Source organism: Mesobacterium hydrothermale (genome assembly GCF_035818635.1).
In the GTDB taxonomy this organism is placed as follows: domain Bacteria; phylum Pseudomonadota; class Alphaproteobacteria; order Rhodobacterales; family Rhodobacteraceae; genus Mesobacterium_A; species Mesobacterium_A hydrothermale.
The window spans coordinates 221,922-277,387 of record NZ_JAYLLH010000002.1 but is presented as its reverse complement, the minus strand read 5'-3'; the positions used below and the strand labels follow the sequence as shown (position 1 = coordinate 277,387).

Sequence of the window (55,466 nt, the reverse complement as noted above, 5' to 3'; positions counted from 1 at the left end):
CGCATCAGCATGACTCGCACGGCCAGCACCAAATGGGAATCCCAATTCGGACTCGTTTGTCGCGATCAATCCACTAGCCTACCGGGCCCGTGGGCTGCGCCTGGCGCGGCATCGCGCGCAGCCGGTCATGGTGCCGTGCCAGCCAAAGCAGCATCATCACCAGCGGGCCTGCGTTGATCTCTCCGCTGTCGACAAGCGCCATGGCGTGGTCGAAACCGATGATATGGCTGCGGATGTCTTCGTGTTCGTCGTCCAGCCCACCGATCTGCCCGCTGGCACGGTCCAGATCGGCCAGCCCGACAAAGCAATGGAAATATTCGGTTGTGTAGCCTGGTGCGGCATAAACCTGGCACATCTTTTCGACATGTCCCAGGGTGATGTCGGCCTCTTCCCTGGCCTCGCGGCGGGCGCAAAGCTCGGGGTCTTCGCCGGCATCGACCAGACCGGCCACCGGCTCCAGCACCCAGGGGTGCGGATCGCCGCGAAATACCGGCCCGTTGCGCATCTGTTCGATCAACAGCACCGTGTCGGCTTGCGGATCATAGGGCAGTACCAGCGCAGCGTCGAACGCAACGAACACCTCGCGTGGCATCCACGCGCTCATCGTACGGTCGAACCGGCGAAACCGTACGTCAAAGCTGCGCAGCGCAAAGAACCCTTCGAACCCGCCAGGACGTTCGCGGATTTCCACCGCGTCGCGCCCCGCATCGCTGCGCAGGGTCGCTGCGGCGGGCGTCTGGGCCATCTGTCGCGCCCAGCCCCGCGCCAGAAGGAACGGCCAGATCGCCTGTGCGCGCTCTGCCGCGGTCTGGCCGCACTGGCGCATGAAATCCTTGGCGGTTTCCACCGTCATGAAGCCCCAGTCCCGCACCCAGTCGTTCAATGACCAAGGCGCACCAGGCTGCCACAAGCCATCATGCGGGAAATAAACCTGCGCGATCCGGGGCCCATCCGGGGTGTTCACGCTAACCGGTTTCAGATCATAGCCGAACCCGTCTTCGTAAAACGACAATCGCGCGACTTCGTCGTTGGTCAGGTCTGCCAGCAACAGGCCGTGTGCCTCTTGCGACGGCGCAGCCTGGACAATCGGAAAGGAATGCCCATCGGCCCAATAGACGGCGTGACCGGACAGCGTTGCGGGCACCAGGCTGGCGGCCTCGACCGGGCGGCCCAGCACGACCTCCAGCAATGGCAGATGGCACAACGTTCCGTAGAAAAAAAGCGGGGTCACAGGGTCATTTCCAAAGGCGCGAGGCGATTTCGGCCAGCACCCCGGTGATCACGCCGCCGATCAGCAGAATGGCAATGACATTCACATCAAGCATGATCATCCCGTATTCCAGCATCCGTTCAAAGATCGATGCGATGGCTTCCAGCATGTCGGTGAACCGGCGGTCGAAACTGTCCTCGACCATCTTGTAGGAGCCATGAACGAACAGGCACCAGAAGGTCAGCGCAATCGCGCCGGTCAGCCCGTTGTTGAACCCAGCGGTCAGACCACGCCCGACGCGGCTGCCAATCACGATCCACCCCACCAACAAACCGATCCCGGCGTTCACGATGCTGAAATAGCCGAAATTGGTGTTCTCGTGCATCAGCGGCTTGAACGCCTCGGACGCAACAAACGCGACGATGGCAAGAAGGACTCCGGCGACGACGCGGGCGGCAGTGGGCATGAAATCAGCTCGGTTTCGTAATCGTGATCTGGGTCACGTCGCAGTTACCGCTGTGAAATGCCGCCGCGCAAGAGGTGAGGTACAGATTCCACATCCGGCGGAACCGATTGTCGAACCCCTGTTGCGCGATCGCCTCCCACTTCTCGTTAAAGGTCTCGTGCCATCGCCGCAGGGTCTGCGAATAGCTTTCACCAAATTCGATCGATCCCTCGACACGCAAACCGGCACGCTCGACCTCTTCGCGCAGGACCTTGGGCGCGGGCAGCATGCCACCGGGAAAAATGTATTTCTGGATGAAATCCACACCCTTGCGATAGCTGTCCCAGCGCCGGTCATGTACGGTGATGATCTGCAAGGTCGCCTTGGCGCCGGGTTTCAGACAGGTCTTCACCTTGTCGAAATATGTGGGCCAGTACTTTTGCCCGACCGCTTCGAACATCTCGATCGACGCGATCCCGTCATAGCGCCCCTGTTCATCCCGGTAGTCCTGCAACTTCAGCGTCACCCGGTCCTGCAACCCGGCCTTCGCGATCCGGTCCTGGGCATAGTCCAACTGTTCCTTGCTGATGGTCAGCCCGGTCACCTTCAGCCCACGCTTGGCCGCCGCATATTCTGCGAATCCGCCCCAGCCACAGCCGATTTCCAACACGTGATCGCCGGGCTTGGCGCCCATCAGGTCAACCATGCTGGCGTATTTCGCCTCCTGCGCCGCCTCCAGGCTTTCCTGCCCGCTGCGGAAAATGCCCGAGGAATAGGTCATCGTTTCATCCAGCCACAGCCGGTAGAAATCGTTCCCAAGATCATAGTGATAAGCGATGTTGCGCCGCGCCTGGCGCTTGGAATTGGATTGCAGCCAGAACCGCAAGGTTTCGATCAGCCGCGCCACCGGCCCCGCGCGCAAGGCATCATCCAGGAAACCGTCGTCCAGCTCTTCCATGTGGTCGAGCAACTCCTGGAGATCAGGCGTCGACCACATCCCGTCAATATACGCGTCACAGGCCCCGACCCAGCCGCCAAGGGCGATGCGCCGGAAAACCGCCATGTCATGGATGTGCACCGCGGACACCCGCCCGGGCCGGCCATTGGCCAGAACAACCTCTTGTCCGTCGGAAAAGCAGACGGTCATTCGCCCTGTGACAAACGGTTCTACCCGGCGCAACAGGGTCTGCCCAAGCTTGTCGGTGCGCAAAGCTGCCGTGATCGCCATCGCCTGAGGGTCCTTTAGTCAAGGTAAACGCTATATCTTCACGCAATGTAAGTCCAGTTTCGGGCCGTCAACGGCGCCTAGGGCAGAAACCTTGCAAAGCCACGGGATTTCACGCACAACGTCTTGCAATCCACTGAAACTGCGATTTTTTTCAACACATCCGCCCACCGCCTGCCGTCACGTCAGCCCTGCTTGAAGCGCGCGTAGGCGTCCAGCGCGGCCGTCCGCCCGTCGGCCGCTTCGACCACCGGGGCGGGATAGGGCATGTCTGGCGACAGCCCCCAGCTTTCCGGTATCGCGTCGAAATACGACAGCGCCGTGTCGGTCGGGCGCTGCACCCCTTCCGCGATCCAGCGCCGCACATATGTGCCCCTGGGGTCGAATTTCTCCAGCTGCGTGACCGGGTTGAACACCCGGAAGTAGGGCGCGGCATCCGGCCCGGACCCTGCCGCCCATTGCCAGCCCATGGCGTTCGCCGCCGGGTCCCAGTCTTCCAGGCAGTCCTCGAACCAGCGTTGCCCGGTTTTCCAGTGGCTCAGCAGGTGCTTTGTCAGATAACTCGCCACGATCATCCGCGCACGGTTGTGCATCCGCCCGGTGACGTACATCTCGCGCAGCGCCGCATCGACAAAGCGGATACCGGTGCGCCCCCGTTTCCAGGCCACCACCTCGGGCCGGCTCTCGTCCTCGTTCCACGGAAACCCGTCCCAGTCCTCACGCCAGTTCCGGGTCAGCAGATGCGGCGTGTGCCACATCAGGTGATAGGCAAAGTCGCGCCAGACCAGTTCCTTCAGGAACACCTCCGCCCCCGGCTTGCCCTCTTCCATCGCGCGCCGCCCGGCCTGCCAGCACATCGCCGGGCTGATCTCGCCCAGGCTCAGGTGCCCACTCAGGCCCGAGGTCGCCTCCTCCGCCGGGAAATCCCGCCGCGTCCCGTAGTCGGCCACCTTCTGCGCGACAAAGGCCCCCAGCCGCCCCTGCGCCGCCGCTTCGCCAACGCTCACATGGCGCGCCACCACCGCCGCGCCGCGCCGCATGGCCGCCCCCAGCGACCAATCCTCCAGCGCCTCGCTGTCCGGCCAGGTCCTGGGCGCGGGCAACGTGCCCGGCGCCGCCAGAGGCTCTGCCACACTCCGCGTCCGCACCGCCTTCCAATAAGGCGTATACACCTTGTAGAATCCGCCCTGCCCGGTCTCCACCGTCCAGGGCTCGAACAGCAGGTGCCCGGCGAAACTCTCCGCAACCAGGCCCGCCTCTTTCAGCGCCGCCTTGACCTCCGTGTCCCGCGCGACCGACGCCGGATCATAGGCCCGTATCCAGTAAACCGCCTCGGCCCCGACCTCCGCCGCCAGCTTCAGCAGCCCGTCCCGTACCGCCCCCGACCGCAGGATCAAACGCTGCCCCCGCGCCTCCAAAGCCCGCGCAAACGCCTCCAGCCCCAGCCCCAACCGCCATTTCGGCGCAGCGCCCAGGCCATCAACCAGGTCATCGCGGAAAAACACCAGCACCACCGGCCCACCCCGCGCCACCGCCGCGCGCATCGCGGGATGATCGCTCAGGCGCAGATCGCGCCGGATCCAGACTATGCTCGGCCCCATGGCGCCCTCCTTCTTTCCCGGCAAACCTAACCCCGGGCGCAGGAAATCAACCCTACCCCATCATCTTGCGAAAAATATCCCGGGGGTGAGGCCGCAGGCCGAGGGGGCAGCGCCCCCTCGATTTTTCTCCGAAAAATCGGGCCGCCCTACAACACCTCGTCCAGCGCCGCGATCAGCCGCGCCACCTCGTCTTCCGACGTATAGTGCACGAACGACAGCCGCAAAACCCCCTGGTCCGGGTCCACGCCCATGGCCTGCAACGGTCGCTGGGCATAGAAATCGCCACCATCGGCCATGATCCCGCGTGCCGCCAGCGCCTCGGCCACCGGCCGCGCCGGGCGGTTCAGCGCCAGCGCCACGGTGGGCGCACGCCTCTCGGCCCGGTCCGGCCCCAGCAGGCGTACGGCATTGCGCCCCTTGACCGCGTCCAGCAGCGGCTGCAACAGCCGCACCTCCTGGTCCCGCATCAGCCCGTGCATCGCGCCCGCGCCAACGCCGTGATGGGCGGCCAGCAGCTCGACATAATCCACCATCCCGGCGCAGGCGGCGACCTGCGCATGGTCCGGCCCCGCCGGCGTGAACCGCTTGTACAGCGTCGCGCCGTTGAAATGGTGCCCCTGGTTCGGCAAGACCTCTCCCAGCGCGCGACGGATCACCAGGATGCCCTGATGCGGGCCATAGGTCTTGTAGGCGGAAAACAGATAGATATCCGCTCCAAGCGCAGCCACATCCGGAAACCCGTGCGGCGCATAACTGACGCCATCGACACAGACGAACGCGCCCGCCGCATGGGCGAGTGCCGTGACTTCGACCACCGGGTTGATTTCGCCCACCACGTTGGAACAATGCGGGAAGCAGACCAGCCGGACGTTTTCATCCAGCAGCGGCTCCAGCTTCGCCGGGTCCAGGTGGCCGGTATCGGGATCGATCTGCCATTCCCGCACCTCGATCCCCTCCTCCGCCAGCCGCCGCCAGGGACCGGAATTGGCTTCGTGGTCCTGATTGGTGACAACGATCGCCTCGCCCGGTTTCAGGAACGTCCGGAACGCCTGCGCCAGAACATAGGTGTTCTGCGTGGTCGACGGACCAAAGCTGACCTCGTCCACCTCCACGCCCAGCAACCGCGCCAGCCCGGCGCACGCCTCGTCCATTTCCGCGCCGCCCAGGCGGCTGGGTTCCGACGGGCCATAGGGCTGCATCTTGCGCTGGGTATAGAACCGCGTCAGCCGGTCGATCACCGGCCCGCAGGTGTATGACCCGCCCGCGTTTTCGAAAAACGCCTTGCCCTGCAGGGAAGGCTCGGAAAAGGCCGGGAACTGCGCCCGGACGAAATCGGTATCCAAGGAAGTCATCTGTCGCCCTACTAAAGTTTCCCGCTCAGCCACATCCCCAAAAGCGCCAGGCTCTGGGCACTGATCAGCAGGCTGAACAGGCTTGCAATCCAGCCCCAAAGGCCGTGACGCCCCGCCAGCGCGACCCGAACCACCGCCTGAGTCACCAGCAACGTCACGATGGCAGAGCCGATGAAGAACAGCAGCAGGCTGCCCGCGCGCAGCCCCGGCGCCACCGTGGGCACCACGACCACCAGCAGCAGCCACAGCGGCATCGCCACCAGTTGCAGCCCGACATGCCCGCTCCAGAAGGTTTCGCCAAGGCCAAGCCGGGCGCCGAACAGGCGCCCGAACCAGGCGGGCCGAAAGATCTCTGCCCGAGTCTCGGCGATTTCTGCCAATTCCTGTTGCGTCGGATCAGCCATTCACATCAACCACAACCCGCCCCTTGACCTGGCCCTTAAGGATGTCGCGTCCCAGCCCTGGCAGATCGGCCAGCGTGGCGGGGGTGATCATCGCCTCCAGCTTGTCCATCGGCAGGTCCTGCGCGATCCGGCTCCAGGCGCGGACCCGGTTGTCATAAGGCTGCATCACGCTGTCGATACCCAGCAGGTTCACCCCGCGCAGGATGAACGGCGTGATCAGCGCGCCCTCGATCGCAGCCCCGCCGGCCAGGCCAATGGCGGCAACCGACGTGCCATACTTCATTTGCTTGAGCACCCGGCCCAGCATCGCGCCCGCCACCGCATCGACGCATCCGGCCCAGCGCTCGCCTTCCAGCGGCTTGCGGGTGACCTCGGTCAGTTCCTCGCGCGCCACAATCTCGGTCGCGCCCAGCCCCGTCAGATACTCCGCCTGTTCCGGTCGCCCGGTGACCGCGGCCACCTCGTGCCCGAGCTTGGCCAGGATCGCCACGGCGACCGAGCCCACGCCCCCCGCGGCCCCGGTCACCAGCACCGGTCCGTCACCGGGGGTCAGCCCGTGGTCTTCCAGCGCCATCACCGCCAGCATCGCCGTCAGCCCGGCTGTCCCCACCGCCATCGCGGCCCGCGTCGACAGCCCCTCGGGCAGCGGCACCAGGTAATCCGCCGGCACCCGCGCCTTCTGCGCATAGCCGCCCCAGCGATTTTCGCCCACGCGCCAGCCGGTCAGCACCACCTTGTCGCCGGGCTTGTACCGCGCGTCGTCAGAGGCCTCGACGGTGCCGGCAAAATCGATCCCCGGCACATGCGGATAGGTCCGCACCAACCCACCGCCCGGACCTATGCACAGCCCGTCCTTGTAGTTGACGGTGGAATAATCGACCGCCACCAACACCTCGCCCGCGGGCAGGTCCGCCTCGGCAATCTCCGCCACCGCGGCAGATGTCTTGCCGCTTTCCTCATCCTTCTCGACCACCAGTGCCTTGAACATAACCCTCAGTCCCTTTCATCTTTCCAGAAATACTCCGGGGAGCGCGAGGGGCCGGCCCCTCGCTTCGACTCCCCATCAATCAGCCCCACGCGCCAAGATCAAGGCCAAGGCCCGTCTGCAGGCATGAACACCAGATCGGTGGCGGGCGCTTTCTGCCCCGCCGCCGTCAGCATCGCGTGCACCTGCCCGCGATGATGGGTCTGGTGGTTGAACATATGCATGACGCAAACCGACACCGGTCGCGTCACCTCTTGCCCCATCGCACCGGAATACCACGTCAGGCTGCCCGTCAGGTCCAGCGCCGACAGGGTTTCCGCCCAGATCAGCAACTGGCCGTCCACCCGGAACCGCTGCGTCGCCCATTCCGGGACCGAAGGGGTCAGCTCAACGCTGCCCGGGATCCCCACATCCGGTTTTTCGGACCCGGTGAACATCGCCATCCACAACCTGTCCCCCCAAAGGATATGGTTCAGCGTGGCCAGGATCGACCCGAAAAAGGCGCCACGCTCGGCACGCACCGCGTCATCAGGCATCGCCTCGACGATGCGCCGCAACTGGCGGTTCTGCCAGGCGTTGTAGCGCGCCATGGTCACGCAATAGTCCGGGGTGACGATCATGTCCGGCTCCATCCCTGCCAGTTACCGCCCCGGGCCTTTCCAGTCGATCTGGCAGATCTCGGCGCTGCGGCCGTCGAAATCCCAGACCCGGCCATACGCGCGCACCCGGCCCTGGCTGGCCTGCGCCACGGTGATGTCCGGGCCCATCCAGTATTGCGTGTTGGTGACGACCACGTCGCCGCCATCCGCGCCCTGCACCGGCTTGACCGATCCCTTGATCGCGCGGCCCACCATCAGGCGACGTTCGTTGCCCTCGGTCTCGAACACCACCGGTGCGCGTTCGGCACCCAGGAATTCGCTGACCAGCATCTTGAACAGCCCCGTGGTGCCACCCGCGGCCCCGGTCATGATCGCCACCAGCCCGTCATAGGCCGCCTCTGACGCGCGTTCGTCGATATAGGCCGCGGCCTTCCAGTTGCCGCGTGCCATGCGGCCGGGAATTTCCAGCAGCAGCCCCACGTTCAGCCCCGACAGGTCCTCGTCGCCGTAGTGGCCGGTGTCAATGCGGATGCCCGCCCAGCCGGCGCAATCGCCTTCGGTCGGCGGGTGCTGACCCAGGCTGATGACACAGGGGCAGAACACCGTGCAGTTGCAGTTCAGGATCAACTCTCCCTTGATCGCCCAGGGCGGTGTATTGCTCATTTTCCCTCTCCCTCTTCCTTATCCCAGAAAACCCAGGACCAACGCGAAGGCCGATCCGATCAGCAGCACGCCCAGCGGCGCGGTCAGCCACCGCCCGGCCTGCAGTTTTTCCAGCATCATCACCACGGTCGCCAGCCCCATGAAGCCCAGGCTCATGACGCCGCCGACAAACCCCAGCAACATCAGCGCCCAGCAACACCCCAGGCAGATCGCGCCCAGCCGCAGCCCCATGCGCAGCGCACCGTCGTCCCAGTGCTGCAAGAAGAAGGTCAGCGGCAGGCGGCACTTGGCCAGGCAAGCCGCCTTGAGCGACGAGAACTGGTAAAGCCCCGCCAGCAACAACAGCGCCGCCGACAGCCAGTCCGACCGGCTGTCACCGAAGGCAGACAACAGCCCGACCCGGAACAGCCCCATCTGCACCCCCGCCGTCAGCGTGGCAAAGCCCAGCCAGACCAGCAGATAGCCCACGGCAAGCGCGCCGAACCGCTTGCCCGGCCCGTCGGGCAGGTCGTCATAGGTGGCAAAGGCGGGCAGCGCGGTGGGCGCCATCATCGCCCCCGACATCAGCGCCCACATGGTCCACAGCCGGACATAGCCCATGGCATCCGGCGTGGTGGTGCAGAATGCCGCCCAGACATCGCCGCCAAAGGCGCGCGCCGTGCCACGCAGGTCGTCCGGCACCGCCATCAGCACCAGCAGCGCCCAGCACAACAACACCGCGCCGTAAAGCGCCAGCCAGTGCGGCGCGCGCATGGACCTGATCCGCGTGGCCCACATCGGCCCTGTCCTCCCCGACTCATGTCTTGGACCGACTTTGGCAGAGCTTGTCAGGGGGCACAAACACGACGGTACGTCGCGACACGAAACGGGCGGTTTCGGACGATTGTCCCGAAGCTGAAAACGCAGCGTTGCGGCACCATCGCCAGTAACGCTTTGATGCCTGTAAAACAGGCAGAAATTGTGGAAAATCGGCGTCACTCCGCAACGAATTCGCTGCCGGATGCGCCCCGGGTTTTGCCAGATTTGCAACTCATGCGAAACTCGGTTCCCGGGGGTATTTGTGTGTGCAAAGGAGAGCGGAATGTTCACGCGATCATGTGAGGATGTGGAAAAGACGGAGTTCTTCGTGGACTGGGGCGCCGGGACCAGCCACCGGTTGCTGACCGAGAGCGACGACATGGGCTTTACCGTGTGCCACACGGTTGTGCGCGCTGGCACCCGGTCACGACTGCACTATCGCAACCACCTGGAGGCGTGTTACTGCATCGGCGGATCCGGCGGGGTGGAGGACCTGGACGGCACGTTCCATCCGGTCAAACCCGGCACGATCTATGTGCTGGACAAGCACGACGACCATTACCTGATTGCAGACGACGACACGGATCTTGTCCTGGTCAGCGTTTTCAACCCGCCGCTGAAGGGCACTGAGAGACATAAGCTGGACGCTACAGGCGGCTCTGCCTACTGACCGGTGCGGTGTGCACGTAGCCAACGGAGCGTTGCCATATGGCCGCCGTTGCGTCGTTGGGGGGCCAGCCCCCCACACCCCCCGGGATATTTTCGGCCAGAAGAAGGGCGGGAAGGTTTTCTTTCCCTGGGTTTGGTCTAGGTCTGCCGCATGATGGAAATCGTGAACATCGCACTGGCGGCGCTGACCGTGGGGCTTGGCGGATTTGGCTTTCTGGCGCCGCGTTTTACCGCGTCGGCGCTGGATCTTGAGACCCGAGGCAGCACCATGGGGCTGAGCGAACTGCGCGCCTCTGCCGGCGGGCTGTTCGTTGCGCTGGGGCTGGCTTGCCTGCTGACCGGGGCGGGCTGGCTTTATGCCGCGCTTGGCGTGGCCTATGCCGGGGCGGCCACGGGCCGGGCGGTGTCGATCGCGATCGACCGCCCGCCGATGCCCAAGGCCGCGGTCTGGTTCGCCTTCGAGGCCTTGCCCGCCACCTGGCTGATCGCCGTCAACTGGCCCTAAAGCGGTGGCAGACCGGTCACGACCCCCTCTTGCAGCACGGCCGGATCATAGGCCTTGCGGCTGTAGACCTGGCGCACCATCGGTTCGAAATGCGCCAGCGGCCGGGCCGGATAGTCAGGATCGAAACTGGATTGGTCCCAGCGTTCGCAGAACGCGGCGCAGGTGTCGAAACAGGGATGATCCCTGAACTGGTCGCGGGCGTTGCGATCCCAGCCGTAGTGGTGACCATAGTAAAGCATCTGGAAGATGCCGTGATGTTCGACGGTCCAGGCCACTTCCCAGCGGACAAAGGGGCGGATCACCTCGGCCGAGAACCTGTCGTGGTTTTGCGGCGCGAGACCGTCACCGATGTCATGCAGCAGGGCGCCGACGACCCAGTCGATATCGGCCCCTTCGGCCTCGGCCCGGGTGGCGGCCTGCAACCCGTGGGTCAGGCGGGTGATCTTGTAGCCTTCCAGCGTGGTTTCGCCCTGTCGCCGCAGTTCGTCCAGCACCCGGTCCGGCGTCAGCGCGAGATAGGGTTTTTCCATCTCTTCGAGCAGAAGGTAGTCCTCTTTTGTACCATCCTTCATCTGGGTGAAGGACACGGTGCGGGTGTCCTGGGTCATTGCGGGCCTCCTGTCTGGTAAAGATCGACGGTGCCGGTGGCACCGGCGGACAGCGTTGCGGACTGATCCGACAACACCTGGTCGTAAAGCGCAAGGTCTGCGGGGTGAAACAACGCGCGCGCGCCGGCGACAGGTGTCCAGCCCTGATGGCGGTCCTGGCCGCGCACCAGCATGGCATAGTCACGGCCGGGCAGGCCATCGCGCACCCCCGGCGTGACATAACGAATGGCCAGCCCGATGCGGCGGTCGGATGATCGGTTCGGGCCGGAGGCATGGAAGCAACGGCCATGATGGAGCGACAATTCTCCAGGTCGCAGCGGGCCGAAAACTGCCTGTGTTTCATCGACATGGGCGATCTCCTGTCCACGCGACAGAAGGTTGTCCGGCGCGAACGTATCGGCATGGGGCACGATGCCACCGGCATGAGAGCCGGGCAGAAACCGCATGCACCCGGCCTGCACGCTGACATCGGACAGCGCGACCCAGGCGGTGACCTCGTCATCGGTTTCACCCATGCCCCAATAGGTGATGTCCTGGTGCCAGCTGACGGTCTTGGCGCTGCCCGCCTCCTTGATGAACAGTTCCACCGACCAGACCAGCAGATCGGGCCCCAGCACCTGTTCCACGACGTCGAGGATCGCCGGGGTGCGCGCAAGATCGGCCAGCAGCGGGATCACAAGCTGGCCGTTGACACGGAAAAACTGGTTGAGCGCATGACCGCCGGCGCCGTCTGCGTGGTGGGCTTCGAGCTGCTCAATGGCGCCGCGGATCCGCGTGACATCGGACGGGTCGAACACCGGCAGCCCGGACACGAAACCGTCGCGGCGATAGGATGCAAGCTGATCTGCGTTCATCTGCGCCTCCTGTGGACCTATCCCCAGCGTCGGGTCATTGGCCGGGACAGGTCGCGCTGGAATGCGACACAGCCTGTCGGAAAAAACGACGTTGGCACCCCCCAAAAAAACCTGCCGTCTGGACGATTTCACGACGGTTTCGGGTTTCCGGTACCGATTTGGCCTCTATACTCCGTAGAACTGGGTATTCACATTGCCGCGATCAGATTGATAGACCGGTAATTGGTAAACTCAGATTACCAAACGCCCGCAAAGGGCGTGGACCTTTGGGAGGACACACATGACTATCCGCACTTTCACGGCTGCCGTCGCGGCCACGTTCGCGGTCTCCGGCGTGGCTTACGCGCAGGAAACCTTTGAAATGACCTCGGCCTTCGGAAAGAACCTGCCGATCCTCGGCACCGCCGGCGTCGACTTCACCGACAAGGTGAACGCGATTTCCGACGAGGTGGAATTCGAACATTTCGATCCCGGTGAACTGGTCCCGACCCTGGAAGCGCTGGATGCCGTTTCCAACGGCTCGGTCGACGCGGCCTTCACCACTTCGGGTTACTGGCAGGGCAAGATCACCGCAGCATCGCTGTTTGCAGCCGTGCCCTTCGGCCCGGAAGCGGGCGAATTCCTGGGCTGGATGCTGTATGATGACGGCGCGCGCCTGTTCCAGCAGATGTATGACGACAACGGCTATAACGTGCATGTCACCCCGTGCGGCCTGATCGCGCCGGAGACCTCGGGCTGGTTCAAGAACGAGATCACCTCGCTCGACGACCTGAAGGGCCTGAACATGCGCTTCTTCGGCCTGGGCGCCGAAGTGATGCAGCGCCTTGGCGTGTCGACCTCGCTGCTGGCCGGCGGTGACATTTTCCCGGCGCTGGAACGCGGCGCCATCGACGCCACCGAATTCTCGATGCCGCGCATCGACGCGCGTCTGGGCTTCTACCAGATCGCGAAATACAACTACTTCCCCGGCTGGCACCAGCCCGCGACCTTGTTCGAACTGCTGATCAACAAGGACCGTTGGGACGACCTGAGCGAAACCGCGCAGAAGCAGATCGAAATCGCTTGCCTGGCCAACATCACCACCAACTATGCCGAGGGTGAGCAGTCCAACTACTCCGCCATGGTCGAGAACGTCGAAAAGCACGGCGTGACCATCAAGAGCTGGACCCCGGAACAGCTGGCCGTGTTCGAAGCCACCTGGAACGAAGTCGCCGCAGAACTGGCCGCGGAAGACCCGTTCTTCAAGGAAGTCTGGGACGACCTGACCGAGTATCGCGCCGGCTACAAGACCTGGGGCGACACCATCTATATGCCGCGTCCGCGGAACTGATCATTTGATCCGAAAAGACGAACCGGGACGGACTGCCGTCCCGGTTTTTTCGCTGCGGCCTTGGGAGCGGTCGCGGCCCCATCATGAAAAATTGGAGGAGCGTCGCCGTGGATACGTCCGACGTGGTTGTCGCCATCACCGACCCCGGTGAGGTAGACAGAGAGACCCACAACAAGTTCGACCGGGGGATCGTGGCGATCGGCAATGTCTTTGCCTGGCTGTTTCCGATCCTGATGGTTGCGATCTGTGCCCAGGTCATCCTGCGACAGGCCGGCCACAACCAAGCCTGGCTTGACGACCTTCAGTGGTGGCTTTACGGCGCCGCCGTGCTGATCGGTATCGCCTATGCAGTGACCACCAACAGCCACGTGCGGGTCGATATCCGCTATGACAGTTTCACCAAGGCCAAGAAGCTGCGCACAGAAATCCTTGCGCTGGCGTGGTGCTTTTTGCCGTTCATCATCCTCGCCTGGGACGTGACGCTGAACTACGCGATTTCATCGGTGGTGGCGAACGAGGGATCGGACAGTCCCAACGGCCTGCACAATCTGTGGATCCTCAAGGTCTTCATGAACGTGTCCTTCCTTGTGATCGCGGTCGCGATCTGGGGCGCCTATTCGCGGTACCTGGCGATGCTGACCAACCCGGTCCTGTGGAAAAAGCTGCTGTTCGCGTTCCCTTCGGTAATGTTCGCGCTGAACCTTGCGATCTATTACGCGACGTTCTGGATCGTCTACCTGACCAGCCCCGAGGGCACCAGCATGCGCCAGGTTGGCCGCCATTGGCTGTTCGATGAATTCGAACTTGGCCCGTGGGACATCAAATACACCGTTGCCGCAGCGCTTATCGCCACCGTCGTTGTCATTGCCGTTGCCCGGCTGATGGACCGTGGCGCCAAAGCCGGCCAGGAAGGATAACCCGATGCTTGAATTCCTGGGTCAGTTCCTGACCATCAACGAACTCGCCGTCGCCGCGATGTTCGGTGTCTTCATCTGGATGCTGTTCCGCGGCATCCCCGTCGCCATGGCCCTGGTCGGCGTGTCACTGCTGTTTGTGTTGATCGCCGAGTTCTTCCTTGACCCGTTCCGCGGCACATTCAAGGACGTCATCGGCTTTGACAGCACCGGTATTTCCTATCAGAAGCTGCAAGCCCTGCCCGGTCGCCTGTTCGGCAACACGGTCAAGAACCCGGTTCTGGTCGCGCTGCCGATGTTCATCTACATGGGCCTGATGCTGGATCAGTCCGGCGTGGCGCAGCGGATGATGCAATCGATGCAGAAACTGTTCGGCGGGCTGAAAGGCGGCCTGTCGCTGACCGTTCTGCTGATCGGCATCATCCTGGCCGCATCGACCGGCGTGATTGGTGCATCGGTCACGCTGCTGGGGGTTATGGCCCTGCCGCAAATGATGAGCCAGAACTATTCCAAGCCGATCGCAACCGGGACCATCGCCAGCGCTGGCACGCTGGGAATCCTGATCCCGCCGTCGATCATGCTTGTGATCATGTCGGACCAGCTGGCGATTTCGCTGGGTGACCTGTTCATGGGGGCGCTGTTTCCCGGCCTGATCCTTGGCGCGCTCTACATCGTGTTCATCGTGATCTATGGCCTGATCAACCCCAAGGCGATGCCTGCCCCGGAAAATGCGGGCCGCGTCGGCATCGACGAGGTGAAAGAAGTCGCACTGGCGGTGATCCCGCCGATGTTCCTGATCCTGCTGGTTCTGGGCTCTATCTTTGCCGGCATCGCCACGCCGACCGAAGCTTCGGGCCTGGGCGCCGCGGGGGCCACGCTGCTGGCGCTGGCCAACCGCAAGCTGAACTGGAAGGTCTTCCGCGAAGTCAGCCGCTCTACCCTGAACACCGCGGGCTACATCGTGGGTATCTTCCTTGCGGCGAACTTCTTTGCCCTGATCCTGCGCCGTTACGGGGGCGACGAGATCATCGAGCACCTGGTGAAATCGGCGTTCGACGATCCCTACCTGACCGTCGGGTTCATCCTGTTCATCGTATTCTGCCTTGGCTTTCTGCTGGACTGGATCGAGATCACGATCATCATCATGCCGCTGATGCTGCCGATCATCCACGCGCTGAACCTGCCGATTCCGGGCTATGGCGAAGTCGCCGATCCTTCGATCGTCTGGTTTGCGATCCTTGTGGCCGTGACCTTGCAAACCTCGTTCCTGACGCCACCCGTGGGCTTTGCACTGTTCTATCTCAAGGGCGTCTGCCCGCCGGGAATCTCGCTGGGCCACATCTACAAGGGCATCATTCCCTTTGTGCTGCTGCAGCTGACCGGCCTGTTCATCGTGTTCGAGTTCCCCTGGCTCACGACATGGCTGCCCAGCGTGGCCTACGGCAACTGATCCTTGGACAAAACGACAAAAGGCCGGGGCAGCCCGGCCTTTTTCTTTGCGATGTGATGGCTTGGCGCTAGTAGGTCTCTTCGACCTGTACCATCCCGGGCACGAAACAGGACAGATCAGCATTGCGGAAGACCGCGGTATGGCCCTGGTCCTCGAACACCACGTTTGTGCCGACCTGCGACAGGTACGGCAAAGCGTTTGACGCATCGCCATAGCCAAAATCTTCGAAGATCACCATATCCCAAGCTTCCAGACCAACGATCGTGTCGTGGCTGCCCTCACCTGCACCGTCCGCAGCGACAAAGACGAACATATCGACCGCGAAGCCACCGACCAGCGTGTCAACGCCCGCACCACCATTCGAAGCTCCCGCCAATCTGTCATATGTCGAAGAATCCGTTGGGTCGACTTGCATCCATTGCTTGAGCGGCTGCTCTGTTGCCGCGCGATATTCGACGCTTTGGGCGAACCCCTCGACCACCTTTTCCCGTGCCCAGCCGGTTGCAAGACGGTCAAGCCAGGTTTGCAGGCCCTCGCTGTCGGGCGACCGTTCCAGCACGTTCTGGTAGAGCAGTGAGACGAACCCGCTGTCACTGAGGCTGCCATAGGTTTGCTGGAACTCCGCTGATCTGACGAACCCCGCCACGACGGATTGATAACTTGTCCCGCTGGCCATCTTGTCTGCCCAGCCATCCAGACCCGCAAAGTCGGGTTCCCGCCCCAGCGTGGCCCCGTAAACACGATACAGATCGTCAGTGAAAGACGCCTTGAGAAGGGTTTTGCCATAGGACAGGCTTTCGATCCGGGTGCTGGCAATGAACTCTGCACTTTCGGAAAACCCCAGAACAACATCCTGGCGGCTGGTGCCGGTCTCAAGGCGCCCGACCCAGTCGATCAGCCCGGTCGCGTCCGGGGCACGGCTCAGGACGTTGTTGTAAAGCAGCGTCACGAATGCCGTGCTGTCGGTGTCGTTGTAACGGTTCTGAAATTCCTGCGAATTGACAAAACCTCGGGCGATATCCCCCAGGTTTGCGCCGTTCACCCGCGCATTGGCCCATTGGATCAAACCGCCCACGTCCGGGGCGCGGTCCAATGTTGCCTGGTAGATCCGGTAAACCGCTTCGGCCGCCGCTTCGAACGCACCGAGATTGCCGCTGACCACCAGGTCGTTTCCGCTGCCGCCGCCAACAATGTCGGTGCCGGCGCCACCGGCCAGCGTGTCGTTCCCGGCATTGCCATAAACGCTGTCAGCACCCTCGTCGCCAGAGATCGAGTCCGCCCCATTTCCGCCGGTGATCATATCCTGATCAGGACCGCCAAAGATCAGGTCGTTTCCCAGCATTCCATTCAGAGTGTCGCGGCCGCTTCCACCGAAAATCGTATCGGTGCCTTCGTGACCGTCGATCCCGTCGCCAAAACCGGACCCGAAAAACCAATCGTTGCCCTGAAGCGCGATTTCAAATGCAAGCTGGGCGTCTCGTTGAATCAGGATAGCGGCAGTCAAATCCCAGGCGTCCGCGTTCAAACCGGTCGCGTCGATAAACACGGTCGCGCCTGCGCGTGACAAATACCCTGTCACGACACCGCTGATCATGTCGTTCGAGCCAAGGGACGGCGGCCGGCCACTGAATGTTCCGGTCAATTCGTAGGAAATACCGTTGTCCACTATGACGATCCGGCTCCCCGTCATCTCGCTCACCACCGGGAAACTCAGCCCGGACGCGCTCATGTTGACAGGTTGCAAGAACCAAACTGCAGCCATGAAAGATTCCCTCTGAAAACAACGGACTTTGTTGGCCTACCAAAGAGCCCAAGGGGAACCCCACCGCGGACAGACGCCAAACAGCATCAACATATCGGAAATGCCAAACCGCGACAACCCCTTCACAATCTCCTTCGAAGTGCCTATATTCCGCTTCGTCCGGGCAACCGGACTATGGGCATAAACGCGCATGGAATAAACGGATCGGACCCGGGGGCGGTACCCGGCGGCTCCACCATAAATACCCCTTTCGTTGGGGGGTCTTGGGGCCGAAACAGGATCGACGAACGCGTAAAGATGTTGCTTTGTCCCGGTGAGGTACCACCGTTATCGGTCCGAAAAGTACAATTGCCAACGACAATCGTGCTCCGGTTGCTCTGGCTGCGTAAGCAGTTGGAAATACTGAAATCTAAGCCCTTGCGCCTAGCAGCGTAAGGCGGGGTTCGCAGGCACCTGGCAACAGAAGCCTGCACTTTCCTTTCTTACGATCCGGCCCTTGACGGCCCCCGCCCGCTGCGGCCAGCATCGGGGCATGCGCACGGTGCTTGCCCTTTGCCTGATCTTCCTTGCCCCGGTGACCCGGGCTTGCGAAACCGCGCTGCTGCTGTCGATCGACGTGTCGCAATCCATCGACGTGTCAGAATACCGATTACAGGTGGACGGGCTGGCCGATGCGCTGCGGGATCCCGAGATCGTCGATATTCTGGTTCGGGACAACGTGGCGCTGTCGGTGGTGCAATGGTCCGGCCCCGATGCGCAGCAGGTGACGATCCCCTGGGTCCGCATCCGCACCGCCCTTGACGTGCGGGCGCTGTCAGACCGCGCCCGCGGGATGCAACGGGCGTTCCTGATGTCGAACACCGCCCCGGCAGAGGCTCTGGACATCTCGTTGCGGCAATTCGGGCAAGTTGCCGATTGCAAGCGCAAGATCGTCGATATCTCTGGCGACGGCACCGCAAACGCGGGTTCAGAGGTCGCCCCCTTCCGTCGCCGGGCCGAACGGCTGGGGATCACCGTCAATGCCATCGCGATCGAGGGCCTGGGCGTTGCGATCACCAACTATTACTCCCGCAAGGTCATCACCCGCGACGGGTTCGTGATCACGGCGCGCGGCCATCGCGACTATCCCCGTGCGATCCGGGAAAAGATCCTGCGCGAAATCAGTCAGGTGATCAGCTAGTCATGGTACCGTCACATCCCTGCGGATAGAAACGCGCGATGACACCCAGCCTGCCCTACCTCGCCCGCGTCTTTGGCCGTATCGGCATCCTGTCTTTTGGCGGTCCCGCGGCGCAGATCGCGCTGATGCACCGTGTGCTGGTCGAGGACGAAGGCTGGATCGAGGACCGCCGTTTCCTCGATGCGCTGGGGTTTTGCATGATGTTGCCGGGGCCCGAAGCGATGCAGTTGGCCACCTGGTGCGGCTGGCGTCTGCGCGGTGTGCCCGGTGGATTGATCGCAGGTGGGTTGTTCGTGCTGCCCGGCGCGTTGGTGGTGGGCGCGCTGGCGCTGCTTTACGCGGCCTTCGGCACTGCCCCGCAGGCCGTAGCGTTGATGCTGGGGGTAAAAGCTGCGGTGATCGCCATTGTGGCGCAGGCGCTGATCCGGCTCGCCGGCAAGGCGCTGACGGGCCGGCCACAGCGGTTGGCTGCGGTTCTGGCCTTTGCCGCGATCTTTGTACTGAACCTGCCGTTTCCGCTGATCGTGCTGGCCGCCGGTGCCTGGGGCTGGCTTGGCACGCGCGCTTCGGAAACCCCAGCCACGCCCTGGCCCGCCGGTGCCACCAGCCTGCGACGGATCGCGGCCTGGATCACGCTTTGGCTGGCGCCCTTGGCTGTCTTGGCTGGCTTGGGTCAGGAACTGCTTCTTGCGTTGGGGCTGTTCTTTGCAAAATTGGCCGTTGTCACCTTCGGCGGCGCCTATGCAGTGCTGGCCTACATGTCCCAAGAGGTCGTCAGCGCGCGTCATTGGTTGGATGCCGCGCAGATGGTCGATGCGCTGGGATTGGCGGAAACAACACCGGGGCCGCTGATTCTGGTGACACAATTCGTGGGGATGCTGACCGGGTACAGCGCCGGGGGCTGGGGGATGGCGCTGGTCGCGGGGCTGGTCACATTGTGGATGACTTTCGTGCCGTGTTTCTTGTGGATCTTTGCCGGCGCCCCCTATCTTGACGCGGTCACCAGTCGGGCGCGGCCGGCGGCGGCACTGGCGATGATCTCTGCCGCTGTTGTCGGTGTCATCCTGAACCTTGCGTTGTGGTTTTCGCTACATGTCCTGTTTGTGCAGGTACAAACGGTCAGCTTGGGGCCATTCGCGCTGCCCCTGCCCGTGCTGCACAGCCTGTCGCCCACGGCGCTGGCGCTTGCAGTCTTGGCCTTTGGCCTTGTGTTCGGTGCCAGGCGCGGGCCGCTTTTGGTGGTGCCGGTGATGGGCTTTGCCGGTTGGCTGGGCGGTCTGATCTGATCGGCACATTTGCCGCGCGCCAAGGCTTTTCCTTGGCAGAAAAAGCTATATGCTGGCCGTAACGTAATGGGGGATCACCTGCATGACCGGAAGCATCGACTACGGCAAACTTATGCACAAGGCCATGCGCGGGCTGATTCAAGAGGTGCTGGCCGGGGTTCAGGCCGACGGTCTGCCTGGCGATCACCATTTCTTCATCACCTTCGACACCGGCCACCCCGACGTGGAAATCGCGGACTGGCTGTCGGACCGCTATCCCGGCGACATGACGGTGGTGATGCAGCATTTCTTCGAAGACCTCGACGTCAGCGACGAAGGCTTTGCCGTAACGCTGAATTTCGGCGACTCGCGCGAGCGTCTGTATATTCCTTACGACGCGATCAAGACATTCGTCGATCCGGCGGTGGAATTCGGCCTGCGCTTTGAATCGCAGGATGAGGACGACGAAGACGAAGATGAAACCGCCCACGATGCGCCGGAAGAGCATGAGGTCAAACCCATGCCCGAACACCGCCCCGTCGCCCATGCCAAGGCAGACGAAAAGGACGCCCCGCACAAGGACGCCGAAATCGTCAGCCTGGACAAATTCCGCAAATAAAGCCGCCTGCACGGTCGCAAGGACCGGAAAGCTGCGGATGTTAACGGTATCCCGTGGTATGCCGTCTTGCGTTTCGCCGCGCAGCCGCTAAGACACCTGCAACCCTTGGCTTGGAGGAGTGATCCCGTGACCGCAACCCGTACCGAAACCGACAGCTTTGGCCCGCTCGAGGTCCCCGCAGACAAGTATTGGGGCGCACAGACCCAGCGGTCGATCCTCAACTTTCCCATCGGCTGGGAAAAGCAGCCGGTGCCGATCATCCGCGCGCTTGGCGTGGTGAAAAAGGCCTGCGCGCAGGCCAACCTTGAACTGGGCACCATCGACAAGACCGTGGGCGATGCCATCGTGGCCGCCGCGACCGAAGTGATCGACGGCAAGTTCGACGACAATTTCCCGCTGGTGGTCTGGCAGACCGGGTCGGGCACGCAGTCCAACATGAACGCCAACGAGGTGATCTCGAACCGCGCGATCGAGATGCTGGGCGGCGTGATGGGCTCGAAAACGCCGGTGCACCCGAACGATCACTGCAACATGGGCCAGTCGTCGAACGACACGTTCCCGACGGCGATGCACGTGGCGATTGCCATGCAGGCGCGCGACGTGCTGTTGCCGGGCCTGCGCAAGCTGCACGCCGCGCTGGCCGCGAAATCCGAGGATTTCAAGGACATCATCAAGATCGGCCGGACCCACACCCAGGACGCCACCCCGCTGACCCTGGGCCAGGAGTTTTCCGGCTATACCCACCAGGTCGCCAAGGGCATCGAACGGGTCGAAGCCTGCCTGGGCGACATCTATGAACTGGCGCAGGGCGGCACCGCCGTAGGCACCGGGCTGAACACGAAAAAGGGCTGGGCCGAGATGGTCGCGGCCAACATGGCCGAGATCACCGGCCTGCCCTTCGTCACCGCGCCGAACAAGTTCGAGGCGCTGGCGGCGCATGATGCGATGGTCATGTTCTCGGGCGCGCTGAAGACCGTGGCGGCCTCGCTCTTCAAGATCGCCAACGACATCCGCCTGCTGGGGTCCGGTCCGCGCTCTGGCCTGGGTGAGCTGATCCTGCCGGAAAACGAGCCCGGTTCGTCGATCATGCCGGGCAAGGTCAACCCGACCCAGGCGGAAGCGCTGACCATGGTTTGCGCCCATGTCATGGGCAATGACGCGGCGGTGGGCTTTGCCGGCAGCCAGGGCCATTTCGAGCTGAACGTCTATAACCCGATGATGTCCTACAACGTGCTGCAGGCGATGCAGCTTCTTGGCGATTCAGCATCGGCCTTCACCGACAACATGGTTGTCGGGATCGAGGCCAATGTCGCCCGCATCGACAAGCTTATGAAGGAATCGCTGATGCTGGTGACGGCGCTGGCACCGACCATCGGCTATGACAATGCCACCAAGGTCGCCAAGACCGCGCACAAGAACGGCACCACGCTGAAGCAAGAGGCGATTGCGCTGGGTTTCGTGGACGAGGAAACCTTTGACCGGATCGTGCGGCCAGAGGATATGATCGGACCGAAATAACCGATTTTTCGGCGAAAAATCGGTGGGGGGCTCTGCCCCCCACACCCCCCGGGATATTTGCGGCAAGATGATGGAAAAGCGGGTTTGGCTGGAATTGGGCACGAAACCCGTTAGACTTGGCGCATGAGTACCGTCGTGAACCTCAACAAGGCCCGCAAGGTCAAAGCCCGCGCCGAGAAGAAGGTGCGAGGCGATCAGAACGCCGTCAAATTCGGGCGCAGCAAGGCCGAGAAAGCGCTTGAGAAAGCGCGGGCCGAGAAAGCCCGGCGCGATCTGGACGGACACGAAGCGGAATGAGCACCCGACCGGTCAAACGGTCGCTGACCCTGCACGGGCATCGCACAAGCGTTTCGCTGGAAGAACCGTTCTGGCAAGCGTTCCGGGATATCGCCGAAGAACGCGGCCTTGCGTTGAACGCGCTGGCCGCCGAGATCGACGAGACGCGCGATATCGAAACCGGGCTGGCCACCGCGATCCGGCTGTTCGTGCTGGACTGGTACCGGGCGCAGCTGGTCTAGCGCGGGTCGATCCGCAGGTGGATACCGTCGCGGGCGCGCACGGTCAGGTGGGCGACGGGTTCGGGCGGGACCGTGGCGGTGACCCGCAAGTCGCGCAGGATCAGCGACAGCAAGAGCGGCCCTTCGACCATGGCGAACCCTGCCCCGGTGCAGACGCGCGGGCCGGTGGAGAAGGGAATATAGGCGTCGCGGGCGCATTGGCGGCCATTGTCCGTGGCCCAGCGCGACGGGTCGAAACCGTCGGGATTGTCCCACATCCGTTCGTGGCGATGCAGGTGCCAGGGCGAGATCACCATTTGCGATGTCACCGGGATATCGCGGTCGCGAAAGCGTTCCGGGCAGGCGTTTTCGCGCACCATCATCGGCACCGGTGGGTAAAGCCGCAGGGTTTCGCGGAACACGTCGCGCGACAGTTTCAGCGCTGACATCTCGGAAAAATCGCCGGTCTTCAGCGCTTGCGCCTCTGCCGCGACCCTGTCTTGCCAATCGGGATGCGTGGCCATGAGGTACAGCGCCCAGCCCAGCGCCGACGCGCTGGTTTCGTGGCCTGCGAGGAAGAAGATCGCCACCTGGTCGACCATTTCCTGCGCGTCGAACGTGTGGCCTGTTTCCGGGTCGCGGGTCGTCATGATCTTGGTCGCCAGATCATCCGGGGCGGTGCCGGCCGCGATCTCGGCCAGGCGGCGTTCGGTCATGTCGGTGATCAGGGCGCGAATGCGGGCGGCGGCGGCACGGGTTTTTCGGCGGTGCGGGCGCGGCATCCAGCGCGGCAGGGGGACAAGGGCGGCGAGGTTCAGCAAGGGCTGGGTGCGCTGGTAGGTGCGGAATTCGTGAAAGACCCGGGTCGCCACCGCGTCCTCGATCGGGAGCGAGAACAGCGTCCGAAAGATCACGTCGGCGGCGGCGTGGCTGCAGTCTTCCTCGACCTCGACCACCTGGCCCGTGCGTGCCTTGAGCCGCGCCAGCGCCGACTGGCCCGCCGCCCACATCGCCGGGTAGGTGTCGCGCAGCCGCCCGCCTTCGAAGGCCGGGTCGATGATGCGGCGCTGGCGTTCCCACAGCGCGCCATTGGTCAGAAAGACGGAATTTCCCAGCAGCGGGCGCAGCCCTTCACCGATGCGGGTGGATTTCGGAAAGTCCCCGGGGCGGTCCTTGAGCACGGTTTTGACCAGGTCCGGCTGGTTCAGCAGGTAGGACCGGAAGAAGGGCGTGCGAAACGCCGCCATCCAGGCGCGGTACAGCCGCGCCGGCTGCGCCGACAGGATATCCTGCCGGAACAGCCGCACATAGCGCCAGAGCGACACCTTGTCGGGCCGCGCCTTTGGTTTCGGTGGGGTCATGCGGCTGTGCTCGTGTATTTCGACACCGCATGGTCGATGCGGCTGGCAGAGGCCGGGCGCGCAGCATAGCGATCGGCCAGCGTCAGCGGCCCGGCGGTGATCTGGAAGTAATCGTAATCCAAGGGCCGGTCAAAGGCGCAAAGATACTGGAAATGCAGCCGGAAGAACCGCCAGCGCAGCGCCTTCCAGCGCTCGGGCGACAGCGATTTGGTGAACTGCGCCGAAAAGACCAGCGGCCAGCGCTTGTTGTCGGGGGCGACGCCCGAGACGCTGACCGGATCGCACAGCGCAAAGGCGCACCCGTCGCCGGGGGCGGTGACATCGACCCAGGTCAGTTCCTCGCGCGCGGCCAGGAACCGCAGATCGGCACGCAGACGGTCGGCCCTGGGCAGGAACGACACCATCGGTACCACCTGCCCCAGGCTGAGGAACGACAGGACCGGACCGTTGGCCGGCACCCTGCCCGCGCGGATCAGATCGGCCAGGATCGACACTGCCAGGTGCGCGCCCGACGAATGGCCGACGATCAGAACCTCGTCAGTGTCGCTGGTCAGGGCCTCGGCGATCGTGTCGGCGAATTCGGCCAACCGCGTTTCCAGTTCGGGCGGGTTGGCGCCATTGAGCTGGGCGGAAAAGGCATAGTCATGCATCAGGTAGTAGGCAAAGACCCTGCCATCCTTGCGCCGGAACCAATCGAGCGCGGCCCAGCCCAGCACAAGCCCGGCAGCCCCGCCCAGAGCCATCCCGGGCAACCCCGGCACCAGCCAGCGCGCCAGGGCGACCACGCCAAGGCCCAGGCCCGATGCGATCAGCGCCTGAAGCAAAAGGAAGACCACCGGGTAAAGCGCGGCGATCACCGGCCCCTTGCGCAGCCGCATCAATCGCCACAACGCGCCTGACCCGATGTAGGCCCAGGCGGTGCGCACCAGTTGCAGGTAGGTGGCGGGGATCGAAGTGTTCATGCTGTCGCGCACCAGATCGGCCCAATAGAGCACCTGCACCTCGGCAGTCACCGGCTGATCGTCTATCCGGGCCGCCACTTGCCAGCCGTACCCACCCTTGATCGCCTTGGGCTTCAACCCGATCTCGTAACCCGAAATCGCGGCCTGTTCGGCGGCTTCCTTGCGATAGAGTTCCCGATACCGGCGCGGGTGAATCGGATCGAACCCGGGGATATAGAACACCCGGCGATGGCGGACTGTGGAACGGTCTGAACTCATGGCGCACCTGTTTCGGTTCGCGCCAGCCTAACGTGGCAATCCGGCAAGACTATGGCGCCCGGCGACAATCGGGGCAAATCACCCCGATTGTCCATGCCTTGGCCACCAGCGGGGTCAGCCCGCGTCGTGATGCGAAATCGAAGCGTCCAGCAGGGTACGGGTATAGGGGTGCCGCGCCCGCAACTGTCGCAGGTCGTCCTGGGTCATCACTTCGACGATTTCGCCCTGCTGCATCACCGCCAGCCGGTCGCACATATGCGCCACCACCGGCAGGTCGTGGCTGACCATGACGTAGGTCAGCTTGTGTTCCTCGCGCAGGTCGGTCAGCAGGTTCAGAATTTCCGCCTGCACCGACACGTCCAGCGCCGAGGTCGGCTCGTCCAGCAGCAGGATATCGGGTTCGCCGGCCAGCGCACGCGCAATGGCCACACGCTGACGCTGGCCACCGGACAACTGATGCGGATAGCGGAAGCGAAAGCGGTTACCCAGGCCCACATCCTGCAAAAGCTTTTCCACCCGCTTGTTGATATCCTTCATGCCTTGCAGGTGCAGCGTTTCACTCAGCACCTGGTCGACCGACTGGCGCGGGTGAAGCGAGGCATAAGGGTCCTGGAACACCATCTGCACGCGCTTGTAGAAGGCGCGCGACCGGCGATGGCCTTGCAGCGGTTCGCCTTCGACCCGGATCGTGCCCGACCAGGTCGGCGCCAGGCCGGTGATCGCCCGTAAGATGGTGGACTTGCCCGACCCGCTTTCCCCCACAAGGCCAAAACTTTCGCCCCTTGCGACGCTGAAGGCCGCGTCGCGCACCGCATCGACGCGGTCGACGCCTTCGCCGAACCAGATATTCAGGTTCTCGATCTCGATCATGCTCATTGGCCGGTCTCCAGCGGGGCGTCTTTCCAGGCGTCATCGCGTTGCAGAACGTCAAGGTACTTGCGGGGTTGATCAAGACGCGGCAGCGAGTTCAGCAAGCCCTGCGTATAGGGATGCTGCGCCTCGTGCAGCTTGCCGGCCTCACAGACCTCGACGATGCGACCGGCGTACATGATCAGCACCCGGTCGCAGAATTCCGAGACAAGGTTCAGGTCGTGGCTGATGAAGATCAGCCCCATGCCGCGTTCACGCACCAGCCCGTCCATGATCGCCAGCACCTGCCGTTGCACCGATACGTCCAGCGCCGAGGTGGGTTCATCCGCGATCAGCAGTTGCGGATCGGGGATCAGCATCATGGCGATCATGATGCGCTGCCCCATGCCGCCCGACACCTCGTGCGGATAGGCCCGCATGACGCGGTCCGCATCACGGATCGACACGGCTTCCAGCATCTCGACGGATTTCTGGCGCGCTTCAACCCGGCTGCCTCCGGGGTTGTGCAAGCGATATGACTCCATCAGTTGTTCGCCGACAGTCATCACCGGGTTGAGCGAGAACTTGGGGTCCTGCATCACCATGGTGATCTGCTTGCCGCGCACAGATCGCATCTGTTTCTCGGTCAGGTCCAGCAGGTTCTGGCCATTGAGCGACACATGCGTCGCCTCCACGATCCCCGGTTCCCGGATCAGCCGCAGGATGGCGCGGCCGGTCATCGACTTGCCCGAGCCACTTTCACCGACGATGCCCAGCCGTTCCTTGCCAAGATCGAAGGAAATGCCGCGCACCGCGTCGAAGATGCCCTGGCGGGTGGGGAAGCGGACCCAGAGGTCCTTGACACTCAGCAGGGTCATTGGTTGCCTCCGTCCTTGGGGTCGAGCACGTCGCGCAGGCCGTCACCCAGCAGGTTGAAGGCCAGTGACACGGTAAAGATCGCAAGCCCCGGAATGGTAGCAACCCACCAGTGATCCAGAATGAACCGGCGCCCTTCGGAAATCATCGCGCCCCATTCCGGACTGGGGGGCTGCGCCCCAAGACCAAGGAAACCCAGACCGGCAGCGGCCAGGATGATCCCCGCCATGTCCAGCGTCACCCGCACGATCAGCGACGAGATGCACAGCGGCCAGATGTGTTTCACGATGATCCGGCCCGCGCCCGCGCCCTGCAGGCGGATGGCGGCGATGAAATCGGAATTGCGGATGGTCAGCGTTTCCGCCCGGGCGATCCGGGCATAGGGCGGCCAGGCGGTCAGCGAAATCGCCAGAACGGCGTTTTCGATCCCCGCGCCAAGCGCGGCAACGAAGGCCAGCGCCAGAACCAGCCGCGGAAAGGCCAGGAAAACATCGGTAAGGCGCATCAGCACGACATCGACCCAGCCGCCGGTATAGCCCGCGACAGTCCCGACCAACAGCCCGGCCAGCGGTGCGATCAGCGCCACTAGGGCCACGATATACAGCGTGATCCGGCTGCCGTAGATCAGCCGCGACAGGATATCCCGGCCAAGGCTGTCAGTCCCCAGCAGATGGCCTTCCGCCCCGATTGGCAGAAGGCGGCCCATCAAATCCTGTTCGAACGGATCATGTGGCGCCAAGAGCGGCGCAAACAGCGCCACCAGTACCAGCAGCACAAGGATGCCAAGGCCGAGCATCGTCATCGAATTGCCGCGCAGCGACAGCCAGCCCTTGTAAAGGCTGGACAGCCGCGCCTGCCGGCGCGAGGCCGGGGCGTCTGTCAGCAGCCATTGTCGCAAAGTCGTTTCGGTCATTTCGCCCTCGGGTCAAAGAACCGGTAGAGGAGGTCCGAAAAGATGTTCAGGCAGACAAAGATCAGCCCGACAACGACGGTCCCGCCCAGAACGGCATTCATGTCGGCGCTCAGCAGCGCGGTGGTGATATAGCTGCCGATGCCCGGCCAGCTGAAGATGATCTCGGTCAGCACCGACCCTTCCAGCAGCCCGGCATAGGACAGCGCGATCACGGTGATCAGCTGCACCCGGATGTTGCGGAAAACGTGTATCCAGATCACCTGCCGTTCCGACATGCCTTTCACCCGCGCGGTGGTGACATATTCGGAATTCAGCTGTTCCAGCATGAAACTGCGGGTCATCCGGCTGATATACGCCAGCGAATAATAGCCCAGCAGCGACGCGGGCAGGATGATGTGGGAAAACGCATTCTTGAACACGCTGATGTCGCCCGCAAGCAGGCTGTCGACCAGGATCATGCCGGTCACCGTGGGCACGATGTCTTCATAAAAGATATCCAGCCGCCCCGGTCCGCCGACCCACCCCAGAACGCCGTAAAACACCAGCAGCCCCATCAGGCCCAGCCAGAAGATCGGCATCGAATATCCGATCAGGGTCACGACCCGGGCCAACTGGTCGATCCAGCTGCCGCGTTTCACGGCGGAAATCACGCCCAGCGGCACCCCCAGCACGACCCCGATGAACACGCCCAGCGTGGCCAGTTCCATCGTTGCGGGAAAGACGCGGCGAATGTCTTCGGACACCGGGTGGGCTGTCAGCAGCGACATGCCGAAATCGCCCCGCACCACATCCGAAAGATAGTAAAGAAACTGAACGACCAACGGCTTGTCCAGCCCAAGGTCGTGAAAGGCGGCGTCATAGACTTCTTTGCTGGCGCGTTCGCCCACGATGGCCAGAACCGGGTCCAGCGGCATCACCCGCCCGATCAGGAAGGTGACGAACAAAAGCCCCAGCATGGTTGCCGCAACCGTGCCCGCCGTGACCAGCACGCGGCGCAGCCATGACGGAAGGGGCGCCACGCGGCGCCCCCCCTTGTCGGTATCTACCGAAGCCATTTACTTGGTTACCTGCCAATAGGACGCCGAGGTGATGGCCTGACCACCCGAGAAGTTGGTCACTCCGTCCTGCATCGCGTTCTGTTCGATCTGCTGGGCCACGATGATGAAGGGCGACGTTTCGCGGAATTCGGCCTGGATGTCCTGATACATCGCGGCGCGCTTGTCGCGGTCGTTTTCGACCACCGCATCCAGCACCTTCTGGGTCATGTCGCCCGGATCCCACGCATTCCGCCAGGCCAGCAGGCCGGTCGCGCCCGCTTCGTCGGAATTGTCGGGGTTATAGGCAAAGGTGCCCGCGTTGGTCTGCGGATCCGGGTAATCCGGGCCCCAGGCCCCAACATACACGTCCAGTTCACGGGCACGGTACATGCCCAGGATCTGCTTGCCGGTACCCACCGTCAGGTTCAGTTTGATGCCGACCTGAGCGGCGGTGTTCTGCACGCTTTGCGCGATTTCCAGACGTTCCTGCGCTTCACGCACGCCGACATTCAGTTCCAGCCCGTCAACTCCTGCTTCGGCCAGCAGGGCCTTGGCTTTCTCGACGTTCAGCGAGAACGGGTTTTCATCCGACGCGCCCAGATAGGTGGCCGGCAGGAAGTTCTGGTGAACGGTATACTGGCCCTTCAGGAAGGACTGGGTCATGCCTTCGTAGTCGACCAGGTACTTGAACGCTTCGCGCACTTCGGGCTTGGACAGCACCGGGTGCTTCTGGTTCAGCGACAGGTACATCAGACGGCCCTTGAGCTCGTCCAACACCTTCAGCCCGGCTTCGCCCGTGACACCTGCGATGTCTTCGGGGTTCAGGTTGCGGGCCACGTCGATATCGCCGCGTTCCAGCAACAGGCGCTGCGACGCGGATTCCTGCACATGGCGGATGATCACGCGCTCCATCGCCGGGGCGCCGCGATAATAGGTCGGGTTGGATTTCAGGGTCACGCTTTCATTGGGCTTCCAGCCCATCAGGGTATAGGCGCCGGAGCCCGCCGCGTTGGTCTTGAGCCAGCCATTGCCCAGGTCGCCGTCCATGTCATGTTCCATGACGGTCTTCTTGTCGACGATGCCACCGATCGTGGCGGTTAGGCAGTTCAGCACGAACGAGGTCGCATAGGGCTTGTCGGTGGTGATCGACACGGTATCGCCATCGGCCTTGATGGTTTCGGCCACGTTGTCGGCGGTAAAGCCGAACTGGGTCAGGATGAAGGCCGGGGTCTTGTTCAGCAGAACTGCGCGCTGCAGCGAGAATTCCACGTCTTCCGCGGTGACCGGGTTGCCAGAGCTGAAGGTCAGCCCGTCGCGGATCTTGAAGGTGATGGTCTTCTTGTCCTCCGAGACCGTCCAGCTTTCGGCGATTTCCGGCTGGTAACCGGCATTGAGGTTCAGCGGATCGAAGTTCACCAGCTTCATGTAAAGATTTCGGCTGACGTCGCCGCCGGCGAATTCAAAGCTTTCCGCCGGGTCCAGCGTGGTGATGTCGTCGATGCGCATGGCCACGACCAGCATGTTGGCCGGGGTTTCGGCAAAGGCCGCCGGTCCCGCCATCAGGGCAAGGCCGATTGCGGCGCTGCCCATCAAGTTCTTCATCAGGGTCATTTGATAGTACCTCTCCTGTCAGTTCGTCTTTCGGGTTTCGGTTTCTTCGTTATTGGGGGTGGCACATCAGCCGCCCCAGGTCTTGGCCAGCACACGCAGCCAATTGCCGTGGCACAGCTTTTCGATCAACTCTGCCCCGTATCCGTGTTCGTCCATCGCCGCCCTCAGGTTCGGCAGGTCTGCGATGGTGGTGATCGCTTCGGGCACCTTGGCCCCGTCATAGTCCGACCCCAGACCAACGCGGTCCTCGCCCAGGATCGCCATCAGGTGATCAAGATGGCGCATCATGGTCTCCAGCGTGACACTGGTGTCCATCTGGCCGTCGTCGCGCAGGAAGGCGACGGCATAGTTCAGCCCGACCATACCATCGCTGTCGGCAATCGCGCGCAACTGATCGTCGGTCAGGTTGCGCGAATGGTTCGACAACACCCACGCATTGGAATGGGTCGCTACCAATGGCGCATCGGAAATCCGGGCCACGTCCCAGAACCCTGCTTCGTTCAGGTGCGACAAGTCTACCATGATCCCCAGTTCATTGCACCGCCGGACCAGCCGTGTGCCGAAATCGGTCAACCCGCCGCCAATGTCGGGGCTGGACGGAAAACGGAACGGCACACCTTCGCCGAACACGTTCGGGCGGCTCCAGACTGGGCCAAGCGACCGAAGTCCTGCGGCATAGAGCACATCAAGCGTGTGCAGGTCACTGTCGATGCCTTCCGCGCCCTCGATATGAAAGATCGCCGCCATGATCCCCGAATCCATCGCGGCGCGGATATCGCCGGCGCTGCGGCAGACCTTCAACGCACCAAGCCGTTCAAGCTCAAAAAGGATCGCGGCCTGGTTCAGCACCACTGGCACCGCGTCTTCCCAGTCGATCGCATCGGGCAGCGCCAGGTCATAGCTGGGCTGGGTCATCGCGTCGAATTTCTCGTCCAGATCGACGGGCGATGGCACGAAAACCGCGAAGAATCCGCCTCCGAAGCCACCGGCCTTCGACATCGGCAAATCAATCGCCCCGTCCAGACCTTCCAGGAACTGGCGTGCATGCGCCGGACCGCCAGCGCGGTAAAGTTTCAAAAGCAGATCATTGTGCCCATCAAAGATGAGCGGGCGTGTCGGAGACATCGATAACACCTTTTTAGACGACGCCCCGATGGTGACCGACGGTTGACGCATAGCCCAGAAAAAAGGCTATGATAAAAACGCATAGAGGTAGGAGCTTTTCAGAACATGGCGCAGACCCGGCACAGCAAGCGCTGGCACTCGATTTCCGAATACGAGGCCCTTAGGGCATTGATGCAATCGGGCACGACGACCGCCGCCTCGGCGCAACTGGGCCTGTCCCAATCGGCGGTCAGCCGGTCGATCTCGACGCTGGAGGCGCGGCTGGGCTGCACATTATTTGAGCGCGATTCCGGCCGTCTGCGCCCGACGCAAGAGGCCGTTCGCCTGAATCGGCGGCTTGATTCGCTGTTCGACGCTCTTGATCTGATCGACGGTCCGGCCGAACCGGTGCAGGAAACCCTGCGCCTGATCGCACCGCCGACCTTTGCCCACAGGTTCCTGGTGGGTCAGATCAACACGTTCCTGCGTACCAACCCGCACATCTACGTCAGCTTCGAGGTCAACACCTCAGAGGAAGTGGTGCGCGGTATTCTGGACGACCGGTTCGACCTTGGGGTTTTCGGTGTCGACAGCACCCGCGCCGGGGTCAAGACCGTGCCCTATCGCGTGGCGCAGGCGGTCTGCGCCATGAGCCGTGATCACCCGCTGGCCAACCGCGCGGAAGTCCGCCCCGAGGACCTTCACGGCGTCGATCTGATCCAACTGTCCAAACGCCACGCCCGGCGCAACCAACTGGACAGGCTGCTGGCGCAGGCCCGCGCAAAGCCGCATGTCGTGGCCGAGGTATCCACCTCTTTCGCGGCGTCCGACCTGGCACGTGAAGGGTTGGGCGTGGCGATCATCAACCCGTTCCCACTGTATCACTACCGCGCCGACGATACCGCCTTTGTGCCGTTCACCTCGCCAATCTCGTACCGGGTGAATTTTGCCATTTCCGATCACCACGCCATTCCGCGCAGCGTGCGCAGTTTCATGCGACACCTGCGGCTGAACACGCCTACGGACCCGTTTTCGCGCAAAGCCTGAGCCCCAAAGCCCCCGGTTTCGCGCCCGATCGCTGACAGCCCTGCCTGTCAGCGGCGGATCGCCTGCACCCTCGGAATTTTTCAAACGCCGCCGAAACACCCCGTGCGGGCCCAAAAGCAGACACAATTTGACTCGAAATAGAGGCAACGAGTGTTGCCTGTTTTGTACCCTGTTCGCTGGTTTCCCAATCAACTGCTCCGCGAGCCCCGCTGGCCACCGCCAACGAGGACCACGTTCGCGCCCGAATACCTGGAGGTTCCATGCCAACGACTCAGACCGCTCTTGTCGGTAATTTTGACAACAACGAAATCAACGGCACCAACGAGTCCGACATCATGGCAGGTCTGCCCGGTGACGACACGCTGAACGGCAACGACGGTGCCGATCTGCTGTTTGGCGACGCGATGGCCGCATCCGCCATGAACATACAAACCTCCAGTGCAAACGTGACCTTTGACGGCGGCCAGCAAAACGCCTCGGTCACGCTGACGCTGCCCGATGCCACCACCTGCGACACCGTGATCGCCGAAGGCATCATTTCCAAATCGGTGATGGTTGACCCGCTGAACGTCGCGGTGATCATCGACGTGTCCGGCTCGACCGGCGGGTCCGCTGGCGATCTGGACAACGATGGCGACAACGAACGCATCCTCGACGCTGAAGTTCAGGCGCTCAAGACACTGGTCACCGCGTTCGTCGACGACCTGCAACGCCCCGACGCGAATTTCAGCCTGATTGCCTTTACCAACTATGGCTGGATCGTCGGCACCTATACCGCTGGCCAGGACGACAACAACAACGGCACGCTCGACATCGTCGATGCCGCCAACACCCTGCGCCCGCTCAGCACCACCAACTACGAAGCCGGGCTTCAGCAGGCCATCAGCTATCTGAACACCCAGAACAGCAACGGCGGCGAAAACCTCGTCTATTTCATGTCGGACGGCCAGCCCAACGTACCGAATTCGGACCCGTCGTCTTATACCGATGAGGTCGCGACGCTGATCGACCCGAACGGCCTCGACGCTGAAATCATCGCGCTTGGATTTGGCGCGGGGCTGACGGATGACTCGCGCCTCGACTATGTCGATGATGGACTGCGCAACAACTCGGTCGACGTCATCCTGGACTATGACCAGATCGACAATACGATCCTGCAATCGCCGGTGGATGCCGCCGGGATCGACCGGGTCGAATTCTATCTGAACGGCGCTCTGCACAGCACGCTGTCCCCCGACGCGCTGGAACAGACCCCGCTTGGTCTGCGCTACGAAGCGGTCATCGACGGTCTGGAAACCGGCGCTGACGACGTGATCGAAGTGCGTGTCGTAATGAATGACGGCAGCTCGACAGTGGTCGCCAGCAGCCAGACCGTCGAGGAAGGCACCCAGGTCTGCCCCGAAGGCGACGACGATCTGAACGGCGGCGCAGGTGCGGACACGCTGCGCGGCAACGGTGGCAATGACGATCTGGACGGCGGCACAGGCAACGACATCCTGACCGGCGGCGCGGGCTGCGACACCTTCCGTGGCCGCACCGACACCGGCACCGATACCGTGACCGACTTTACCCTTGGCTCTGATCGGGTGGTGATCGAAGGCGTGGACGAAGGCGATATCACCCTGTCCTACGATCCCGACACCCAGATCGCCACGATCACCTGGCTGGGCGGTGCGCCGGATGACCGGATCGTGCTGACCGGCATCACCGAAACCCCGATCCTGGGGCAGGTTCTGTACGGTTGCGCATGGGATGCGCCGCCGATTGCGCGGGACGATACCCAGACGATGGACGAAGACACGTCGATCGTGCTGACCCTTCTTGACAACGACGGCCACCCCAACGCCGACCCGCTGACCGTGGTCGCCGCGTCGGTACCGCCGGAACAGGGCACCGTGACGTTGAACCCCGACGGATCGGTCACCTTTGCGCCGACGCAGGATTTCAATGGCACCGTGGAAATCGCCTATACCGTCGAAGACCCTGACGGCGACCAGGACAGCGCCATTCACACCGTTGTCATCAACCCGATGGACGACGCTCCGGTGGCGCGCAACGACCGCGACACCACGAACGAAGACACACCCATCGTCCTGAACGTTCTGGCCAACGACAGCCATCCGGATGGCGATGACCTGACCGTGATCGCGGCCAGTGTCCCGCCCGAGCAGGGCTCGGTCGAGGTCAACAACGATGGCACCGTCACCTTCAACCCGGCCCCCGACTTCCACGGGACCGCGGTGATTTCCTACATGGTCGAGGACGCCACCGGCGACCGCGCAAGCGCGGCCCACTTCGTCACCGTCGATCCGGTTCTGGACGGCCCGCAGATCCTGACCGAAGACGTCTGGTTCCACCAGGTGTCCTGCACCGCTCGTGCCGATGACGGCATCGACGCAAGCTGGAGCTATCACGGCGGCAGCGGCAAGCTGGACCTCAAGATCACCATGCCGATCGAAGCGCTGTTCGGCGAAGACGGTCCGTTCACCTTCGAGGGCATCGATACCACCGCCTACGAAGATGTGTTCGCGGCGCTTGGCGTGACCGGGCTTGACACGCTCAAGGTTGATGTCGACGACGACATGATCCGGCTGGAATTCGGCGCTCGCGACTTGTCGCTGACCCCGGCCCAGCTTGACGCCCTGCCCGACGCCTTCGAAACCACCGCAACCGTGAGCGATGCCAACGGCAAGCAGTTTTCGATCAATATCTGCCTGGCGGCGGACGAAACCCGCGTGGCTTCGCCCATCGCGCTGGACCTGAACGGCGACGGCGTGATCGGTGTCACCGGCCCGTCAACCGCGCGCGACCGCGTCGACACCACCATGGGCAACACCGTGGTGTTCGACATCGACGGCGATGGCACGCTGGAACGGATCGAATGGCTTGCCGGCGACGGCGACGGCCTTCTGATCGACGACAGCGACGGCAGGGCCGCCGTGGACATGGACGGCAGCCGCCTGTTCGGCGACGAAGGCGGCATGTATGTCAATGGCTATGAAAAACTGTCCCTTCGCGACATTGATGGCAACGGCGAACTGATCGGTTCGGAACTCGACGGGCTTGCGCTGTGGATGGACGACGGCGATGCCGTGGTCGAATACGGTGAAATCCAGTCCTTTGACTCCTATGGTGTGATCGGCCTGTGGGTCGACTACCAGGAAGTGCCGAACGCCCGTGGCGAAACCCTGATGCAGTCCTTCGCGACCCTCGCAGGCAGCGGCGGCTCTGCCCCCGCACCCGGGGACATCGCTGTGCCCCCGTCGGAACTGGAAGAGCCCGACGTCAAGGACGATATCATCCACGCCGATGGCTTTGCTCCGGCCTATTACAGCACCGAGGCGCGCCAGGTGTACCGCCTGTACGAAGCCACGCTGGGCCGCGAACCCGACAAGGGCGGGCTGCTCAGCTGGACCCAAGCGCTCGCCGAAGGCGGCACCAGCCTGAACGATGTTGCCCGCGCCTTTGTCAACAGTGCCGAATTCAGCGCCGCCTATGGCCCGCTCGACAACGAAGACTTCGTTTCGCTGCTGTACTGGAACGTTCTGGGCCGCGCCCCGGATGCCGGCGGACTGGCAAGCTGGCTGGACCTGCTTGACGACGGTGCGTCGCGTCAAAGCGTTGTGCTGGGCCTTTCGGAAAGCGCCGAGTTCAAGGCCACGACCAACGCAGATGCCCAAAGCTTTGTCGAAGCACAGACCCAATCGCTGTGGGCCGACGACGTGTTCCGTATGTACCAGGCCACGCTGGACCGCGCACCGGACCTTGGCGGCTTCCTGACGTGGACCGACAACTTGGCTTCGGGCTGGGACTATCAGCAGGTTGTGGCCGCCTTCGTCAACGGACTGGAATTCCAGGCAACCTATGGCGCGCTCGACAACGGCGAATTCGTCAACCTGCTGTATCAAAACGTTCTGGACCGCGATGCCGATGCCGGTGGCCTGGCAAGCTGGACCTCCGCACTGGACGGCGGCACATCGCGCGCCGCCGTGGTGCAAGGCTTCGCCCAAAGTTCGGAATTCGTGGCCAGCAGCTCCGCAGCGCTGAAGGACTGGGTCCGTGCGCAAGGGGTCGATGACACCATCGAACCCGGCAACGGCGACAACATCGTTTCGGGTGGCATCCTTGCAGACATGTTCGTCTTCGATGCCGACGAAAACGGCGACACAGTCGTGCTGGACCTCGAAGCCTGGGACTACCTGCGGTTCGACGACTTCGGCTATGGCTCCATGGCTGACGCCCTGGCCGACATGGATCAGGACGGCGCCGACGTCGTGTTCCGCGCACAAGGTGTCATGGTGACCTTCGAAAACACCACCCTGGCCGAGTTCACCGACGACATGTTCGTCTGATCCTGGCCAACACCAGCCAAAAAGAACCGGCCCCCCGATCGCAGGATCGGGGGGCCGGATTGGCTTTGCGCAGGTCAAGGCCCGACACCCAGCCCGTCCCGGTGCAACGATTGCTCTGGCATCAACGTCCCGCCGCCGTCGGCGTGCCCCCCCAAGGTTGCGCAGCACCGATTGTCCAGGCAGCACGCTCGACTGGTCCGGCACGGCCCATCGTACAGGAAAACCGTAGAACCGTACAAAAGCGCGACGTCGCAATGGTCCGCCCAAGCCTGTTCAAGCCTGTCCAATCGGGACGCGGCAGACAGACGGCGGGCAACGGTCAGGCGTCTTGGCCCGGCGCTTTGCGGGATCGGCATTGAAACCGGTCCGGTCAGCGCGGTTTACCTTGAAGCTTGGGCGCTGATCGACTTTGTGCTGGTCGATCTCCTGCCGGCCAATATCCTTTGACCGATCCGCTGCCCCAAGGCCGCAGACTCGGAAAAAATGTTGTGATCCGGCCAGTTTCGGTTTGAACCTTCCGCGATTCTCGCGGTTTCATGGTGGCGCGTCGTCCGCCCCTGCCGGGGTGACAGCCGCCAAGTCCGACTTGTCAGAAAGGTTTCGCATGGTCACCCGTCGCTTCATGATCGTCGCCCTCTCCACGCTTGCGGCCCCTGCGCTTGTGCGGCCAGCCTTTGCCGCGCCAAGCCAATGGGACGCGTGGGATGCGCAGATCACGCCCGAGGATTTCGTGCTCGAAACCAGCAACCCCTGGGGTCTGCACCCGCGCCTGTTGCCACGCCGGGTCGCCGCGAACGCCGGGCTGAAGCCTGGCGATATCCATGTCGACGCGGTGGCGCGCTATCTTTACCACATCCAGGACGACGGCAGCGCGATGCGCTATGGCGTGGCCATCGGGCGTGACGGGCTTTATGAACCGGGGGTCTACACCATCCGGCGCAAGACCAAGTGGCCAAGCTGGACGCCCACCGCCGCCATGGTCAAACGCGAGCCCGAGCATTATGCCCACTGGGCCGATGGGATGCCCCCCGGGCCCGGCAACGCGCTCGGGTCACGCGCGCTCTATCTTTATGTTGGCAACCGCGACACTTATCTGCGGATTCACGGAACGCCCGCGCCGCGCTCGATCGGCACCCGCGCAAGCTCGGGCTGCGTGCGCATGGTCATGGCCCATATCAACCAGCTTTATGACCACGTTGATACCGGCGTGACCGCGTATCTTTACCCGACCGACGGCGGGCCGCTGTAAACCGGCCGCCGCACCTTTCGCACGGACGAGGGCCGGAAAACCGGCCCGGCCTCAGCCCTGTGGCCGGGTGCAGATCGGGCTGCCGTTTGTCGTGCGCAGCGGCAATTCGGTGGTTTCGACTGGCCCTTTGTGCATGTACCAGTAACAGCCGTCTTCGGCCCGGATGCGGGCAGTGGTCAGGTCCTGGAACGGGGCCGCGATCGACGACACGGATTCTGGCACGGTGATCCCGCCCCCCGAACCGGGCACCGGTTCGCAGCCTGCAAGGCCAAGGAAAATCAGGGGTCCCGCGATAAATGCCAGGGGTTTGGTCATGGTTTGCCCGCTCCGGTTCGACAGATTTTGTGACACGGTTGCATTCCCCGGTCACAGGGGCAAGACCGCCCGTGCGACAGATGCACCGACATTTGCACAGGTGTCGCAACGGGAACCCAGTCGGACCCGGGCGCGGTGGTCAGACCTGCCGGACCACATCGGTGACCGTGCCATCGCGGTATTCCGACAGCGCGACGATCCGGCCCGTGGTCGCGCGCCGGGGCAGACGTTCGGCCCGCGCCTGTGCCAGCCGGTGCAGGTCCGCAACGGGAACCGGCGACAGGCCCGCCGCGCGGAACCTGTCGGCCAGATCGTCCCGTGCCGGGTTCACCGCAATACCGGCGTCGGTGACAACCACGTCCACCGTCGTGCCCGGCGTGGTCAGCGTCCCGACCCGGTCGACAAGTTTCGGGTATCCCGCTGCCGTCAGCCGTGTCGTGACGACGGTCAGTTTCGCCCCTGCCGCGGTGTCGGCATGGCCCCCCGATCCGCCGATGATGACCCCGTCGGCCCGAGTGGTGACATTGACGTTGAAATCAAGGTCGACCTCCGCCGCGCCAAGGACGACCGCATCAAGGCGATCCACCACCGCGCCGCGGTCACGCGGATTGGCATAGGCCGAGGCCGACATGCCCTGGTGCCGGGGATCGCAGCGGAACGACTCGACCGCGCGCAGGTCGAAACACTGGACATTCAGCAGGCTACGAAACAGCCCGGCTTCCAGCATGTCGACGTGGAAACCGGTGATCCCGCCGCTGGCGAAACTGCCGGTAATCCCGCGCGCGGTCATCCGGTGACCGATCTCTGCCGCCGTGGCCAGCGACGCGCCCCCTGCCCCGTTCTGCAGCGAAAACCCGTCCACCAGCAGCCCGCTGGCGTCGATCACAGCGGCGGCGGTGCGCGCGATGGCCAGATCCTCGGGCTTGTCGCTGGGACGCGTGGTGCCCGACAGGATGCCCGTGATATCGCCCAGCCGCGGCAGGGTCACGACGAAATCCACATGGTCCTGCGCGATCTGGATGCGTGGCGCGGGATAGGCGACCAGCGTATCGGTCACCGCCACCACCTTACGGGCAAACAGCGCGTCGCATTGCGGATAGCCCAGCACGCCAAAGGCGCAGGGCCCCTCGGTCCCGCTGATGTTGCCCGCGGGATCGGCGGCAGGCGCGGCCACGAAGGCGGCGTCGATCTGCAGCTCTCCGCCCCGGATCGCCCGGGCACGGCCACCATGGGTGCGCAGGGTCACGGGCTGGGCCAAGGCGCCGGTCGACACCGCCTGCGCCACCGGGCCCGACAGAAAATTGGTGCACAGGCCCGTCACCACACCGGTTTCGATATGGCGCACCAGCGGCGCATGCACCGGGAAGATCGACGAAGCCGCGATGTGCAGCCCGCGCAGACCGGCGCGCGCGGCGGCGTCGATCACCGCCAGCATCACCGCATCGCCGTTGCGCAGGCGGTGGTGAAAGGACAGGAACGCCCCGTCGCGCAGCCCCAGCGCCCGGATCGCGGCGTCAAGATCGGGCAACAGCTTCGCATCCGCCGCGCGGTTGGTCTTGGCGATATGGCCGATCTTGCCCGGCCCGTCGATGTTGCTGCGCATGGTGCCCCTCTCTCCCGGCGGGTTGCCCCGTCAGGACAGGTTGATGGCCGCGGGCGCGCGGTTTGTCCATCGCCGTCTTGCCCCGGCCTGCGGCAGTCGCGCCCTTGCCCTTCGCACGGGTCTGCCTAAGATCGGGCCAAACGATCAAGACCCGGAAAGCCCGTGACGCCCGAATTCGTCTCCAGCCCGATCTATCGCGAAACCGGTTATCGCGGGAACCACCCGCTGGCGATCCAGCGCATCGGCTCGGTGCTGACCTTGTGCGAACAGCTGGGCTGGCTGCCGCATCCGGGCTATCTCGACAGCCCGGCCGCGACGCGCGAACAGCTGCTGCAGTTCCACGATGCCGCCTATCTCGACGCGCTGATCGCCGCCGACGCGCGCGGCAAGGCCCACCCGCAAGAGCGCGAGACCTATGCGCTTGGCACCCTGGAAAACCCCATTTTCCCCGGCCTTTACCAGCGCGCGGCCACGTCTGTCGGCGGGTCGATCCTGGCCGCGGAACGGGCGGCGCAGAGGCGCACGGTCTATCACCCTTCGGGCGGCACACATCACGCGCTGCACAACCGTGCCTCGGGGTTCTGTTTCTTCAACGACCCGGTGTTTGCCGTGCTGACCTTGTTGCAGCAGGGCAAGCAACGCGTGCTGTACGTCGATCTGGATGCCCATCACGGCGACGGGGTCGAGGCCGCCTTTGCCGGTGACGAGCGGGTTTTCCTGATCTCCACGCACGAGGCCAACCGCTGGCCCTTTACCGGGCTGGTCGAGGACCGGGCGGGCGGAAATGCGCGCAACCTGCCGGTGCCGCGCAATCTCAACGATACCGAGATGGACCGGATCATGGCCGAGGCCGTGCTGCCGCTGGCGCGTCGGTTCGCCCCGGACGCCGTGGTCATCACCTGCGGTGCCGATCCGCTGCTGGGCGATCCGCTGTCGTCGCTGGAACTGTCCAACACCTGCCTGTGGGATGCGGTCATGGCGCTGGTCGGGCTGGTGCCGTCGGCGGTGGTGCTGGGCGGCGGGGGGTACAACCCCTGGACGGTGGCGCGGTGCTGGACCGGGCTTTGGGGCCGGATCGCCGGGCTGACCATACCCGACAGGCTGCCGCCCGCCTCTGTCGCTTACCTACAGTCACTGACCTCGGACCTTGTCGATGACGAGGACGACATGCTGCCGTGGTGGCACGAAACCCTGGCCGATCCGCGCAACGACGGGCCGGTCCGCCCCGAGATCGATACGCTGATCCGCACGGTTCTGGCCTGAACAAAGCTTGCGGCACACAGGCCGGATCGCGATAGATTGTTGCCCCGGCGCAAAAGATAGCATTACATGTGAAAAAGCAGATATGAATCGCGGGGAGGGCGAGGCATGGGCTTGTGGCTGGATCGGCTGACCGGGATCGAAGATCTCGAAGATGCGGAATTCGACGCGGCGCTGGTCGCGGACATGCAGGCCGAAGCAGCGCGGCGGCCGCTGCCGTCGATCCGGTTTTCGACCCCCACGTTCAAGGAATACAACAACGAGGAAATCCAGGGCTGCGGCAAGAACCAGTTCCCGGCCTTTTCGATCACCGGTGCGGGCTGCGCGCTGGATTGCGACCATTGCCAGGCCAAGATCCTTGAACCGATGATCCCCGCGATCAAGCCCGAGGACCTGGACCGCAAGGTGCGCGACCTGATCCTTTTGCAGAACCTGCAGGGCTTTCTTCTGTCGGGCGGATCGAACCGCCGCAACGAGATCCGCTATGAACGGTTCTACCCGGTGATCGAGGGGCTGAAGCGCGACTTCCCCCACCTCAAGATCGCCATTCACACCGCCCTGACCGATGCCGCCGGCGCCAAGCGCATGGAAGCGGCGGGCGTGGATACCGCGATGATGGACGTGATCGGCGCGCAGGAAACGATCAAGCAGGTCTACCACCTGGACCGCCCGGTCGCGGATTTCGAGGAAACGCTTGCCGCGCTGACCGCCACCACGATGGAAGTTTCGCCGCATATCGTCGTCGGCCTGCACTACGGCGAGATCCTGGGCGAGGAAACCGCGCTCGACATGGTCGCCCGCTACCCGGTCAACGCGCTGGTGCTGGTGGTGATCATGCCGTTCTACGCCAAGCCCGGCACGTTCAAGACGCCCTCGACCTCGGACGTGGGCCGTATTTTCCTTGAGGCGCGCAAGCGCATGGGCGACCGGCAGGTGCTGCTGGGCTGCGCCCGTCCGCCGGGCATGCACAAGCGCGTCACCGACGCCTATGCGATCATGGCGGGGCTGGATGGCATCGCCTTCCCGGCCGAAGGCGCGCTGGCGGTGACGCAGGCGATTGGCCGGCCTTACACGCAGGAACACGCCTGCTGTTCGATCAAGATCGGCGACCTTGGTCCCCGCGCCAAATCCACCTGCGCGGCCTGACCCGTTGGCCGCGCGAACCGATATCGACGTTCTGGTCGTGGGCCTTGGCCCCGCGGGGGCCGAAGCGGCGCGCGCGGCGGCGGACCAGGGCCTGCGCGTGCTGGCGATCGAGCGCAACGCCCGGCCCGGAGAACCGGTGCAATGCGCCGAGTTCGTGCCAATGATGATCGGCATGGACATGCCCGACCTCGGCGACAGCCTGATCCAGCCGATTGGCGAAATGCAGTCCTTCCTGCCCGGCGAAGCGGTCGAAACCACCGCTGATTTTCGCGGCCGGATGGTCGATCGCGCCCGGTTCGACCGCCATTTGATCGCGCGCGCGCAGGCGGCCGGGGCGGAGTGCCGCTTTGCCAGCCCGCTGCAGGCGCTGGCCCCCGATGGCACCGCGCAGCTGCAATCCGGCGCCCGGATCCGCGCCCGCGCGGTGATCGGCGCCGATGGCCCCCGGTCGCGCGTGGGGGCGGCGATTGGCGCGGTGAATGCCGACCTGGTCGAAAGCCGCCAGATCACGGTGGCGCTGAACGCGCCCCATGCCGCCACCGACATCTACCTGCATCCCGACATCGTCGGAGGCTATGCCTGGCTGTTTCCGAAGGGCGATCAGGCCAACCTTGGGCTGGGCGTCGCCGCGGCGGAAAAGGCGCGGCTGAAACCCTTGCTTGACGGGCTGCACGCGCAGCTGGTGGCCGAAGGCCGCATCGGGGCGGCGCCGCTGCGCCATACCGGCGGCGCGATCCCCGTGGGCGGCATCACCGGCCCCGTCGGCCGGTTGGGCGACACCGCCGTGTTCCTGGCGGGCGACGCGGCGGGGCTGGTCAACCCGGTGACCGGCGCGGGTATCCCGGCGGCGGTGCTGTCGGGCCGGATGGCGGGGCTTGCCGCCGCCGCCCATGCCAGCGGCGATGCCGATGCGCTGGCCGACTATGCCGAAGAGATCGACGACACGTTCGGGGCCTCGCTGTCGCACGCGCTGGCCCGCCGCCGCGCGTTGCTGGCAACCTATCGCACCGGCAGCCAGCCCGGCCCGGACGACCTGCGCCGCGGCTGGATCGCCTTTCCGCAATACTGGACGCGCGACGCGTCCCCCGCCCGAGAAATGGAGGCATTGCCCGCGTCATGACCTGTCTGAAGCCAGAAAACGCCCTGCCCGGCGCCAAGGGCACCAACGGTGACCACAACAGCTTTGCCGAGATGTCCCCGCGCGCGCCGCACATGGTGCCCGCCGCGATGAAGAACGGCCGCCCGGTCAAGGATGCCAACCTTGCGCCCGAAGGGCTGTATCGTCCCGATTACCGGGTGATGACACCCAACATGCGGTCGCCCGACTATGTGCAGATGTCGACCGCCGCCGCGATCACGCTGGGCCTGGTCGAAGGCCAGATGCACCGCTGTTCCTGCACCCGCTGCCTGAACCTGCTGCTGACCTATCCCGAAGGCTGCCGTGCCAACTGCGCCTATTGCGGCCTGGCCCGCCACCGCGAGGCAGAGCGCAACTATGCCGACCGCAACTTCATCCGCGTCGACTGGCCCGCCGTCAGCATGGCCGAAATCGTCGACCGGATCGCCGCCGACCCCGACACACCGTTTCACCGGATGTGCATCTCGATGATCACCCATCCCAATTCGGACGAGGACACGGTCACGGTGCTGAAAACCTGGACCGACCGGATCGACCCGGACCGGATCCCGATCTCGATCCTGTCGAACCCGACGACGATGACCCGCGCGGACGTACAGCGCCTGCGCGACATGGGCTCTGACATCTTCACCGTGGCGTTGGATGCCGCGACCCCCGCGATTTTCGACCGGACCCGCGGCAAGGGCGTGCAATCGCCGCACAGCTGGAAGAAATACTGGGAAATCCTCGAAGACGCGCGCGACATTTTCGGGCCGCAGAAATTCGGCGCTCATATCATCGTCGGCATGGGCGAAACCGAATACGAGGTGATGCAGCTGATCCAGCAACTGGTGGACATGGGCGGGCACAGCCACATGTTCAGCTTCTTCCCCGAAAAGGGCAGCCTGATGGACCACCTGCCCGCCACCCCGCGCGACCAATGGCGCCGGGTGCAGCTGGCGCGCTACCTTGTCGATTATTGCGGCGTCCGGGTCGAACACATGCGCTTTGACGAAGAGGGCCGGATCAGCGATTTCGGCCTGCCGCGGTCGGAACTGGATGTCATCATCGACACCGGCATCGCCTTCCGCACCTCGGGCTGTCCGGGCAAGTTCGCCGAGGATATCTCGGCCTGCGACCGGCCCTATGGCGACAGCCCGCCCTCGAACATCGCAAGCTATCCCTTCGCGCTGAAAGACGTCGACATCCGCCGGGTGCGCAGCCAGCTGTCGATGGACCGCCCCGGCGAAACCTATGAGCCGGGTGAAGAATTCGACATGAACGACTGACGGAGACCCAGATGACCAAGCCCTTCCGCGTGATCGACACCGGGACCCGCCCCTGCCGCGAACAGATGGCGTTTGACCAGGCGCTGATCGACACCCACAAGGCGGGGCAGATCCCCGATACGCTGCGTTTCCTGCGCTTTCCGCCCTCGGTTCTTGTGGGCCGGCACCAGGCGATCTCGCAGGAACTGAACCTCGATGCCTGCCGCGCGGCGGGCGTGGGGATTGGTCGGCGGATCACCGGCGGCGGGGCGCTTTACCTTGATGAAGGCCAGTTCGGCTGGGAACTGGTGTTCCACCGCAAGACGCTGGGCATCGACAACCTTGGCGATCTCGCGCGAGAGATCTGCGAGGCCGCCGCCGCGGGCCTGTCGAAACTGGGGCCCGCCGTCCGCTATCGCCCGCGCAACGACCTGGAAGTCGACGGCCGCAAGATCGGCGGCACCGGCGGCTTTTTCGACGGCGATACGATCTTTTACCAGGGCACGACGCTGGTCGATATGGATGGGGCCAAGATGGCCTCTCTGCTGAACATCCCGGCGGCGAAACTGGCCAAACGCGGCCAGACGTCCGGCGCGCAGCGGGTGGTGACGCTGAAGGAACTCTTTGACGGCAGCCCGCCGCCGCAGGCCGAAGTTCAGCAGGCGATGCTGGAAGGCTTTGCCGAACGGCTGGGCATTTCCCCTGCCTGGGGAGAGATCACCGAGGCCGAGGAAACCACCGCAAGACAGCTTTACGATCAGGATATCGGGCAGGACGCCTTCGTCTATGAAATCGATGACCAGACCAGCGACCCAGAGGTCCGCACCGGCAGCCACACCGGTCAGGGCGGCACGATCACAGCTTACCTGCGGCTGGAAGGCCCGCGGCAGAACCGCATCCGCGAAGTGCTGATTACCGGCGACTTCTTCGTCACCCCGCCGCGGACGGTCTTCAACCTAGAGGCCAAGCTGCGCGGCGCCGAAATCGACATCCTCGACACCGTGGTAATGGATTTCTTCTCGACCGCGCAAATCGGGCTGCTGACCGCCTCGCCCGACGATTTCATCACCGCGATCCGCAACGCAGCCGATGCCGAGCGGGTGGAAAGCCTGGCGTAATCGCGGCATTGGCGCGCAACGGGTGCGAAGGGAAAACCGTTTCGAGAAAACGGACTGACAGCCGTTCTTGACCTGAACCATCAAGACCGGCGCGCGCCCTTCACGGATCAAAGGAAACGGGCGGCATCCGCTGCCGCCCGATCCGGTTAATGGTGCAGCAAGGTCCGCTTCAGGCCGCGTCCTGTGCCGGAGGTTCCTTGGCACCGGTCATGAACGCCACCGCGTCAGACATCGTGTAGTCCTTCGGGTCGATCGTGCACAGGCGTTTGCCCAGGCGATGGATGTGGATACGGTCCGCCACCTCGAACACATGGGGCATGTTGTGGCTGATCAGAATGATCGGAATGCCCCGCGCCCGCACGTCCTTGATCAGTTCCAGTACCCGGCGGCTTTCCTTCACGCCCAGGGCGGCAGTCGGTTCGTCCATGATGATGAACTTGGTGGCAAAGGCCGCCGCGCGGGCCACCGCGACGCCCTGGCGCTGACCGCCGGACAGGGTTTCGACCGGTTGCTTGATCGACTGCACCGTCATCAGGCCCAGTTCGTTCAGCTTGGCCCGGGCGAATTCCTCCATCGCGGGCTTGTCCAGCATGCGGAACACGTCGCCCAGGATGCCTTTCTTGCGGATCTCGCGTCCCGTGAACATGTTGTCCGCGATGGACAAGGCCGGCGAAAGGGCGAGGTTCTGATAGACGATCTCGATCCCCATCTCGCGTGCCTCAATGGGAGAAGAGAACCTTACCGGCTTGCCTTCGATCAGGATTTCGCCGTCGTCGGGCTGCACCGCGCCGCAGATCGCCTTGACGATGGACGACTTGCCCGCCCCGTTGTCGCCGATCACCGCAAGGATTTCCCCGGCGCGCAGTTCGAAATCCGAGTGGTCGATCGCGGTGACGTGGCCATAGCGCTTCACGATCCCGCGGGCTTGTACGACTGGAGTAGACATTATGCCGAAACCCTTCTGATCCATTGGTCGATGGCGACCGCGATGATGATAAGCCAACCGATGGCAAAGACCTGCCACAGCACGTCAACCCCGGCCATGCGCAGCCCGGATTGAAACACGCCGACGATCAGCGCGCCGAACAGCGCCCCAAGGATCGAGCCGCGCCCGCCGAACAAAGAGATCCCCCCGATCACCACGGCGGTGATGGATTGCAGGTTGCCTTCGTAGAACGACTGCGGGGAAATCGACCCGACCCGCCCGATCGAGGCCCAGCCCGCGATGGCGCAGACCAGCCCGGCCAGCATGTAGACGGAAATCAGGGTGCGCTGGGTGCGGATCCCGGCCAGTTCCGCCGCTTCCATGTCATCGCCGATGGCATAGACGTGGCGGCCCCAGGCGGTCTTGTTCAGCATGTACCACAGCACTACAAAGACAAGGATCATCAGGATCACGCCAAAGGTAATGCGCGCGTTGCCGATCTTGATCGCCTCGCCAAAGAATTTCAGGAATGGCGCGTTGGCGTCGATGTCCTGGCTGCGGATCGACTGCGCCCCCGAAAGCCAAAGGTTCAGCGCGAAAAAGATCGACCAGGTGCCGAGCGTCGTGATGAAGGGCGGCAGTTTCACCTTGGTGATCAGAAGCCCGTTCATCAGCCCCGCGCCCAGGCCCCCGGCAAAGCCGACAAGGATCGCCAGAACCGACGGCACACCCATGTTGACGGCCAGGTTGCCCATGATGACCGACATCAACACCATGATCGCGGCCACCGACAGGTCGATACCTGCTGTGATGATGATCATGCTTTGCGCCGCGGCCAGGATGCCGATGATCGACACCTGCTGCATGATCAGGGTCAGGTTGAACGCGGAAAAGAACCGCCCGCCCGCGATCAAGCCAAAGGCGACAAGGCTGATCAAAAGGACAATCACCGGCACCAGCGTCGGGTTGTTGTGCAGTACGTGCTGCACCTTGTCCAACGGCGTGCGTTTGTCGTGTTTGAACTGGGCGACGCGGGTGTCGCTTTGATCAAGGGCGCGCTCGAAATCCTGAGGCGCTCTTGGTTTGTCTGGTGCATCAGTCATGGCGGGGCCCTCCGTCCACAGCATGGGCCATGGAACGCGTATGCGTCAAAAGCGAATTCGAAAAAGGAAAATCGGGAAGGGGTGCAACACCCCTTCCCGAAACGCTCAGGCGATCAGCCCCAGCACTTCTTCAGGCCCTCTTCCGAGGACAGCGACGGGATGCCGTCGACCGGCTGGTCGGTGATCAGTTCGACCCCGGTGTTGAAGAAATCGAGGCCGGGGGTGTTCGCCGGCTTCGTGCCGTTGTTGGCCCAGTCGACGATCGCGTCGATGCCCTTCGATGCCATCAGCAGCGGGAACTGCATCGAGGTGGCGCCGATGACGCCTTCGGCAATGTTCTGGACGCCGGGGCAGCCGCCATCGACAGACACGATCAGCACGTCTTTTTCACGACCCGCGGCCTTCAGCGCCTCATAGGCACCGGCAGCGGCGGGTTCGTTGATGGTGTAGACCAGGTTGACGCCCGGATCGATCTGCAACAGGTTTTCCATGGCGGTGCGGCCGCCCTCTTCGTTGCCGTTGGTCACGTCGTTACCGACAATGCGGGGATCGTCTTCGTCACCGATGTCGGTCGGGTCCTTGATGTCGATGCCAAAGCCCTGAAGGAAGCCGTTGTCGCGCAGATAGTCGACAGAGACTTCGGAGGCGTTCAGGTCCAGCAGCGCGATTTTCGCGTTGGCGGCATCCGCGCCCATCTTGGCCTTGGCCCATTCACCGATCAGCACGCCGGCCTTGAAGTTGTCGGTGGCAAAGGTGGCGTCGGCCACGTCCGTCGGCTCGAACGGGGTGTCGAGCGCGATGACCAGCAGGCCATTTTCGCGCGCCATCGTCACGACCGGCGCCAGCGCGCGGCTGTCGGACGGGGTGATCAGGATGCCCTTGGCGCCACTGGCAACGCAGCTTTCCACCGCGGCGATCTGGCTTTCGACGTCGCCATCGATCTTGCCGGCATAGGTCGACAGGTTGACACCCGCTGCATTGGCGGCTTCGGTGGCGCCTTCCTTCATCTTGACGAAGAACGGGTTGGTGTCGGTCTTGGTGATCAGGCAGGCGCTGATCCCGTCGGCTGCGTTTGCAACGCCTGCAAAGCCCATCGCGGCGAATGCGAGTGCGGAAACGGTTGCGAATTTCTTCATGGTGTCCTCCCAGACGCTTGAAACTCTACCCCTCGAAACTTGGGGTCTTCCTCCGAGTGATCTCTTGGATCGGCCATAGGGATAGCCGCGATTCGGGCATCGGGTCAATAAATAAATAAACTTGATTTATTAATCTGAACGAACGATCTTTCTTACAGAAAGGGAGGCCACTATGGTCCGTGCCATGGAGAGCGCGAAGATCAAAGAGATGGTAAGCGGGGTGAACCAGGCGGGTGTCCGGGATCACAACGAACGGCTTATCCTGTCGATGCTTCAGCGCCACGGCGGCCTGCCCGGTGCCGATCTTGCCCGGCTGACGGGGCTGTCACCGCAGACTGCGTCGATCATCCTGCGGCGGCTGGAAAAGGACGGCATGCTGATGCGGGGCGACCCGGTGCGCGGGCGCGTTGGCAAACCTTCGATCCCGATGCAACTGGCCCCGGACGGCGTGTTTTCCATCGGCATGCGGATCGGGCGGCGCGGTGCGGACCTGCTGTTGCAGGATTTTGTCGGCACGACACGGCAGCAGTTGCACACGACCTACGACATTGCCTTTCCCGACTCTGTGTTCCGGTTCCTGGAAACCGGGCTGACCGATCTTCTGTCGGACCTTCCCGGCCCCGTACTGGACAGGATTTGCGGCATCGGCATCGGCACCCCGTTCGAGTTGTGGAAATGGCATGACCTGACCGGCCCCAACGCCGAAAACTTCCGCAATTGGAAAGACATCAATTTTGCGCAAGAGGTGGCGCGGTTCAGCGACCTTCCGGTCTATGTGGTCAACGATGCCACTGCCGCGTGCCAGGCCGAACATCTTTTTGGCAGCAACAAGGGGTTCCACGACTACGCGTATTTCTTCATCGGCTCTTTCATCGGCGGCGGGGTGGTGATGAACGGTTCGGTGTTCGAAGGCAATCAGGGCAACGCAGGTGCGCTGGGATCGTTGCGCACCACCGGACCGCTGGGGGAGAGCCGCCAGTTGATCGACGTGGCGTCGATCCACCTGCTGGAATCGCGGCTGGTACAGGTCAGGATCGACCCGATCGTATTGTGGCAACAGCCGCAGGACTGGTCTGGCCTGATGCGCTATGTCGAGCCGTGGATCGGGGAAACCGCGCAAGAACTTGCCAAGGCGGCGCTGTCGGTCTGTTCGGTGATCGACTTCGAAGCCATCGTGATCGACGGTGCCTTTCCCGCCCCGGTTCGCGACGAACTGGTGGCGCGGGTGCGGCGCTATCTCGTCAATCAGGACACCCGGGGGCTGATCGCGCCGGAAATCGTCGCGGGCAGCGTCGGCGCAAACGCCCGGGCCGTAGGTTCAGCCAGTTCGCCGGTTCTGAAGCAGTTTTTCCTGAACACGAATGCGGGGCTGGCCCGATAACCGGCCCGGCCTGCGCGTCAGGATGGTACGGATGTGCGGAACCTTTCGTACGCATCGTCAAAGGCGGACCGCAGCTCCGGGACAGGGTCAAAGATCTGACAGGTGTCCGGCGCGGTCATCACGGCTTCCGGCGCGGCCCCCGTCGCCGCGCAGATCGCAAGCCGGGCCGCCCCCAGCGCAGCACCGAATTCCCCCCCGTCTGGACGATGCAGCCGCACTTTCAGAACAGTCGCCAGCAGGTGCAGCCAATAATCCGACCGGCTGCCACCACCAATGGCAAGAATCTGGTCGAACCTGCTGCCGGTGGCTTTCAGCGCTTCGGCGCAATCGCGCAGCGCATAGGCCACGCCTTCCAGCACCGCGCGGGTCAGATCTGCAACCGTGGTACTCGTGGACAAGCCGGTAAAGGCACCGCGCAGGGTGGCATCATTGTGCGGCGTGCGTTCACCCGACAGGTAGGGGTGAAACATCACCGCCCCCGGGGATTGCAAGTGATCGCCCAGTGCACCGGTCAAATCTGCCGCGCTCTGCCCGGTGATCCGCGTCCACATCCCGCTCACGGTCCGCAAGCGCGGCGGACGGCCGCGCATCCTGCCACCGAAGGACATCGAGACGCCGGACCCGCCGCCGGGACAGGATCCGCGCGTGCTGCGCGCCATCGGCCGGGCATGGGCATGGCGGCAGCGCATGGAGCGCGGCGAGGTCGCCACCATCGCCGATCTCGCCTCCGAGGAGGGCCTCTCCGACCGTTATGTCAGCCGCCTCCTGCGCCTCGCTTGGCTGGCGCCGGATGTTCTCGAGCGGCTGGTCGTGTGTCGCGAGCCCTGCGCGATCAGCCTCTACGATCTTTGCTTTGTCGCCTCGCTTCCTTGGGAGGATCAGCCACAGCGGGTGTTCGACTGAGGCGAAGGATCAGTCAGGGATCTGGTGAGGCCGAACCCGGTCTGGAGAAAGCAACGTCTCATCCGGGTGCAGTTCGTATGTGACCAGCGGCCCATCCTTGCCGGCGGAATAGTCGAGGCACAGCGCGTTCGGAGCCTGCAGGACCGGATCGCCGCTGAGCCAGTAGTGACCGAAGAAGACGGGGCGTTCGTGGGTGGGATAGGTTTGCGCCATCAGGCTTCCCGGTAGTGGGACATCGGGCAGATCATCCGGATCAGGCACCGAGATTGCGATGTCACGCCAGGTCCGGGCCTCTGCATTCCACCATTGCAGTCGGACATGATCGCGGTGGGTGCCGTCCTTGTCGCGGAACGCAAACCCTTCGGGAAGCTTGTGCTCGGGCCCCTTCGTGATTTCCTCGGCAAGGTGGAAAAGCTCGTCGGCAGGGTCAGCCGCTCGTATCAGCTGCTCTTCAGACAGAACGCCATTGTCGGTGAGCGCGCGGACGCGGTCGATCGTGGGGTCGACCCAGCAAGCATGCACAGCGCGAAACCCCTCGGACTCAAGAAAAAGCGGGAGGCTGCGCATCCAAGCCAACGCCTCACGTGTCTCGCCGGCGTCGACCGGGAACTCCGCCAGGAAGCTTGCGTGCTGGCGCAGGTTCTTCTCGGAATGAGCGCGGAGGGGCTGGCCAGTCTCGGGGTGGGCCGTGTGGAAGTGAAGGGCATTGAACTCGTGGTTGCCCATGATCGCGCGGGCCTTGCCGCTGTCGATCATGTCGCGCACCAAGTGAATCACAGCCCGGTTTTCCGGTCCGCGGTCGATGAAGTCGCCCAAAAAGACGATGGTCCGCTCCGGGTCGGCATGGATCCAGCCCGCCGCATTCCGCCGCCATCCGAGGGCATCGAGCGCTCCTCGTAGTTTGGCGATCTGCCCGTGGATGTCGGGGATGATATCAACTGTTCCCATGCACTCTCCTGAAAATCGTTCCAAACGCTGATGGCTGGTTCGCACAGGCCGTTGACTACCGCCTGCGCCTTGTAACGCTAACGAGTTCAAGTCCTTTTGTCGTCGAGGTTTTCCGGTTGTCGCCATGTGCGGACACCGCCACCGCTACGCGCCGTTCTGCCAGCGCACCTATCGGCTACGCCTCCTGCATGTTTGGTCTCTGTTTCGGTCGATAGCGATGGAAACATAGCGCGCAGTTTTGGCGGGGTTGCGAGTCAAGCAATTGTAAAGGCGAGGAAAACTTCGACCGAACCGAAATCGGCGCGGTTCGCCCGACCAGAGACGAGAGGCCATTCAGAGACGGAAAACGCTGCGCGCCTGCGTCTCAGCGGTTCGCACCCATCCGGCAAACCCCTTTGAAAACAGGAGAAAATTCGCCTCGGACCGGCGACCTAAACAGGTTCGAAAGGGTGATAGTGGCGGAGGGAAGGCGATACGCAAAAACTCCGCTCAGCGGGCAGGTTCGAAGCCCTGCCACTTGCCACGTTTCTCCAAGAATAGCGTCCGATACGATTGCTTTCTCTCGCTCTCACCGGGTGCGTTGATGGCTCTGCGCGGCCGCGGCTCCTTTGCGCACAGCGCCTCAAGACACTGACTTGCCTCTCTTTTTCTTTCACGCCTTCGTCCTCCTGCAGCCGCTGTGAGTTGCGAAAAAGGAGACGATTATGAAACCAACCTGCTTGAACCAGAAAGAACTGGCGGAACGCTGGACCATTTCGCACCGCACCCTGGAGCGGTGGCGGTGGGCCGGCGAAGGTCCTGCATACATGAAGATCGGAGGGCGCGTCGTCTATCGTATCGCCGATATCGAGGCCTTCGAACGCGACGTGATGAATGCCACTTCCGATCAGGGCGTCCCGGCCTACTGACGACACCCTCTTTCTCCCGACCCGTGGTGTCGCTCCAAAGCTCTGATTTGCGACGCATTTCGATTGCGCCACATCCCCGGCTCGGCTAGCCTCGGCTTAGGCCCAGAAAATGGGCGCGCATAGTTAGGGTGCGCACTGCCCGAGCCGGGGATTGTAATGGAAAACGACAGGTCGGAACTTCGCTGGGGCGTCGAGCAACGCCTTGAGTTCATAGAGTTCCGCCTGTTCTGGGAGGGACATGTGAACCGCAGCGATCTGATGGACCAGTTCGGGGTCTCGGTGAACCAAGCGTCCACCGACCTGAACCGCTACATTGGCTTCGCACCGGACAACATGGTCTACGACAAGAGCGCGCGGACCTATGTCCGCGGCTCGGACTTCAAGGCGCAGTTCCTCGAGCCAGATGCGAGCCGCTACCTCGCGCAGCTACGCTCACTCTCTGACGGGATCCTCGACCGGGAGGACTCCTGGATAGCCAATCTCCCGCCCTACGCGTCCGCCCCGACGCCGGTGCGTGGCGTCGATCCGGTGACGCTTCGTTCCGTCGTCGGCGCCATCCGCCGGTCCGAGGCGATCGAGGTCAAGTACCAGTCCCTGTCCAGCCCCGAGCCGCGCTGGCGCTGGATGGCGCCCCATGCCATCGCGTTCGACGGCTTCCGCTGGCACACGCGAGCGTTCTGTCTGAACGACGAGTGCTTCAAGGACTTCCTGCTTTCTCGAATGCTCAGGATCCGAGGATCACGGGAGAACGACACGTCGGCAGACGACGACAACGAGTGGCATTCCGAGGTCACGCTCGAGGTCGCCCCTCACCCCGACCTCTCGGATGCGCAGGCAAAGGTCATAGCGGCGTTGTTGCATTAACCCGGCCTGAGGCGTGACATCCCCTTACCCCACTGACGTCATGCCACGTGGACGATCTCGGCAGTGCCGAGGGCGTTGAAGCGGTTCATGAGGGCGATGCGGATGTGGATTTCGGCGGTCTGTCGGTCGGGGTCTCTTGCCATGATACGCTCGCCGAAGGACTTGAGGCAGCGCATCTTCGCTTCGATGCGGCTGCGGGCGTGGTATCCTGTCCATCGCTTCCAGAAGGCTCGTCCATAGTATCGGGTGGCTCGCAGAGTTTCGTTTCTGGCAATTTCGGCTGGGCAGTCTTCCTTCCACGACCGACCATTCTTGCGGATCGGGATGATTGGGACCGCATCGCGCGCTAGGATCGCTGCATGACAACGCCTTGTGTCGTAGGCACCATCGGCCGTCACAGTGCTGATGTTTTCGTCCACGGGGATTTGCCCCAGCAGGTCTGGCAGCACTGGGCTGTCGCCGTCTCGGCTGGGTGTAAACTCCACCGCCCGGATGTCGGAGGTGGCGGTATCCATCGCCAGATGGACCTTGCGCCATTGGCGGCGGCCCTGAACACCGTGCTTGCGGGCCTGCCATTCACCGTCACCGAGGAACTTGATCCCGGTGCTGTCCACCAACAGGTTCAGCGGCCCGTCGGCACGACGATAGGGGATCTGCACATGGAGGGTCTTCTGCCTGCGGCACAGCGTCGAGTAGTCTGGAACGGGCCAGTCCAGCCCTGCCAGACGCAGGAGGCTCGCGACCATCCCGGCTGTCTGCCTGAGCGGCAGCTTGAACAGAACCTTGAGCGACAGGCAGAACTGGATCGCGGCATTCGAAAAGACCGGCGGGCGTCCTGGGCGTCCCTCATGCGGCGCGTGCCAGGTCATCTCCTTGTCCAGCCAGATCAGCAGCGACCCGCGCTTCCTGAGCGCATCGTTGTAGGTGGACCAGTTTGTCGTGCGGTAGCGGGCGGGCTTGGGCTTGCTCATGCAGCTCGTCTAACCCCATGGATTCCCGATGTGAATCCTTCACCGGCTGAGTTCTGCAACAACGCCCCGTCTGGGCGTGTTCTGGCACACCCAGGGCAGCGGCAAGTCCTACTCGATGGCGTTCTTCGCCGAGAAGGTACGGCGTAAGGTACCTGGAAATTTCACATTCCTACTAATGACAGACCGGAATGATCTCGACAGCCAAATCTATAAGACGTTTGTCGGCTGCGGTGTCGCTGGAAACGATACCCCGCGCGCGGCATCCGGAGATGATCTTGAGCGGATCCTGAAGGAAAACAACCAGTACGTCTTCAGCCTGATCCACAAGTTCAACAAAGACGTGGACCCAAAGAAGCCCTATAGCGAGCGTGACGACATAATCGTGATCTCGGACGAGGCGCACCGCACGCAGGCAGGGCGGCTAGCCC

The 55,466-nt window shown here is 63.5% G+C and carries 53 protein-coding genes and 1 other RNA gene (1 of these 54 only partly in view); 25 read left to right on the top strand and 29 right to left on the bottom strand.

The window, feature by feature from the left end; translation table 11 throughout:
* Positions 1 to 73: 73 nt before the first annotated feature.
* The 10 genes from VK792_RS02800 to VK792_RS02755 form a co-directional block, all read right to left on the bottom strand.
* Positions 74 to 1,231, bottom strand: coding sequence for an NUDIX domain-containing protein (locus VK792_RS02800; protein ID WP_326295825.1), 1,158 nt, complete (start codon positions 1,229 to 1,231; stop codon positions 74 to 76).
* A gap of 4 nt (positions 1,232 to 1,235) precedes the next feature.
* Positions 1,236 to 1,676 carry a TrgA family protein gene (locus VK792_RS02795; RefSeq protein ID WP_326295824.1) on the bottom strand — a complete coding sequence of 147 codons (441 nt, stop codon included), beginning with the start codon at positions 1,674 to 1,676 and terminating at the stop codon, positions 1,236 to 1,238.
* Between the two features lie 4 nt (positions 1,677 to 1,680).
* Entirely contained in the window at positions 1,681 to 2,883 is a 1,203-nt protein-coding gene (locus tag VK792_RS02790) for a cyclopropane-fatty-acyl-phospholipid synthase family protein (protein ID WP_326295823.1), read from the bottom strand.
* A 182-nt stretch (positions 2,884 to 3,065) separates the two neighbouring features.
* On the bottom strand, positions 3,066 to 4,481 hold the full coding sequence (locus VK792_RS02785; protein ID WP_326295822.1) for a cryptochrome/photolyase family protein: 1,416 nt from the start codon (positions 4,479 to 4,481) through the stop codon (positions 3,066 to 3,068).
* A 146-nt stretch (positions 4,482 to 4,627) separates the two neighbouring features.
* A complete protein-coding gene (locus VK792_RS02780) occupies positions 4,628 to 5,833 on the bottom strand; it encodes an aminotransferase class V-fold PLP-dependent enzyme (RefSeq protein ID WP_326295821.1) in 1,206 nt (401 codons plus the stop codon).
* A gap of 11 nt (positions 5,834 to 5,844) precedes the next feature.
* Positions 5,845 to 6,237 (bottom strand): hypothetical protein, encoded by a 393-nt coding sequence (locus VK792_RS02775; protein ID WP_326295820.1) that lies wholly within the window; start codon positions 6,235 to 6,237, stop codon positions 5,845 to 5,847.
* Positions 6,230 to 7,225 (bottom strand): acryloyl-CoA reductase, encoded by a 996-nt coding sequence (gene acuI / locus VK792_RS02770; protein ID WP_326295819.1) that lies wholly within the window; start codon positions 7,223 to 7,225, stop codon positions 6,230 to 6,232. Before acuI ends, VK792_RS02775 begins: the two co-directional genes overlap by 8 nt.
* 98 nt (positions 7,226 to 7,323) lie before the next feature.
* Complete coding sequence (locus VK792_RS02765; RefSeq protein ID WP_326295818.1) at positions 7,324 to 7,842, bottom strand: DinB family protein; 519 nt, start codon at positions 7,840 to 7,842, stop codon at positions 7,324 to 7,326.
* 21 nt (positions 7,843 to 7,863) lie between these two features.
* Positions 7,864 to 8,484: a DUF1326 domain-containing protein gene (locus tag VK792_RS02760; protein WP_326295817.1), complete on the bottom strand. Its 621-nt coding sequence runs from the start codon at positions 8,482 to 8,484 to the stop codon at positions 7,864 to 7,866.
* 18 nt (positions 8,485 to 8,502) lie between these two features.
* Entirely contained in the window at positions 8,503 to 9,237 is a 735-nt protein-coding gene (locus VK792_RS02755; protein WP_326295816.1) for a DUF2182 domain-containing protein, read from the bottom strand.
* A 328-nt stretch (positions 9,238 to 9,565) separates the two neighbouring features.
* Here VK792_RS02755 and VK792_RS02750 point away from each other — a divergent pair, with 328 nt between their 5' ends.
* On the top strand, positions 9,566 to 9,952 hold the full coding sequence (locus VK792_RS02750) for an ectoine synthase (protein WP_326295815.1): 387 nt from the start codon (positions 9,566 to 9,568) through the stop codon (positions 9,950 to 9,952).
* A gap of 150 nt (positions 9,953 to 10,102) precedes the next feature.
* Positions 10,103 to 10,456, top strand: a complete 354-nt coding sequence (locus VK792_RS02745; RefSeq protein WP_326295814.1) for a DUF4345 family protein — start codon at positions 10,103 to 10,105, stop codon at positions 10,454 to 10,456.
* On the opposite strand, the gene VK792_RS02740 is transcribed toward VK792_RS02745, so the two are convergent.
* Positions 10,453 to 11,028 carry an HD domain-containing protein gene (locus VK792_RS02740; protein WP_326295830.1) on the bottom strand — a complete coding sequence of 192 codons (576 nt, stop codon included), beginning with the start codon at positions 11,026 to 11,028 and terminating at the stop codon, positions 10,453 to 10,455. The genes VK792_RS02745 and VK792_RS02740 overlap by 4 nt on opposite strands.
* Before the next feature lie 32 nt (positions 11,029 to 11,060).
* Positions 11,061 to 11,918 (bottom strand): phytanoyl-CoA dioxygenase family protein, encoded by an 858-nt coding sequence (locus VK792_RS02735; RefSeq protein ID WP_326295813.1) that lies wholly within the window; start codon positions 11,916 to 11,918, stop codon positions 11,061 to 11,063.
* Positions 11,919 to 12,198: 280 nt separating this feature from the next.
* On the opposite strand from VK792_RS02735, the gene VK792_RS02730 reads away from it, so the two are divergent.
* The 3 genes from VK792_RS02730 (at position 12,199) to VK792_RS02720 (ending at position 15,612) form a co-directional block, all read left to right on the top strand.
* Entirely contained in the window at positions 12,199 to 13,248 is a 1,050-nt protein-coding gene (locus tag VK792_RS02730) for a TRAP transporter substrate-binding protein (RefSeq protein WP_326295812.1), read from the top strand.
* An 83-nt stretch (positions 13,249 to 13,331) separates the two neighbouring features.
* Positions 13,332 to 14,165 carry a TRAP transporter small permease subunit gene (locus VK792_RS02725; RefSeq protein WP_326295811.1) on the top strand — a complete coding sequence of 278 codons (834 nt, stop codon included), beginning with the start codon at positions 13,332 to 13,334 and terminating at the stop codon, positions 14,163 to 14,165.
* 4 nt (positions 14,166 to 14,169) lie between these two features.
* Positions 14,170 to 15,612 (top strand): TRAP transporter large permease, encoded by a 1,443-nt coding sequence (locus tag VK792_RS02720; protein ID WP_326295810.1) that lies wholly within the window; start codon positions 14,170 to 14,172, stop codon positions 15,610 to 15,612.
* A gap of 67 nt (positions 15,613 to 15,679) precedes the next feature.
* Here the strand turns inward: VK792_RS02720 and VK792_RS02715 are convergent, their stop codons facing one another.
* Positions 15,680 to 17,374 (bottom strand): DUF4214 domain-containing protein, encoded by a 1,695-nt coding sequence (locus VK792_RS02715; protein WP_326295809.1) that lies wholly within the window; start codon positions 17,372 to 17,374, stop codon positions 15,680 to 15,682.
* Between the two features lie 117 nt (positions 17,375 to 17,491).
* Between VK792_RS02715 and ssrA the strand changes: the two genes are divergently transcribed.
* The 7 genes from ssrA (at position 17,492) to VK792_RS02680 (ending at position 22,474) form a co-directional block, all read left to right on the top strand.
* Positions 17,492 to 17,848, top strand: a transfer-messenger RNA (tmRNA) gene (ssrA, locus tag VK792_RS02710).
* A 58-nt stretch (positions 17,849 to 17,906) separates the two neighbouring features.
* The gene (locus VK792_RS02705) at positions 17,907 to 18,554 is read left to right on the top strand and encodes a DUF1194 domain-containing protein (RefSeq protein WP_326295808.1); all 648 of its coding nucleotides are present in this window, start codon (positions 17,907 to 17,909) and stop codon (positions 18,552 to 18,554) included.
* Between the two features lie 38 nt (positions 18,555 to 18,592).
* Positions 18,593 to 19,840: a chromate efflux transporter gene (gene chrA, locus VK792_RS02700; protein WP_326295807.1), complete on the top strand. Its 1,248-nt coding sequence runs from the start codon at positions 18,593 to 18,595 to the stop codon at positions 19,838 to 19,840.
* 82 nt (positions 19,841 to 19,922) lie between these two features.
* Entirely contained in the window at positions 19,923 to 20,438 is a 516-nt protein-coding gene (locus tag VK792_RS02695; RefSeq protein WP_326295806.1) for an SspB family protein, read from the top strand.
* Between the two features lie 126 nt (positions 20,439 to 20,564).
* Positions 20,565 to 21,956: a class II fumarate hydratase gene (fumC, locus tag VK792_RS02690; protein WP_326295805.1), complete on the top strand. Its 1,392-nt coding sequence runs from the start codon at positions 20,565 to 20,567 to the stop codon at positions 21,954 to 21,956.
* 123 nt (positions 21,957 to 22,079) lie between these two features.
* Positions 22,080 to 22,253: a DUF4169 family protein gene (locus VK792_RS02685; RefSeq protein WP_326295804.1), complete on the top strand. Its 174-nt coding sequence runs from the start codon at positions 22,080 to 22,082 to the stop codon at positions 22,251 to 22,253.
* A complete protein-coding gene (locus VK792_RS02680) occupies positions 22,250 to 22,474 on the top strand; it encodes a ribbon-helix-helix domain-containing protein (RefSeq protein ID WP_326295803.1) in 225 nt (74 codons plus the stop codon). Before VK792_RS02685 ends, VK792_RS02680 begins: the two co-directional genes overlap by 4 nt.
* On the opposite strand, the gene VK792_RS02675 is transcribed toward VK792_RS02680, so the two are convergent.
* The 8 genes from VK792_RS02675 to VK792_RS02640 all read right to left on the bottom strand — a co-directional run bounded on the left by VK792_RS02675 (position 22,471) and on the right by VK792_RS02640 (position 31,445).
* The gene (locus VK792_RS02675; RefSeq protein ID WP_326295802.1) at positions 22,471 to 23,814 is read right to left on the bottom strand and encodes a cytochrome P450; all 1,344 of its coding nucleotides are present in this window, start codon (positions 23,812 to 23,814) and stop codon (positions 22,471 to 22,473) included. The genes VK792_RS02680 and VK792_RS02675 overlap by 4 nt on opposite strands.
* Positions 23,811 to 25,034, bottom strand: coding sequence for a hypothetical protein (locus tag VK792_RS02670; RefSeq protein WP_326295801.1), 1,224 nt, complete (start codon positions 25,032 to 25,034; stop codon positions 23,811 to 23,813). The genes VK792_RS02675 and VK792_RS02670 overlap by 4 nt, the downstream gene beginning before the upstream one ends.
* A gap of 114 nt (positions 25,035 to 25,148) precedes the next feature.
* The gene (locus VK792_RS02665; protein WP_326295800.1) at positions 25,149 to 25,910 is read right to left on the bottom strand and encodes an ABC transporter ATP-binding protein; all 762 of its coding nucleotides are present in this window, start codon (positions 25,908 to 25,910) and stop codon (positions 25,149 to 25,151) included.
* Positions 25,907 to 26,761, bottom strand: a complete 855-nt coding sequence (locus tag VK792_RS02660; RefSeq protein WP_326295799.1) for an ABC transporter ATP-binding protein — start codon at positions 26,759 to 26,761, stop codon at positions 25,907 to 25,909. The genes VK792_RS02665 and VK792_RS02660 overlap by 4 nt, the downstream gene beginning before the upstream one ends.
* Positions 26,758 to 27,672, bottom strand: a complete 915-nt coding sequence (locus tag VK792_RS02655; RefSeq protein WP_326295798.1) for an ABC transporter permease — start codon at positions 27,670 to 27,672, stop codon at positions 26,758 to 26,760. Before VK792_RS02655 ends, VK792_RS02660 begins: the two co-directional genes overlap by 4 nt.
* Entirely contained in the window at positions 27,669 to 28,727 is a 1,059-nt protein-coding gene (locus VK792_RS02650; RefSeq protein WP_326295797.1) for an ABC transporter permease, read from the bottom strand. The genes VK792_RS02655 and VK792_RS02650 overlap by 4 nt, the downstream gene beginning before the upstream one ends.
* The gene (locus VK792_RS02645; RefSeq protein ID WP_326295796.1) at positions 28,728 to 30,320 is read right to left on the bottom strand and encodes an ABC transporter substrate-binding protein; all 1,593 of its coding nucleotides are present in this window, start codon (positions 30,318 to 30,320) and stop codon (positions 28,728 to 28,730) included.
* Positions 30,321 to 30,386: 66 nt separating this feature from the next.
* Entirely contained in the window at positions 30,387 to 31,445 is a 1,059-nt protein-coding gene (locus VK792_RS02640) for a dipeptidase (protein ID WP_326295795.1), read from the bottom strand.
* Positions 31,446 to 31,550: 105 nt separating this feature from the next.
* On the opposite strand from VK792_RS02640, the gene VK792_RS02635 reads away from it, so the two are divergent.
* The 3 genes from VK792_RS02635 to VK792_RS02625 all read left to right on the top strand — a co-directional run bounded on the left by VK792_RS02635 (position 31,551) and on the right by VK792_RS02625 (position 38,072).
* On the top strand, positions 31,551 to 32,471 hold the full coding sequence (locus VK792_RS02635) for a LysR family transcriptional regulator (RefSeq protein WP_326295794.1): 921 nt from the start codon (positions 31,551 to 31,553) through the stop codon (positions 32,469 to 32,471).
* Between the two features lie 260 nt (positions 32,472 to 32,731).
* Complete coding sequence (locus tag VK792_RS02630) at positions 32,732 to 36,823, top strand: DUF4214 domain-containing protein (RefSeq protein WP_326295793.1); 4,092 nt, start codon at positions 32,732 to 32,734, stop codon at positions 36,821 to 36,823.
* 604 nt (positions 36,824 to 37,427) lie between these two features.
* Complete coding sequence (locus tag VK792_RS02625) at positions 37,428 to 38,072, top strand: L,D-transpeptidase (protein ID WP_326295792.1); 645 nt, start codon at positions 37,428 to 37,430, stop codon at positions 38,070 to 38,072.
* A gap of 51 nt (positions 38,073 to 38,123) precedes the next feature.
* Here the strand turns inward: VK792_RS02625 and VK792_RS02620 are convergent, their stop codons facing one another.
* Together VK792_RS02620 and VK792_RS02615 are read right to left on the bottom strand one after the other, a co-directional pair.
* Positions 38,124 to 38,387 carry a hypothetical protein gene (locus VK792_RS02620; protein ID WP_326295791.1) on the bottom strand — a complete coding sequence of 88 codons (264 nt, stop codon included), beginning with the start codon at positions 38,385 to 38,387 and terminating at the stop codon, positions 38,124 to 38,126.
* Positions 38,388 to 38,526: 139 nt separating this feature from the next.
* Positions 38,527 to 39,990, bottom strand: coding sequence for a citrate lyase subunit alpha (locus VK792_RS02615; protein ID WP_326295790.1), 1,464 nt, complete (start codon positions 39,988 to 39,990; stop codon positions 38,527 to 38,529).
* A gap of 162 nt (positions 39,991 to 40,152) precedes the next feature.
* Between VK792_RS02615 and VK792_RS02610 the strand changes: the two genes are divergently transcribed.
* The 5 genes from VK792_RS02610 (at position 40,153) to VK792_RS02590 (ending at position 45,899) form a co-directional block, all read left to right on the top strand.
* Complete coding sequence (locus tag VK792_RS02610) at positions 40,153 to 41,253, top strand: acetoin utilization protein AcuC (protein WP_326295789.1); 1,101 nt, start codon at positions 40,153 to 40,155, stop codon at positions 41,251 to 41,253.
* 105 nt (positions 41,254 to 41,358) lie between these two features.
* Complete coding sequence (locus VK792_RS02605) at positions 41,359 to 42,396, top strand: radical SAM protein (RefSeq protein WP_326295788.1); 1,038 nt, start codon at positions 41,359 to 41,361, stop codon at positions 42,394 to 42,396.
* Positions 42,397 to 42,400: 4 nt separating this feature from the next.
* A complete protein-coding gene (locus VK792_RS02600; RefSeq protein ID WP_326295787.1) occupies positions 42,401 to 43,516 on the top strand; it encodes an NAD(P)/FAD-dependent oxidoreductase in 1,116 nt (371 codons plus the stop codon).
* Complete coding sequence (locus tag VK792_RS02595) at positions 43,513 to 44,802, top strand: radical SAM protein (protein ID WP_326295786.1); 1,290 nt, start codon at positions 43,513 to 43,515, stop codon at positions 44,800 to 44,802. Before VK792_RS02600 ends, VK792_RS02595 begins: the two co-directional genes overlap by 4 nt.
* Before the next feature lie 11 nt (positions 44,803 to 44,813).
* Positions 44,814 to 45,899 (top strand): lipoyl protein ligase domain-containing protein, encoded by a 1,086-nt coding sequence (locus VK792_RS02590; RefSeq protein ID WP_326295785.1) that lies wholly within the window; start codon positions 44,814 to 44,816, stop codon positions 45,897 to 45,899.
* A gap of 169 nt (positions 45,900 to 46,068) precedes the next feature.
* Here VK792_RS02590 and VK792_RS02585 read toward each other — a convergent pair whose 3' ends face one another.
* The 3 genes from VK792_RS02585 to VK792_RS02575 all read right to left on the bottom strand — a co-directional run bounded on the left by VK792_RS02585 (position 46,069) and on the right by VK792_RS02575 (position 49,063).
* Positions 46,069 to 46,869, bottom strand: coding sequence for an ATP-binding cassette domain-containing protein (locus VK792_RS02585; RefSeq protein WP_326295784.1), 801 nt, complete (start codon positions 46,867 to 46,869; stop codon positions 46,069 to 46,071).
* Entirely contained in the window at positions 46,845 to 47,927 is a 1,083-nt protein-coding gene (locus VK792_RS02580; RefSeq protein WP_326295783.1) for an ABC transporter permease, read from the bottom strand. Before VK792_RS02580 ends, VK792_RS02585 begins: the two co-directional genes overlap by 25 nt.
* 113 nt (positions 47,928 to 48,040) lie before the next feature.
* Positions 48,041 to 49,063 carry a sugar ABC transporter substrate-binding protein gene (locus VK792_RS02575; protein ID WP_326295782.1) on the bottom strand — a complete coding sequence of 341 codons (1,023 nt, stop codon included), beginning with the start codon at positions 49,061 to 49,063 and terminating at the stop codon, positions 48,041 to 48,043.
* 184 nt (positions 49,064 to 49,247) lie between these two features.
* Between VK792_RS02575 and VK792_RS02570 the strand changes: the two genes are divergently transcribed.
* The gene (locus VK792_RS02570; RefSeq protein ID WP_435404822.1) at positions 49,248 to 50,444 is read left to right on the top strand and encodes an ROK family transcriptional regulator; all 1,197 of its coding nucleotides are present in this window, start codon (positions 49,248 to 49,250) and stop codon (positions 50,442 to 50,444) included.
* A gap of 17 nt (positions 50,445 to 50,461) precedes the next feature.
* Here the strand turns inward: VK792_RS02570 and VK792_RS02565 are convergent, their stop codons facing one another.
* The gene (locus VK792_RS02565; protein ID WP_326295780.1) at positions 50,462 to 50,995 is read right to left on the bottom strand and encodes an FGGY-family carbohydrate kinase; all 534 of its coding nucleotides are present in this window, start codon (positions 50,993 to 50,995) and stop codon (positions 50,462 to 50,464) included.
* Between VK792_RS02565 and VK792_RS02560 the strand changes: the two genes are divergently transcribed.
* Positions 50,979 to 51,347, top strand: coding sequence for a hypothetical protein (locus VK792_RS02560; protein ID WP_326295779.1), 369 nt, complete (start codon positions 50,979 to 50,981; stop codon positions 51,345 to 51,347). The two genes, VK792_RS02565 and VK792_RS02560, sit on opposite strands and share 17 nt — an antisense overlap.
* A 9-nt stretch (positions 51,348 to 51,356) precedes the next feature.
* Here the strand turns inward: VK792_RS02560 and VK792_RS02555 are convergent, their stop codons facing one another.
* Positions 51,357 to 52,295, bottom strand: a complete 939-nt coding sequence (locus VK792_RS02555; RefSeq protein WP_326295778.1) for a metallophosphoesterase — start codon at positions 52,293 to 52,295, stop codon at positions 51,357 to 51,359.
* 704 nt (positions 52,296 to 52,999) lie between these two features.
* On the opposite strand from VK792_RS02555, the gene VK792_RS02550 reads away from it, so the two are divergent.
* A complete protein-coding gene (locus VK792_RS02550) occupies positions 53,000 to 53,203 on the top strand; it encodes a helix-turn-helix transcriptional regulator (protein ID WP_326295777.1) in 204 nt (67 codons plus the stop codon).
* Between the two features lie 156 nt (positions 53,204 to 53,359).
* Positions 53,360 to 54,067: a BrxR family helix-turn-helix transcriptional regulator gene (locus VK792_RS02545; protein ID WP_435404820.1), complete on the top strand. Its 708-nt coding sequence runs from the start codon at positions 53,360 to 53,362 to the stop codon at positions 54,065 to 54,067.
* A gap of 38 nt (positions 54,068 to 54,105) precedes the next feature.
* Here the strand turns inward: VK792_RS02545 and VK792_RS02540 are convergent, their stop codons facing one another.
* Positions 54,106 to 55,038 carry an IS5 family transposase gene (locus VK792_RS02540; protein WP_326295776.1) on the bottom strand — a complete coding sequence of 311 codons (933 nt, stop codon included), beginning with the start codon at positions 55,036 to 55,038 and terminating at the stop codon, positions 54,106 to 54,108.
* 34 nt (positions 55,039 to 55,072) lie between these two features.
* On the opposite strand from VK792_RS02540, the gene VK792_RS02535 reads away from it, so the two are divergent.
* Positions 55,073 to 55,466 carry the 5' end (the start) of a type I restriction endonuclease subunit R gene (locus tag VK792_RS02535; RefSeq protein ID WP_326295829.1) on the top strand. Its footprint extends 1,988 nt past the window's final position, so the window shows 394 of its 2,382 coding nt (coding positions 1-394); it begins with the start codon at positions 55,073 to 55,075; the stop codon falls past the right edge of the window.

Coding starts and splice junctions, on each gene's coding strand:
- VK792_RS02795 (WP_326295824.1), bottom strand. CDS start 1,676: ATGCCCACTGCCGCCCGCGTCGTCGCCGGAGTCCTTCTTGCCATCGTC.
- VK792_RS02790 (WP_326295823.1), bottom strand. CDS start 2,883: ATGGCGATCACGGCAGCTTTGCGCACCGACAAGCTTGGGCAGACCCTG.
- VK792_RS02785 (WP_326295822.1), bottom strand. CDS start 4,481: ATGGGGCCGAGCATAGTCTGGATCCGGCGCGATCTGCGCCTGAGCGAT.
- VK792_RS02780 (WP_326295821.1), bottom strand. CDS start 5,833: ATGACTTCCTTGGATACCGATTTCGTCCGGGCGCAGTTCCCGGCCTTT.
- VK792_RS02775 (WP_326295820.1), bottom strand. CDS start 6,237: ATGGCTGATCCGACGCAACAGGAATTGGCAGAAATCGCCGAGACTCGG.
- acuI (WP_326295819.1), bottom strand. CDS start 7,225: ATGTTCAAGGCACTGGTGGTCGAGAAGGATGAGGAAAGCGGCAAGACA.
- VK792_RS02765 (WP_326295818.1), bottom strand. CDS start 7,842: ATGATCGTCACCCCGGACTATTGCGTGACCATGGCGCGCTACAACGCC.
- VK792_RS02760 (WP_326295817.1), bottom strand. CDS start 8,484: ATGAGCAATACACCGCCCTGGGCGATCAAGGGAGAGTTGATCCTGAAC.
- VK792_RS02755 (WP_326295816.1), bottom strand. CDS start 9,237: ATGCGCGCGCCGCACTGGCTGGCGCTTTACGGCGCGGTGTTGTTGTGC.
- VK792_RS02750 (WP_326295815.1), top strand. CDS start 9,566: ATGTTCACGCGATCATGTGAGGATGTGGAAAAGACGGAGTTCTTCGTG.
- VK792_RS02745 (WP_326295814.1), top strand. CDS start 10,103: ATGATGGAAATCGTGAACATCGCACTGGCGGCGCTGACCGTGGGGCTT.
- VK792_RS02740 (WP_326295830.1), bottom strand. CDS start 11,028: ATGAAGGATGGTACAAAAGAGGACTACCTTCTGCTCGAAGAGATGGAA.
- VK792_RS02735 (WP_326295813.1), bottom strand. CDS start 11,918: ATGAACGCAGATCAGCTTGCATCCTATCGCCGCGACGGTTTCGTGTCC.
- VK792_RS02730 (WP_326295812.1), top strand. CDS start 12,199: ATGACTATCCGCACTTTCACGGCTGCCGTCGCGGCCACGTTCGCGGTC.
- VK792_RS02725 (WP_326295811.1), top strand. CDS start 13,332: ATGAAAAATTGGAGGAGCGTCGCCGTGGATACGTCCGACGTGGTTGTC.
- VK792_RS02720 (WP_326295810.1), top strand. CDS start 14,170: ATGCTTGAATTCCTGGGTCAGTTCCTGACCATCAACGAACTCGCCGTC.
- VK792_RS02715 (WP_326295809.1), bottom strand. CDS start 17,374: ATGGCTGCAGTTTGGTTCTTGCAACCTGTCAACATGAGCGCGTCCGGG.
- VK792_RS02705 (WP_326295808.1), top strand. CDS start 17,907: ATGCGCACGGTGCTTGCCCTTTGCCTGATCTTCCTTGCCCCGGTGACC.
- chrA (WP_326295807.1), top strand. CDS start 18,593: ATGACACCCAGCCTGCCCTACCTCGCCCGCGTCTTTGGCCGTATCGGC.
- VK792_RS02695 (WP_326295806.1), top strand. CDS start 19,923: ATGACCGGAAGCATCGACTACGGCAAACTTATGCACAAGGCCATGCGC.
- VK792_RS02685 (WP_326295804.1), top strand. CDS start 22,080: ATGAGTACCGTCGTGAACCTCAACAAGGCCCGCAAGGTCAAAGCCCGC.
- VK792_RS02680 (WP_326295803.1), top strand. CDS start 22,250: ATGAGCACCCGACCGGTCAAACGGTCGCTGACCCTGCACGGGCATCGC.
- VK792_RS02675 (WP_326295802.1), bottom strand. CDS start 23,814: ATGACCCCACCGAAACCAAAGGCGCGGCCCGACAAGGTGTCGCTCTGG.
- VK792_RS02670 (WP_326295801.1), bottom strand. CDS start 25,034: ATGAGTTCAGACCGTTCCACAGTCCGCCATCGCCGGGTGTTCTATATC.
- VK792_RS02665 (WP_326295800.1), bottom strand. CDS start 25,910: ATGAGCATGATCGAGATCGAGAACCTGAATATCTGGTTCGGCGAAGGC.
- VK792_RS02660 (WP_326295799.1), bottom strand. CDS start 26,761: ATGACCCTGCTGAGTGTCAAGGACCTCTGGGTCCGCTTCCCCACCCGC.
- VK792_RS02655 (WP_326295798.1), bottom strand. CDS start 27,672: ATGACCGAAACGACTTTGCGACAATGGCTGCTGACAGACGCCCCGGCC.
- VK792_RS02650 (WP_326295797.1), bottom strand. CDS start 28,727: ATGGCTTCGGTAGATACCGACAAGGGGGGGCGCCGCGTGGCGCCCCTT.
- VK792_RS02645 (WP_326295796.1), bottom strand. CDS start 30,320: ATGACCCTGATGAAGAACTTGATGGGCAGCGCCGCAATCGGCCTTGCC.
- VK792_RS02640 (WP_326295795.1), bottom strand. CDS start 31,445: ATGTCTCCGACACGCCCGCTCATCTTTGATGGGCACAATGATCTGCTT.
- VK792_RS02635 (WP_326295794.1), top strand. CDS start 31,551: ATGGCGCAGACCCGGCACAGCAAGCGCTGGCACTCGATTTCCGAATAC.
- VK792_RS02630 (WP_326295793.1), top strand. CDS start 32,732: ATGCCAACGACTCAGACCGCTCTTGTCGGTAATTTTGACAACAACGAA.
- VK792_RS02625 (WP_326295792.1), top strand. CDS start 37,428: ATGGTCACCCGTCGCTTCATGATCGTCGCCCTCTCCACGCTTGCGGCC.
- VK792_RS02620 (WP_326295791.1), bottom strand. CDS start 38,387: ATGACCAAACCCCTGGCATTTATCGCGGGACCCCTGATTTTCCTTGGC.
- VK792_RS02615 (WP_326295790.1), bottom strand. CDS start 39,990: ATGCGCAGCAACATCGACGGGCCGGGCAAGATCGGCCATATCGCCAAG.
- VK792_RS02605 (WP_326295788.1), top strand. CDS start 41,359: ATGGGCTTGTGGCTGGATCGGCTGACCGGGATCGAAGATCTCGAAGAT.
- VK792_RS02595 (WP_326295786.1), top strand. CDS start 43,513: ATGACCTGTCTGAAGCCAGAAAACGCCCTGCCCGGCGCCAAGGGCACC.
- VK792_RS02590 (WP_326295785.1), top strand. CDS start 44,814: ATGACCAAGCCCTTCCGCGTGATCGACACCGGGACCCGCCCCTGCCGC.
- VK792_RS02585 (WP_326295784.1), bottom strand. CDS start 46,869: ATGGATCAGAAGGGTTTCGGCATAATGTCTACTCCAGTCGTACAAGCC.
- VK792_RS02580 (WP_326295783.1), bottom strand. CDS start 47,927: ATGACTGATGCACCAGACAAACCAAGAGCGCCTCAGGATTTCGAGCGC.
- VK792_RS02575 (WP_326295782.1), bottom strand. CDS start 49,063: ATGAAGAAATTCGCAACCGTTTCCGCACTCGCATTCGCCGCGATGGGC.
- VK792_RS02570 (WP_435404822.1), top strand. CDS start 49,248: ATGGAGAGCGCGAAGATCAAAGAGATGGTAAGCGGGGTGAACCAGGCG.
- VK792_RS02565 (WP_326295780.1), bottom strand. CDS start 50,995: ATGTGGACGCGGATCACCGGGCAGAGCGCGGCAGATTTGACCGGTGCA.
- VK792_RS02555 (WP_326295778.1), bottom strand. CDS start 52,295: ATGGGAACAGTTGATATCATCCCCGACATCCACGGGCAGATCGCCAAA.
- VK792_RS02550 (WP_326295777.1), top strand. CDS start 53,000: ATGAAACCAACCTGCTTGAACCAGAAAGAACTGGCGGAACGCTGGACC.
- VK792_RS02545 (WP_435404820.1), top strand. CDS start 53,360: ATGGAAAACGACAGGTCGGAACTTCGCTGGGGCGTCGAGCAACGCCTT.
- VK792_RS02540 (WP_326295776.1), bottom strand. CDS start 55,038: ATGAGCAAGCCCAAGCCCGCCCGCTACCGCACGACAAACTGGTCCACC.